Source organism: Pseudomonas sp. PDM32, from assembly GCF_019219225.1.
GTDB classification, from domain to species: domain Bacteria; phylum Pseudomonadota; class Gammaproteobacteria; order Pseudomonadales; family Pseudomonadaceae; genus Aquipseudomonas; species Aquipseudomonas laurylsulfatiphila.
This window is the reverse complement of the sequence record NZ_JAHUWE010000015.1, coordinates 115,344-173,014: the sequence shown is the minus strand read 5'-3', so window position 1 is coordinate 173,014 and position 57,671 is coordinate 115,344. Positions and strand designations below refer to the sequence as shown.

Here is a 57,671-nt window from a genome sequence, read left to right as displayed (position 1 = left end):
AACGCATCCTCGGGCTTGGCGAAGTGCAGGTAGCCGTACCACCACAGGGCACCGACGGTGCCGAGGATGCTGCAGATACCGGTGATGATCAGCGGGATGGCGTTACGTTCTTCACTCATTGCGGACTCTCTGGTGGTTCATCTTCAGAATTCGGGGGTGCCGGATAATTGGGAATTTCACCCAGGCGGCGCAGGCCGTTGAAATGCTGCGGGTCATCGAGATAGCGCAGCATGACGTTACGCCAGACCGGGTCGGCGAACGTCTGCACGTGACCGCCACGGGTCAGTTGCAGCACCCGCGGCGGCGGCGCAGCTTGATACAGTCGGATGCCGTTGGAAAGAGGCACGATCGGATCGTCGATGCTGTGGTAGATCAGTTTCGGCACGTCTTTAAGCTGCGCCATGGAGTTGATCGCGCTGTCGCCGTCCGGCACCAGCCACGACAACGGCACCTGGAACGTCCAGAACACCCATGAATTACTCAACGCATAGCGACCGACGCTACGGTAACTGGCGGGCACACCGTCAAGGACAAAAGCCTTGAGTTGTTTCTGCCGTTGCGGGTGCTGGACCAGGTAATGCACGGCCATCGAGCCGCCGAGACTCTGGCCGAGCAGGATCAGCGGCTTGCCTTGAACCTCCGGCGCCTTGTCCAGCCAGGCGAACGCCGCATCGATGTCCTGGTAGATCGCCGGCAGGCTCGGTTCGCCTTCGGACAGGCCGTAACCGCGATAGTCCACAAGCAACACCTGGTAACCATTTTTCGGCAACCAGAAACTGCCGCCAAGGTGCATGGGCAGGTTTCCGCCATTGCCGTGCAAGTGCAGCACCGTGCCCTTGACCTCAACCCCCTGCTTCACCGGCAGCCACCAGGCATTCAGCTTGAGACCATCGGCGGTGTTCAAGGTGATGGTGCGATACTCGAGCCCGGCCTTTTCCGGGGTGAACAACTGGCCGGGCTCCGGGTAGAACAGCAGCGAGCTGCAACCGCTCAAGGTCAGGAGAAGGCAGAGGATGCCGAGGATTCTCATCCGTTGAAACCTCGCAGTGATGGGAAGGACTTTCGGTAAAAGATCGCAGCCTGCGGCAGCTCCTACAGGGACCAGTGTAGGAGCTGCCGAAGGCTGCGATCTTCTGACGGCATCACAGGATGTTGGAGTAATCCGCTTCGATCCGGTCCAGGCTCAGGTGGTTGAGGAAGTTGGAGAAGCACATCCACGCCGACAACGCGTTCATGTCGCGGAACTGTTCCGGCAGGTACTTGGGTGGCACCACCAGGCCTTCGTCCACCAACTGACGCAAGGTACGCATGTCTTCCAGGGTGGTCTTGCCGCAGAACAACAGTGGAATCTGCTCCAGCTTGCCTTTACGCACGGCCAGTTGAATGTAGTTGTAAATCATGATGAAGCCCTTGAGGTAGGACAAGTCTTTGGTGAATGGCAGACCTGTCGGCACCGAGCCGCGGAACACGCGGCTGGCGTTGCTGTAGCTCTCGGGCATCTCGAAGCCTTGCTCACGGAAGAACTCGAACACCTGCAGAAAATCCGCGCCCTCTTCCACCATGTGAATCGCACGCGTACGGTTGGTCAGTTTGCGCAGACGGCTCGGGTACGAGGCGAAGGTGATGATTTCCATCAGGATCGCCAGGCCTTCCTGGGTGACCGTCGACGAGGGCGGGCCTTTGGCCAGGAAGGTACAGATCGGCTGGTTCAGGCCGTTGAGCGTGGTGCCAACGTGCACCAGCCCTTCGTGGACCTCCAGGGCGCGCACATCGCGCTGGTTGAACATCGCGTCGGAGCGGATCTTGATGTAGTCGGCGCCGGCCGCCGCATCGGCGACGATGCCATCGGACTCGAACACCCGAATGGTTTCCTCGGCTTCGCCAAACACCTTGTTCAACCGGTGCTGCAACAGGTCGACCGCATTCTTGGCCGTCAGCGTCTTCGGTTCGTCCTTGAGGTCGCCACGACCGTCGATGTTGTTCAGGTATTCGGACAGCATCATGCCCAGGTCGGACAGAGTCGGGTCGCCGGCATGGAACGCGTCGGACGCGGCGCCGTACAATTCCTGGGAAATCAGGCCGAAATCCTCGGTGCCGCGCGCTTCGAGCATGCGCACCACCATGCGGTACTCCTTGCACATGCGCCGCATGATCTGGCCGACAGGGTTGAACTGGCCGAGCTGGCGGGTGATGTCGCGCTCGATGTTCTGGAACTCCAGCTTCACTTTGCTGGAGTCGAACGCCAGCGGCCGGTTGAGGTAGTAGTCGCGGTCCACCGCCGGCATTTCCTTGCCCTTGGCCTTGAGGAAGCCTTTGCGAATGTTGTCGTCCCATTTGACCGCATCGAGTACGCGGATCGGCGTCTGTGCCAGTACGATGCGATCAGACAAAATGCGTATCGACTGTTGGTAATCGTCCACGCGAAACTCCTGTAGAAACCTGTGGGTGCCGGTTATTTGGCTTTGGCCTGGCGCTGATAGCGCACCGCTTCAACGAACACATCGGAATTGGCCGGGTCGTCGAGGTAGGCGGTGACTTGATTCATGTGGCTGTCGATCAATACGCCATCACCATCGCTGGTCTGGAAGCTTTCACCGCTCAGGGCGTTCTGCTTGATGGCCTGGTTGATCTGTTCGAGGTCGAGGTTGTAGACCACCAACTCATGTTTGTCGGTCAGCTCAAAACCGCCGAGGGTGAAATGCCCGCCGAACTGCGCCGGCACCTTCGCCGACAGGTACCAGCGGCTGCCATGACGCGACACCGTGAAAGGATAGGCCTCCCGCGCCCCGGGCCTGGCCCGGTAATAGCTGACGGCCTGATAACGATTGTCGCCGATGCGGGTCAGTTCGAGGTTGAGCGCTTCGCCCCAGGCATTGGTGCTGGTCCATTTGCCGAGTAATCCTTTGGGCGCGGGGTCGCTTGCAGGCAGCGGCTCCTTGAAGGACACCAGACAGCCACTGAGCAGCAGGAACGACAAGGCGATCACAACGACACGCCAGGCTTTCATTCAATACTCCCTATGAATACACCGCCGCCCCGTAGGAGCTGCCGCAGGCTGCGATCTTTAAAAACAAGATCAAAAGATCGCAGCCTGCGGCAGCTCCTACAGGGATCGCGTCACACCGATGCCAGCACCAGGTGCATGTAGCGCGTCAGGATGCCGAGCATTTCCTCTTCGGCGGCAGGCTCGTCTACGTTGAGCAGGCCCTGATATTCCATCCGGCCGATAATCGCCGTCAACACCTTGGCATCCTGATGCGGCTCGCGCGAGCCCAGCACCTGGAACAGCTGGCAAGAGCCCTGCAACAGGATTTGCTGATGCGAACGCACCAGTTCGGCCAGGCGCGGGTTAAGCAACGCTTCCTGACGGAACGCCTGCTCGGCCATCAGGTGTTCGCGGCGATTGATCAGTTGCCGGTGAACGTAATCGGTCATCAGCCGTGCGATATCGTCCGCCAGTTTCGAGCGCGCCTGCGGGCTGCCATCGCCACTGGCGATCATGTCACGCAGCAGGCCCTCGTTGTTCACCCACAGCTTGCCCATGTACGCGGCACTGCGCTCCACGTATTGGGCGAAGGTATCGGTGAGCAGGTCATCGATATCCTTGAAATAGTAAGTGGTTGCCGACAACGGCACCTGCGCCTCGGCGGCCACCGCACGGTGCCGTACGGCGCGCACGCCATCGCGCACGACAATGCGCATCGCAGCGTCGAGAATGTCCTGTCGACGCTGCTCACTGCCCTGTCGGCTGGCCTTGCGACCCTGGTACTGAACACTTTCAGCGACCGCAGTGGCGATACCCGCTGCACCTTCTTGAGCCATTGCACGAATCACGACAGGTATTTCCTCTCAGACGAAAGTAACAAGTTGATACGTTTGTACCAGACAGGCAATAAAAAAGCCGCCTGAAAAGGCGGCTTTTTTAGTTGAAACACTTACGCTTGCGGCCGCATGTGCGGGAACAGGATCACGTCGCGGATCGACGGGGAGTTGGTCAGCAGCATCACCAGACGGTCGATACCGATACCTTCACCCGCCGTTGGCGGCATGCCGTACTCGAGCGCACGCACGAAGTCGGCGTCGTAGTGCATGGCTTCGTCGTCGCCGGCGTCCTTGTCGGCCACCTGGGCCATGAAACGCTCGGCCTGGTCTTCCGCGTCGTTCAACTCGGAGTAAGCGTTGGCGATTTCACGACCACCGATGAACAGCTCGAAACGGTCGGTGACGTTCGGGTTCTCGTCGTTACGACGTGCCAGCGGCGACACTTCGAACGGGTACTGCGTAATGAAGTGCGGCTGTTCCAGCTTGTGCTCGACCAGCTCTTCGAAAATCATCACCTGCAGCTTGCCCAGGCCTTCGAAGCCCAACACCTTGGCGCCGGCTTTCTTGGCGATGGCGCGAGCCTTGTCGATGTCGTTCAGGTCGTCGGCGGTCAGCTCGGGGTTGTACTTGAGGATCGAGTCGAACACCGACAGGCGCACGAACGGCTCGCCGAAGTGGAACACTTTGTCGCCGTACGGCACGTCGGTGCTGCCCAGAACCAGCTGAGCCAGTTCACGGAACAACTCTTCGGTCAGGTCCATGTTGTCTTCGTAGTCGGCGTAGGCCTGGTAGAACTCCAACATGGTGAATTCAGGGTTGTGACGAGTCGAAACGCCTTCGTTACGGAAGTTGCGGTTGATCTCGAACACCTTCTCGAACCCGCCGACAACAAGCCGCTTGAGGTACAGCTCAGGCGCAATGCGCAAGAACATTTCCATGTCCAGCGCGTTGTGGTGGGTTTCGAACGGCTTGGCTGCCGCGCCGCCCGGAATGGTCTGCAGCATCGGTGTTTCCACTTCCAGGAAATCACGCTTCATCAGGAAGCTGCGGATGTGGGCGATGACTTGCGAACGCACGCGGAACGTCTGGCGCACGTCTTCGTTGACGATCAGGTCAACGTAGCGCTGGCGGTAGCGCTGTTCGGTGTCGGTCAGGCCGTGGTGCTTGTCCGGCAGCGGACGCAGGGATTTGGTCAGCAGGCGCACGTTGGTCATTTCAACGTACAGGTCACCCTTGCCGGAACGGGCCAGGGTGCCTTCGGCAGCAATGATGTCGCCCATGTCCCAGGTTTTCACCGCGGCCAGGGTTTCTTCGGACAGGGTCTTGCGATTGACGTAGACCTGGATACGACCGGTCATGTCCTGGATCACCATGAACGAGCCACGGTTGAGCATGATACGACCGGCAACCTTGACCGGGATCGCAGCCTCTGCCAGCTCTTCCTTGGTCTTGTCCGCGTACTGTTTCTGCAGTGCATCGCAGTAGTTTTCGCGGCGGAAGTCATTCGGGAAGGCATTGCCCTTGGCGCGCTCGGCAGCAAGCTTTTCCTTGCGCAGGGCGATCAGGGAGTTTTCTTCCTGTTGCAGGGCTTGCGGGTCGAGTTCTAGGTCGCTCATGTCTTTAAATATTCCATCACGGGTTCGTTGCCCCCAGGCCTGCGGCCTGGGGATCGCCGGCAAGCCGGCTCCTACATGGGATCGCGGGGAGTCAGCCGATCCGGTATTGCATTGCTTACAGCCCGGACTTCAGGCTCGCTTCCAGGTATTCGTCGATGTCGCCATCGAGCACCTTGTCACAGTCGCTGCGTTCGATGTTGGTGCGCAGATCCTTGATCCGCGAGGCATCGAGCACGTACGAACGGATCTGATGACCCCAGCCGATATCGGACTTGGTGTCTTCCAGCGCCTGGGACGCCGCGTTGCGTTTCTGCATTTCCTGCTCGTACAACTTGGCCCGCAGCATTTTCATGGCGGTGTCCTTGTTGGCGTGCTGGGAACGTTCGTTCTGGCAGCTGACCACGGTGTTGGTCGGTACGTGGGTGATACGTACGGCCGAGTCGGTGGTGTTTACGTGCTGACCACCGGCACCCGAGGAACGATAGGTGTCGATCCGCAAGTCTGCCGGGTTGATTTCGATTTCCACCTTGTCATCGATCTCTGGCGAGACGAACACCGCGGAAAACGAGGTGTGGCGACGGTTGCCGGAGTCGAACGGGCTCTTGCGCACCAGACGGTGCACGCCGATCTCGGTACGCAACCAGCCAAACGCATACTCGCCCTTGATGTGCACGGTCGCGCCCTTGATCCCGGCGACTTCACCGGCGGACAGTTCCATGATGGTCGCGTCGAAACCGCGTTTGTCGGCCCAGCGCAGGTACATGCGCAGCAGGATGTTGGCCCAGTCCTGGGCTTCGGTGCCGCCGGAACCGGCCTGGATGTCCAGGTAGGCGTTGTTCGGGTCCATTTCGTGGCTGAACATGCGACGGAACTCCAGCTTGGCCAGACTTTCCTCGAGACGGGCCAGCTCGGCGACGACATCGTCCACTGCGCCTTCGTCGTTTTCTTCGACAGCCATGTCCAGCAGGTCGCGGCAATCGGCCAGACCGGTGTTCAGTTCGTCCAGGGTATCGACGATCTGCGCCAGCGCAGCGCGCTCGCGGCCCAACTCCTGGGCGTATTCAGGTTTGTTCCAGACACTCGGATCTTCAAGCTCGCGATTGACTTCGGTCAGACGCTCATGCTTTTGATCGTAGTCAAAGATACCCCCGAATGGTTTCGGAGCGCTCGGACAGGTCCTTGATGGTGTTCAGGATCGGGTTGATTTCCATGACGGGCAGCACTCGTTGGCGAACTTTTGAAAGCCGGCGAGTATAACGCAATCAAGCTGCCACGGCAGCCCGCCTGGCGGCTTTAGGGGCGAATGGTTGGGGGGTTGCGACGAAAACATGTAGGAGCTGCCGCAGGCTGCGATCTTTTGATCTTGCCTGTAAAAAACAAAATCAAAAGATCGCAGCCTTCGGCAGCTCCTACAGGGGCGTGGTGGTCACCCAATCCCCACCTGGTTGCGCCCGTTATTCTTCGCCAAATACAGCCCCTTGTCCGCCGCCAGGATCAGGTCGCGGCAGTTGCTGCCCGCTTTCGGGGTGATGGTCGACAGGCCGATGCTGATGGTCAGGCTCGACCCTTCGGTTGGCGAGTTATGCGGGATCTTCAGGGCTGCCACGGTCTGGCGCAGCTTCTCGGCAACAAGCCGCGCGCCGCCCTGGGAGGTGTTGGGCAGCACCAGGGCAAATTCTTCGCCTCCGTAGCGGGCCGGCAGGTCCGAAGGGCGGGCACTGGCGTCCTTGATCGCCGCGGCGACCTTGCGCAGGGCTTCATCGCCTTCCAGGTGGCCGAAGCTGTCGTTGTAGGCCTTGAAGTAGTCGACATCGATCATCAGCAACGACAACTGGCTCTGCTCACGCAGCGAGCGGCGCCACTCCAGTTCCATGTACTCGTCGAAGTGCCGACGGTTCGACAGCCCGGTCAGGCCATCGGAGTTCATCAGGCGTTGCAGGACCAGGTTGGTGTCGAGCAGTTGCTGCTGGCTGACCCGCAACGCGCGGTAGGCCGCGTCCCGTTGCAGCAGGGTCATGTAGGACCGTGAGTGATAGCGGATGCGCGCGACCAGTTCGATGTTGTCCGGTAGCTTGACCAGGTAATCGTTGGCCCCGGCCGCGAAGGCCGCGCTCTTGATCAGCGGGTCTTCCTTGGTCGACAGGACGATGATCGGAATGTCCTTGGTCGCCGGGTGATTGCGGTATTCGCGCACCAGGCTCAGACCGTCAAGGCCGGGCATGACCAGATCCTGCAAGATGACCGTCGGCTTGATGCGCACCGCGTGGGCGATGGCCTGATGTGGATCGGCGCAGAAGTGGAAATCGATGTTCTCTTCGTTCGCCAGGCCCCGGCGCACGGCTTCGCCGATCATGGCCTGATCGTCCACCAGCAACACCATGGCGGCGTTTTCGTCGGTCTTGAAGTCGTCGAGCTGTAATTCATTCATGTGCGGTCACCTGAGTACTACCTGAGCCAGAAATGAGGAAAAAAGTGCTCATTTGGCGAAAATCTCCAGCAATCGTGGCGCTATCTTGTCCAGCGGGCGAATCTCCACGGCAGCGTCGATGGCTGCAGCCGCCTTCGGCATGCCATACACCGCACTGCTGCCTTGATCTTGTGCGATGGTCAGGTAGCCCTGTTGGCGCATGAGTTTAAGCCCCTGGGCGCCATCACGCCCCATGCCGGTGAGTAAAACCCCCACGGCGTCACCGTTCCAGTAACTGGCCACGCTCTCGAAGAAGACATCGATGGAGGGCCGGTAGATTTCGTTGACCGGTTCGGCGGTGTAGGCCAGCGTGCCGTTTTTCAGCAAGCGAATATGGTGATTGGTGCCGGCCAGCAATACCGTGCCGCTTTGCGGCGGCTCGCCTTCCTCGGCAAGGCGCACGTTGAGGCCGCTGGCACTGCCGAGCCATTCAGCCATGCCGGCGGCAAACACCTGGTCAACGTGTTGCACCAGCACGATGGCCGGAGAGAAATCACGCGGCAGGCCCTTGAGCAAGACTTCCAGCGCCGCCGGCCCACCGGCGGATGAGCCAATGGCGATCAGGCTCTGGCGTGAGCCCGAACTGCGCAACGGTGCCGGCGCCGGGCGTGGGCGATTGCCCTTGTCGCCGATCAACCAGCCGATGTTCATGATCTTGCGCAACAACGGCGCAGCCGCGTCCTGGGCATTGCCGGCGCCGACGGTCGGGGTGTCGACCACGTCCAGCGCACCGTGGCCCATGGCCTCGAATACCCGGTGCACGTTCTGCTGGCGATCCACGGTGACGATGACAATGGCGCACGGGCTCTCGGCCATGATCCGCCGCGTGGCCTCGACGCCATCCATCACCGGCATGATCAGGTCCATCAGGATCAGGTCCGGCGTGTCCTGCGCGCACAGGCGCACCGCTTCGGCGCCATTGCCGGCGACCCAGACCACTTCGTGTGTCGGCTCGAATGCCAGGGCGCGGCGCAGGGCCTCCACCGCCATGGGCATGTCGTTGACGATCGCAATCCTCATGCACGCGCTCCTCCAATGAGCTCGACCACTGCATCGAGCAAGGCGTCGTCATGAAAACTGGCCTTGGCTAGATAATAGTCGGCGCCGGCATCCAGTCCACGGCGCCGGTCCTCCTCACGATCCTTGTAGGACACCACCATCACCGGCAGCGATTGCAGGCGATTGTCCCGACGCAGCAACGTAACCAGTTCGATGCCGTCCATGCGCGGCATATCAATGTCGGTGATCAGCAGATCGAAATCCTCCGAACGCAACGCGTTCCAGCCGTCCATGCCGTCTACCGCAACCGCCACGTCGTATCCGCGATTGAGCAACAGCTTGCGCTGCAACTCTCGCACGGTCAGGGAATCGTCCACCACCAGAATTCGTTTGCGGGCCGCCTCGACCACCTGATTGCTGTGGCGGGCGATGCGTTCCAGGCGCCCGGTGTTGAGCAGTTTTTCCACCGAACGCAGCATGTCTTCGACGTCGACGATCAGCACCACCGAGCCGTCGTCGAGCAGGGCCCCGGCGGAAATGTCCTGCACCTTGCCCAGACGCTCATCCAACGGCAGCACCACCAATGTCCGCTCACCGATAAACCGCTCCACGGCCACGCCGTAGATCGCATCGCGCTCGCGAATCACCACGACTTTCAGGGTTTGCCCGCTGCTCTGGCTGGCCGGACGATGCAGCAACTGGCTGGCCGCCACCAGCCCGACATGCCGGCCTTCGTGCCAGAAATGCTGGCGACCTTCGACCTGCACGATGTCCACCGGCTCCAGATCACACATGCGCTCAATGTGCGCCAGCGGAAAGGCATAGGCCTCGTCGCCGACTTCCACCACCAGGCTGCGCACCACCGACAGGGTCAACGGCACTTCAAGATGGAAACGACTGCCCTCGCCCGCCGTCTGCTCCAGCACCACCGCACCGCGCAACTGCCGGACCATGTGCTGCACCGCATCCAGGCCGACGCCACGACCGGACACCTCGGTGACCCTGTCGCGCAGACTGAAACCGGGCAGGAACAGGAACGTCAGCAGTTCTTCCTCGCTCAACTGCGCGGCGGTTTCTGCGGGGGACAGATTTCGTTCAACGATACTGCGACGGACTTTCTCCAGATCCACGCCGTTACCGTCATCGCTCAATTCAAGCACCAGCAAACCGGCCTGATGAGACGCGCGCAGGCGAATCAAACCTTCCGCCGGCTTGCCGGCCAGCAGGCGTTGTTCCGGAAGTTCGATGCCGTGATCGACCGCGTTGCGCAACAGGTGAGTCAGCGGCGCCTCGAGCTTTTCCAGCACGTCGCGATCGACCTGAGTCTTCTCGCCTTCAATTTCCAGTCGCACCTGTTTGCCCAGGTCGCGCCCCAGATCACGGACCATGCGCACCTGCCCGGTCAACACATCGGCAAAGGGCCGCATGCGGCAAGCCAGCGCCGTGTCGTACAACACCTGTGCCCGCTGGCTGGCCTGCCAGGCGAACTCATCGAGTTCGGCGTTCTTTTCCATGAGCAATTGCTGGGATTGCGCGAGCAAGCGCCGCGCATCCTCAAGGGCTTCCTGGGCTTCCAGGCTCAAGGCGTGATCCTTGAGATGAACATTGAGATTCTCCAGCGCTCGCAGGCTGTTGCTCTGCATGCGCTTGAGTCGCTGCATGGTCGCCAGGTGCGGCTTCAGGCGCTGGGTTTCCACCAGGGATTTGCTGGACAGATCGAGCAGGCTGTTCAGGCGCTCGGCGGTGACGCGCAACACACGCTCACCATTTTCGGTGGTGCGTTTGGTCTTGCGCGGGGCTGGCGCCGGAGGCGGTTCGACGACAGACGTCGGCGGCTCGACCTTGGGGGCAGGTGCTTCGAGCATGAGCTCGGCGATAATCGATTCGGCCATGACCGGTTCGGCAGGCACAACCAGCGGCGCTGTCGGATCCAGCAAGCGTGCCATCAAGGATACGTAAGCCTCAATGTCCGAGGCCTGCGGGTTGTTGCCCGGCGTGGCGATGCGCATCAGCAGATCGGTGCCTTGCAGCAACGCATCAATGTGTTCGGGGCGCAGCAACAGGCGCCCTTCCTGGGCACTGACCAGGCAATCCTCCATGACGTGGGCAACGCTGACCCCGGCATCGACGCCCACGATCCGCGCCGCGCCCTTGAGCGAGTGCGCCGCACGCATGCACGATTCAAGCTGATCGGCCAGGGTCGGATCCCGCTCAAGCGCCAGCAGGCCGGCACTCAAGACCTGGGTCTGGGCTTCGGCCTCCAGGCTGAACAGCTCCAGCAAAGAGGCGTCGCGCATTTGCTCGGGGGTCATGTGAGGCTCCGGGTCACGGCGGACAACAGCTGTTCTTCATCCAGCCAACGCAGGCTGCGACCTTTGAATTGCAACACGCCACGAGTGTATTTGGCGCTGGCCTGGGCCCCCGAGCGCGATGCGCTATCGAGGACATGCTCGTCGATGGCGTGAATCCCGTCGACTTCGTCCACCGGCACCACCACCGGCCCGCCGTGGGCCGCGATGATCAACATGCGCGGCATGACGCGCGCACCCGGTGCCACATTGCCGGTGCCGTCGAGCCCGAGCAGTTCCACCAGCGACAGGCAAGCGACCAGCGCGCCGCGCACATTCGCCACGCCGAGCAAGGCCCGGGAGCGCTGGTGCGGCAAAGAGTGAATCGCCTGCAACGGCGACACTTCCACCAGGCTGCGCGTGGCCAGGCCCAACCACTCCTCCCCCAGGCGGAACATCAACAACGAGCGGGTTTTCACCTCACTCTCGAGCGCGACGGACACTGGCCCGCGCTCTTCCTGCTGCAAGGCATAACGATCGAGCAGACGCGTCGCAGCGGCCGAATACACGGCACAATTGCGGCAATGAATATGTTCTGCAAGCAACGGGCAGGACTTGTCGCCGTGGATACCGATGCGGTTCCAGCAATCGTCGATGGCCTGGGCATCCCGGGTGACGCTTAAGGTGTCGGAGGCGATCATCGTTTACGCTCACTGTCGGCGGCGCGTGCGCTGCGGGCGGCACGCTCCTGCAATCGTCTGGCCCCCGCCGCGTCACCCTGAGCCTGCAGCAAGGCGGCCAGATGCATCAACGCTTCGGGATGTTGCGGTTCGAGGTACAACGCCTTGCGATAAAAGCCCTGGGCTTCCAGGACATTTCCCGCCACATCGCTGAGCAGTCCCAGCCAGTAGAACACCTGGGCTACCGGTTCATGACTGCGCAAATAGCTTTCACACGCGGCTTTTGCCTCGGCGCTTTTGCCTTCGTTGGCCAGCCCGGCGATGTTGGCCAACAGCGCGGCCGTATCGGTGCCAGAGGTTTTCGGCACAGGCGCCAGCGGCACGACACCGGCGAACGGACGGCTGCGCACCGGCGCTGCTGGTCGATTGCGCAACGGTTGCGGCACAGGCAAGGGGGTTGGAACGAATGTCGGCAGGGGTACAGGCTCCGCAGTCCCTTGTCGACTGAAGGCGAAGGACTGCGCGATACCGATCGAGCGCATCCCCAGACGCCCCAGCAGACTGCCTTCGGCCGGGCCGATAAACAGCACGCCGTCATCGTGGGTCAGGCGCTTGAGCACTTCAAAGACTTGCTTCTGGGTCGGCTGGTCGAAATAGATCAGCAGGTTGCGACAAAACACGAAATCGAATGGCGGTTCACCGGCCAGCAAGGCCGGGTCCAGCAGATTGCCGACCTGCAAGCGCACCTGCTCCTGCACACGCGGGTCCAGGCGATAGCCGTCGCCTTCGGCAATGAAATGGCGGTCGCGATATGCAATGTCGTCGCCCCGAAAGGAATTCTTGCCGTACAAGGCTCGCCTGGCTTTATCCACTGACAACGGGCTGACGTCCATGCCGTCGACCTTGAACTGGTGCGGCTTGAGCCCGGCATCGAGCAACGCCATGGCGATTGAGTACGGTTCTTCACCGGTGGAACACGGCAGGCTGAGTATCCGCAGTGCGCGCAGGTTGTTGATTTCAGCCAGACGCTTGCTCGCCAGTTTCGCCAGGGTGGCGAAGGACTCCGGATACCGGAAGAACCAGGTTTCCGGAACGATCACCGCTTCGATCAACGCCTGTTGCTCGTCCCGTGAGCCCTGCAAGGTGCGCCAATATTCATCGGCCGACACGGCTTGCGAAGCGATGCTGCGCTGGCGCACCGCTCGCTCGATGATCGCCGGTCCTACCGAGGTCACGTCGAGTCCGATGGTTTCCTTGAGAAAGTCGAAAAAACGCTGGTCGCTGTTCATGGCCGCTCCTGCAGCAGCGCCGGATCCATTGGCGGCGAAGGAAACAACAAGGCGCGCACCTGATCGTTCAGCAGATCACTGACCCGTACCCATTGCAGCAAACCTTGCTCGTCCTTGCGCACCGGCCCCAGGTAAGGCGCCTGGCGATTGTCCAGGCCGTAGGGCTGGAAGTCCGCCGGATCGCAACGCAAGGTGTCGGTCGCCTGCTCCAGAATCAGCCCAAGCAACTGCGACTCGGCGGTTTCATCCGGGTGATAGTTGACCAGCACCAGTCGCGTGCTGGTACGGGCTTGTGCTGGCGCGCCAAACGTCAGTGCACTCAAGTCGATCACCGGTACCACGGCGCCCCGATAGGCGAACACCCCGGCGACCCAGGCGGGGGCATGAGCAATGGGCTTCAAGGGCAGGCGCGGCAGCACTTCAGCCACTTCGACAGCCTTCAAGGCATAGCGCTCGCTGCCGATGCGAAACACCAGAAACAACGCATGCAGCGCCTGCTTCACGGCAGAGCGCTTGGCCGTGATTTCGCTCATCAGACTTTGAATCGCGAAACGCCGCTGCGCAGCCCGACGGCCACCTGGCTCAGTTCATCGATGGCGAAACTGGCCTGGCGCAGAGACTCGACCGTCTGGCTGCTGGCATCACCCAACTGCACCAGCGCATGGTTGATCTGCTCGGCACCGGTAGCCTGGGCCTGCATCCCTTCGTTGACCATCAGCACCCGCGGCGCCAGCGCCTGGACCTGATGGATGATCTGCGACAACTGCTCGCCGACCTGCTGCACCTCGGACATGCCGCGACGCACTTCTTCGGAAAACTTGTCCATGCCCATGACCCCGGCCGAGACCGCCGACTGGATCTCGCGCACCATTTGCTCGATGTCGTAGGTGGCCACTGCCGTCTGGTCCGCCAGGCGCCGTACTTCGGTGGCGACCACGGCAAAACCGCGCCCGTACTCACCGGCCTTCTCGGCCTCGATGGCGGCGTTGAGCGACAACAGGTTGGTCTGGTCGGCCACCTTGACGATGGTCACCACCACCTGATTGATGTTGCCGGCCTTCTCGTTGAGGATCGCCAGTTTGGCATTGACCAGATCGGCCGCGCCCATCACCGAGTGCATGGTTTCCTCCATGCGCGCCAGGCCCTGCTGCCCGGAGCCGGCAGCCACGGAAGCCTGATCGGCAGCGGTGGAAACCTCGGTCATGGTGCGCACCAGGTCCCGGGAGGTGGCGGCGATTTCACGGGAGGTCGCGCCGATTTCCGTGGTGGTGGCGGCGGTTTCCGTGGCAGTGGCCTGTTGCTGCTTGGAGGTGGCGGCGATCTCGGTGACCGACGTGGTCACCTGCACCGACGAGCGCTGCGCCTGGGACACCAGTGAAGTGAGCTCGGCCATCATGTCGTTGAAACCGGTCTCCACCGCACCGAATTCGTCCTTGCGCTCCAGGTTGAGACGGCGGCTGAGATCGCCCGTACGCATGACTTCGAGGATCTGCACGATACGGTTCATCGGCGCCATGATCGCGCGCATCAACAACAGACCGCAGAGACCGGCAGCCAGCACGGCGATCACCAGGGAAATGCCCATGATGACTTTTGCGGTGAGCACCGCGTCATCGATGGCCGCGATATCCCGGTCCGCCACGGCTTTGTTTTCGCTGATGATGTCGTTGAGTTTCATGCGCCCCGCGGTCCAGGCCGGGGTCAATTGTTCGTTGAACAACCGGATCGCTTCGACGGCCTGATTGCGCTTGTGCAGGTCGAGCACCGCAGCCAGGACTTTGTTGTAGTCGTCGTGAAGCTTTATGAAGGTGGCGTACTCGACCTTGTCTTCATCCGTGGTGACCGTGTCGTTGTAGTTCTTCATCTGTTCTTGCAGGCGGGTTTCGAAGGTTTTGAAGTTTTCCGCCTGTTCAGCACTCAACCCCTGCCCTTCCCTGAATCCCAGTATTTCCTGGGTCCGAAGGTAACTGTCCACCCAGGCGCTGCGAACCATGGAGCTGTAATACAGCCCGGGAAGCGCGTCTTCACGTACGCTCGCTTCACTGCTTTCGATCTTCAGCAACCGCGAATACGAGACGACCACCATCAACAACATGATGGCGATAATGACCGCAAAACTCGCCAAAATGCGTTGGCGCAATGTCCAGTTCTTCACAGTCAATCCTCAGGCCTGATTCGAAATGCGGGGAGTATAGCCGAGGGCGGTGTTTCATTTATAAGACGGATGCACGCCACCTCTCATCCCGTTGAAAAAAGGCGGGATGGGCTCTGGGTGGGACTGTCCGCTAATTGAGGGAAGGGGTGTTAGGGGTGATTGGGTAGAATCGGGCGATGGATCGGCCATTGGGGATGTGGTGCGGCCGAAACCAGGACGCTGTGGGAGCTGGCTTGCCAGCGAAAGCGTCGTGTCAGACAACCGATTACTGACTGAATGACCGCCTTCGCCGGCAAGCCAGCTCCCACAATTACATCGAAGCCTGGCGAACCTGCTTCTCCAGTTCAGCCTTCAACCCCGGTTCCAGCTTGAGTTGCCGCGCCAGTTCATCCAGGTAGGACTTCTCCATGAAGTTCTCCTCGTCGACCATCATCACACTCGCGATGTACATCTCGGCGGCGGTCTCCGGCGTGCGCGCGGCACGGGCGACGTCGCTGGGGTCCAGCGGTTTGTTGAGTTCGGCATGCAGCCAGTGTTGCAGCTCCTGGTCATTGTCGAGCTTGATGAACTCGCCCTCGATCAGTGCGCGCTCACGTTCGTCGACGTGCCCGTCAGCCTTGGCCGCGGCCACCAGCGCCTTGAGAATCGCCTGGCTGTGCTGCTCGACTTGCGCGGCAGGCAAGCGGTCGAGGGTTTGCGGTTCAGTTTCCGGCGCTGTGCCCTGCTGGGCCTGCCAGTTGCCGTAGGCCTTGTAGGCCAGCACGCCCAACGCGGCAAGGCCACCGTAGACCGCCACCTTGCCGCCGACCTTGCGGGCCTTCTTGCTGCCGAGCAGCAAGCCCATGGCCCCTGCCGCCAATGCCCCGCCGCTCGCGCCGGAGAGCAAACCACCGAGGGCACCGGTGCCACCGCTCGCGCCCTTTTGCTGTGAGCCACCGGCCTTGTTCTGCAGCAGGTCCTGGCCGGACCTGAGTAGTTGATCGAGCAATCCACGGGTGTTCATTTGCTGCCTCCACAGGACGTTTAACCTGAAACCAAGGGCACCAGCCTAGATCGAAAGTGCCGACGCCCCGTGGGCGAGAGTGCTTCCAGATGTTGCATCGCCAGGCCACCTGGCGCTGACCATCGAAAAAAAAGATATACACTCCAATAAATCGATAAAAACAGCCCACCGGGTGCTTCCCCCATGATGACCTTGCGTCAGATCCGCCATTTCATCGCTGTGGCCGAGACCGGTTCGATCTCCGCCGCCGCACAAACCGCGTTCATTTCCCAGTCGACCCTGACCCTGGCCATCCAGCAACTGGAGGAGGAAATCGGCGTCAGCCTGTTCAGCCGCCACGCCAAGGGCATGACCCTGACCCACCAGGGCCATCAATTCCTGCGCCAGGCGCACTTGATCCTGGCCACGGTGGATAACGCCAAGCGCAGCCTGCAACAGAGCACCGACCAGGTCGCCGGGCAATTGATCGTCGGCGTGACCAGCCTGGTGGCCGGTTATTACCTGGCGGACTTGCTCACCCGTTTCCAGCGCGCCTACCCCAACGTGGAAATCCGCGTGATGGAAGATGAACGCCCGTACATCGAGCATTTGCTGGTCAGCGGCGAGATCGATGTCGGCGTGCTGATCCTCTCCAACCTCGAAGACCGTCACGCTCTGCAGACCGAAGTGCTGACCCACTCGCCGCACCGGTTATGGCTGCCGGCCCAGCATCCCTTGCTGGAACACGACAGCATCAACCTCGCCGATGTGGCCCGCGAGCCATTGATTCAACTGAACGTCGATGAAATGGACCGCAATGCCCAGCGCATGTGGTCCGCAGCCTCACTGCAACCGCGCATCACCCTGCGCACAGCCTCGACCGAAGCGGTGCGAAGCCTGGTGGCCGCCGGATTGGGCGTATCGATCCAGCCCGACATGACCTATCGCCCGTGGTCACTGGAGGGCGACATCATCGAAGCACGGCCGATTGCCGACCTCAGCCAGACGCTGGATGTCGGCCTCGCCTGGCGTCGCGGCACGGCCCGGCCGGCGCTGGTGGACCCGTTCCTGACAGTCGCCCGTGAACAACCCCATGGCGGGCGAAAGCCATCTATTTAATCGAACGCCTCCTTCAGTATTTAGTATTTGTTGTCCTCGGGCCCGCGAACTAGTCTTGTTACATCTATATAAGACGGCCGGGTCCCAACCACTGGGAACACCATGGCCACACAAGAAAAGAGAACCCGAAAAATGGCCGGCGCGCAGACCCCGTTGTTCACCGCATTGTTGATCGATGGTGAATTAGTCGCCGGTCAAGGTTGTGTCGAGCCGATTCTCAACCCGGCCACTGGCGAAATCATCACGCAAATCGCCGAAGCCAGCACCGAGCAAGTCGAAGCCGCCATCCTCGCCGCCCACCGCGCCTTTGCCGGCTGGTCACGGACCACCCCGCAGCAACGCTCGAACCTGCTGCTGGACATCGCCAACGCCATCGAAAAAAACGCCGACCTGCTGGCCCGCCTCGAATCCATGAACTGCGGCAAGCCGCTGCACCTGGCCCGTCAGGATGACCTGAATGCCACGGTCGACGTGTTCCGCTTCTTCGCCGGCGCCGTGCGTTGCCAGACCGGTCAACTCAGCGGCGAATACCTGCCGGGCTACACCAGCATGGTGCGCCGCGATCCTATCGGGGTGGTGGCGTCGATCGCGCCATGGAACTACCCGATCATGATGGCCGCGTGGAAAATCGCCCCGGCACTCGCCGCCGGCAACACCCTGGTGTTCAAGCCGTCGGAACACACGCCGCTGTCGATCCTGGCCCTGGCACCCGCGCTGGCCGAGATCCTGCCACGGGGTGTGATCAACATCGTTTGCGGAGGTGGCGAAGGCGTCGGCAGCCACCTGGTGAGCCACCCTAAAGTGCGCATGGTGTCGCTGACCGGCGATATCGTCACCGGGCAAAAAATCCTCCAGGCCGCATCGAAAACCCTCAAGCGTACCCACCTCGAACTCGGCGGCAAGGCTCCGGTGATCGTCTGCAACGATGCCGACATTCAGGCCGTGGTCGAAGGTGTGCGCACTTATGGCTACTACAACGCCGGCCAGGACTGCACCGCCGCTTGCCGCATTTATGCCCAGGCCGGGATTCACGACCGTCTGGTGGCCGAGCTCGGCGCGGCCGTCAGCAGCCTGCGCTTCGCCGGTAAGCGCGACGCCGACAACGAAATCGGCCCGCTGATCAGTACCCGCCAGCGCGACCGCGTGGCCAGCTTTGTCGAACGCGCCCTCGGCCAGCCGCACATCGAGCGGGTGACCGGCGCGGCCGTGCATTCCGGCGCCGGCTTCTATTACCAGCCGACCCTGCTGGCCGGCTGCAAGCAAAGCGATGAGATCGTCCAGCGCGAAGTGTTCGGACCGGTGGTCACCGTGACCCGTTTCGATGAACTGGAACAAGCGGTGGACTGGGCCAACGATTCGGAATACGGCCTGGCGTCGTCGGTCTGGACCCAGAACCTCGACAAGGCCATGCAGGTCGCGGCGCGCCTGCAGTACGGCTGCACCTGGATCAACAGCCATTTCATGCTGGTCAGCGAAATGCCCCATGGCGGCCTGAAGCGTTCGGGCTACGGCAAGGACCTGTCCAGCGATTCGCTTCAGGACTACAGCGTGGTGCGGCACATCATGGCCCGCCATGGCGAGCATCTCTGACTACGCTAATAACAAGCCACCAACGGCATGCTTCACCACGTTCAAAACACTGCCCCGACCATAATTAAAGAAGAGGGAATTCCCATGTTCGCGCACAAGACCGCACTGCTCAGTGCAATCACCACCGCGCTGCTGGCCAGTGCCAGCCTCCAGGCCGCCGAGCCGCTCAAAGCTGTCGGGGCTGGCGAGGGCCAACTGGATATTGTGGCCTGGCCTGGCTACATAGAACGTGGCGAGAGCGACAAGGCCTACGACTGGGTGACCGGTTTCGAGAAGGAAACCGGCTGCAAGGTCAACGTCAAGACCGCGGCCACTTCCGATGAAATGGTCAGCCTGATGGCCAAGGGTGGTTACGATCTGGTGACGGCGTCGGGCGACGCCTCCCTGCGCCTGATCGTCGGCAAGCGTGTACAGCCGATCAACACCGCGTTGATCCCGAACTGGAAAAACCTCGACCCGCGCCTCAAGGATGCACCCTGGTACGTGGTCAACAAGCAGACCTACGGCACCCCCTATCAGTGGGGCCCGAACGTACTGATGTACAACACCAACGTGTTCAAGACCGCGCCGACCACCTGGGGCGTGCTGTTCAATGCCGAAAACCTGCCGGACGGCAAGCCGAACAAGGGTCGCGTGCAAGCCTATGACGGCCCGATCTACATCGCCGACGCGGCGCTGTACCTCAAGACCGCCAAACCGGAACTGGGCATCCAGAGCCCGTACGAACTGACCGAAGCCCAGTACAAGGCCGTGCTCGACCTGCTGCGCGCCCAACAGCCGTTGATCCACCGTTACTGGCACGACACCACCGTACAAATGAGTGACTTCAAGAACGAAGGCGTGGTCGCGTCCGGCGCGTGGCCGTATCAGGTCAACGGCCTGATGAACGAGAAACAGCCAATCGCCTCGACCATCCCGAAAGAAGGCGCCACCGGTTGGGCCGACACCACCATGATGCACACCGAGGCCAAGCACCCGAACTGCGCCTACAAGTGGATGGACTGGTCGCTGCAACCGAAAGTCCAGGGCGACGTAGCGGCGTGGTTCGGCTCGTTGCCAGCAGTCCCTGCGGCGTGCAAGGAGAGCGAACTGCTCGGCGCCGAAGGCTGCAAGACCAACGGTTTCGACCAGTTCGACAAGATCGCCTTCTGGAAAACCCCGCAGGCTGAAGGCGGCAAGTTCGTGCCGTACAGCCGCTGGACCCAGGACTACATCGCGATCATGGGCGGTCGTTAAGCCCTCTTCTCAAGATCAAAAGATCGCAGCCTGCGGCAGCTCCTACAGCGACCGCAGGTGCCGAAGACCCGAAGCCTTCTGCAAATCCTGTAGGAGCTGCCGCAGGCTGCGATCTTTTCGATGCCACAACTGATTCAAATTTTTAGAAAACGCGCCTTTTTGGAGCACCGCACCATGACGCTTGCAGTCCAGTTCACCAACGTTTCCCGTCAATTCGGCGAAGTGAAAGCCGTAGACCGGGTTTCCATCGACATCCAGGACGGCGAGTTCTTCTCCATGCTGGGGCCTTCCGGCTCGGGCAAGACCACCTGTTTGCGCCTGATCGCCGGTTTTGAACAACCGAGCGCAGGTTCCATCCGTATTCATGGCGAAGAGGCCGCCGGCCTGCCGCCGTACCAGCGTGACGTGAACACCGTGTTCCAGGATTACGCGCTGTTCCCGCACATGAACGTTCGCGACAACGTCGCCTACGGTTTGAAAGTCAAAGGCGTGGGCAAGGCCGAACGCCTGAAACGCGCCGAAGAAGCGCTCGATATGGTGGCCCTCGGCGGCTATGGCGACCGCAAGCCGGTGCAGCTCTCCGGCGGTCAGCGCCAGCGCGTGGCCCTGGCCCGCGCCCTGGTCAACCGTCCTCGCGTACTCTTGCTCGACGAGCCACTCGGCGCACTCGACCTGAAACTGCGCGAGCAAATGCAGAGCGAGCTGAAAAAACTGCAACGCCAGCTCGGCATCACCTTCATCTTCGTCACCCACGACCAGACCGAAGCACTGTCGATGTCCGACCGCGTGGCGGTGTTCAACAAGGGCCGCATCGAACAAGTCGACAGCCCGCGCAACCTGTACATGAAACCGGCCACCACCTTCGTCGCCGAATTCGTCGGCACCTCCAACGTGATCCGCGGTGATCTGGCGAAGCAAATCAGTGGCAATCCGCAGCCGTTCTCGATTCGCCCGGAACACGTGCGTTTCGCCGAAGGCCCGCTGGCCAGCCACGAAATCGAAGTCACCGGCTTGCTCCACGATATCCAGTACCAGGGCAGCGCCACCCGCTATGAACTGAAACTGGAAAACGGCCAGACCCTGAACATCAGCAAGGCCAACAACCAGTGGCTGGACACCAGTGCGCAACACCAGACCGGTCAGCGCATCAGCGCACGTTGGGCACGCGAAGCCATGATCCCGTTGCACGACACCGTTGCAGGCGGGGTGTGAGATGAACACCGTAGCCATTCCTCAATCTCCGGCCAGCGGCTCGCTGCTGCGCAGGTTTTCCAATCTGCTGTATCGCCGGCCGAATTTTTACCTGTCGCTGCTGCTGGTACCGCCGCTGCTGTGGTTCGGCGCGATCTACCTGGGCTCGTTGCTGGTGCTGCTGTGGCAAGGTTTCTACACCTTCGATGACTTCACCATGGCGGTCACCCCCGACCTGACCCTGGCGAACTTCACCGCGCTGTTCCAGCCGTCGAACTTCGACATCATCCTGCGCACCCTGGGCATGGCGATTGTCGTGTCGATTGCCAGCGCCATCGTCGCATTCCCGATTGCCTACTACATGGCGCGCTACACCACGGGCAAGACCAAGGCGTTTTTCTACATCGCGGTGATGATGCCGATGTGGGCCAGTTACATCGTCAAGGCCTACGCCTGGACGCTGCTGCTGGCCAAGGGCGGCGTGGCGCAGTGGTTCGTGCAGCACCTGGGGCTGGAACCGGTCCTGCAGTTCGTGCTGGGCATTCCGGGCGTTGGCGGCAGCACCTTGTCGACCTCGCACCTGGGCCGCTTCATGGTGTTCGTCTACATCTGGCTGCCGTTCATGATCCTGCCGATCCAGGCCTCGCTGGAACGCCTGCCGCCCTCGCTGCTGCAAGCCTCCGCCGACCTCGGGGCCAAGCCGCGCCAGACCTTCATGCAAGTGATTCTGCCGCTGTCGATCCCGGGCATTGCCGCCGGTTCGATCTTCACCTTCTCGCTGACCCTGGGCGACTTCATCGTGCCGCAACTGGTCGGCCCGCCCGGCTACTTCGTCGGCAGCATGGTCTACGCCCAGCAAGGCGCCATCGGCAACATGCCAATGGCTGCCGCGTTCACCCTGGTGCCAATCGTGCTGATCGCCATCTACCTGTCCATCGTCAAACGTCTGGGGGCCTTCGATGCACTCTGAAAAAGCCTCATTAGGCCTGCGCATTGCCGCCTGGGGCGGGTTGGTGTTCCTGCACTTCCCGATCCTGATCATCTTCCTGTACGCCTTCAACACCGAAGACGCGGCGTTCAGCTTTCCGCCCAAGGGCTTCACCCTGAAGTGGATCAGCGTGGCGTTCTCCCGGCCGGACGTGCTCGAAGCCATCAAGCTGTCGTTGCAGATCGCCTCGATTGCCACACTGATCGCCATGGTTCTTGGCACGCTGGCTTCAGCGGCACTGTACCGCCGGGACTTCTTCGGCAAGCAGGGCATCTCGCTGATGCTGATCCTGCCGATCGCCCTGCCGGGGATCATCACCGGAATCGCGTTGCTGGCAACCTTCAAGACACTGGGTATCGAGCCGGGGATGTTCACCATCATCGTCGGCCACGCGACCTTCTGCGTGGTGATCGTCTACAACAACGTCATCGCCCGCTTGCGCCGTACGTCCCACAGCTTGATCGAGGCCTCGATGGACCTCGGCGCCGACGGCTGGCAGACCTTCCGCTACATCATCCTGCCGAACCTCGGCTCGGCGTTGCTGGCCGGCGGCATGTTGGCGTTTGCCCTGTCGTTCGACGAAATCATCGTCACCACCTTCACCGCTGGCCATGAACGCACCCTGCCGCTGTGGCTGCTCAATCAGCTCAGCCGCCCACGGGACGTGCCGGTGACCAACGTCGTGGCGATGCTGGTGATGATCGTGACCATGCTCCCGATTCTCGGCGCCTATTACCTGACCCGTGGTGGCGAAAGCGTTGCGGGCAGTGGCGGGAAATAACCGAATAACCCACAACAATCCCCCTGTAGGAGCTGCCGAAGGCTGCGATCTTTTGATCTTGTTTTTGAAAAGAAAAGTCAAAGATCGCAGCCTTCGGCAGCTCCTACAGGGGCCGGTTTCCACAGAAAAACAAGAACAGCTTGTAAGAGGACAAAGCCATGCAAACCAAACTCTTGATCAACGGCCAACTGCAAGACGGCGAAGGCCCTGCCCAACCGGTGTTCAACCCCGCGCTGGGTCGTGTGCTGGTGGAAATCAACGAAGCCAGCGAAGCCCAGGTCGATGCCGCCGTGCGCGCCGCCGATACCGCCTTCGACAGCTGGTCGCAGACTCCGCCGAAAGAACGTTCGCTGCTGCTGCTCAAACTCGCCGATGCCATCGAGGCCCACGGCGAAGAGCTGGCCAAACTGGAATCGGACAACTGCGGCAAACCTTACAGCGCCGCGCTGAACGACGAGATCCCGGCGATTGCCGACGTGTTCCGCTTCTTCGCCGGCGCCAGCCGTTGCATGAGCGGTTCGGCCGGTGGCGAATACCTGCCCGGCCACACCTCAATGATCCGCCGCGACCCGGTGGGCGTGATCGCCTCCATCGCGCCGTGGAACTATCCGCTGATGATGGTCGCCTGGAAAATCGCCCCGGCCCTGGCCGCCGGCAATACCGTGGTGCTCAAGCCGTCGGAACAGACCCCGCTGACCGCCCTGCGCCTGGCCGAACTGGCGGCGGACATCTTCCCGGCCGGCGTGCTCAACCTGGTGTTCGGCCGTGGTCCTAGCGTCGGCAGCCCGCTGGTCACTCACCCGAAAGTGCGCATGGTGTCGCTGACCGGTTCGATCGCCACTGGTTCAAACATCATTTCCAGCACCGCCGACAGCGTCAAACGCATGCACATGGAACTGGGCGGCAAGGCCCCGGTGATCATCTTCGACGACGCCGACATCGACGCCGCCGTCGAAGGCATCCGCACCTTCGGTTTCTACAACGCCGGCCAGGACTGCACCGCCGCCTGCCGCATCTACGCCCAGGAAGGCATCTACGAGAAATTCGTCGAGAAACTCGGCGCCGCCGTCAGCAGCATCAAGTACGGCTTGCAGGACGATCCGTCGACCGAACTCGGCCCGCTGATCACCGCACAACACCGCGACCGCGTGGCCGGTTTCGTCGAACGCGCCATCGCCCAGCCGCACATTCGCCTGATCACTGGCGGCAAGGCTGTCGAGGGCAATGGCTTCTTCTTCGAACCAACGGTGCTGGCCGACGCCCAGCAGGACGACGAGATCGTCCGTCGCGAAGTGTTCGGGCCGGTGGTGTCGGTGACCAGATTCAGCGATGAAGCGCAGGTGCTGGGTTGGGCCAACGATTCGGACTACGGCCTGGCCTCCTCCGTGTGGACCGCCGATGTCGGCCGCGCCCATCGGATGTCGGCGCGCTTGCAGTACGGCTGCACCTGGGTCAATACGCATTTCATGCTGGTCAGCGAAATGCCCCATGGCGGGCAGAAGTTGTCCGGGTATGGCAAGGACATGTCGATGTATGGGTTGGAGGATTACACCGTCGTGCGGCATGTGATGTTCAAGCATTAACAGCGAAAAGATCGCAGCCTTCGGCAGCTCCTACAAAGAGCGCCGTACACCCTATAGGAGCTGCCGCAGGCTGCGATCTTTTCAGCAGACACAAGGATGATGTCGGCGATTTACATCAAGGATTCACCGCAACACCAAAAAACAATAACCACCGATCCTGGCGGTGCCCTCAAGGCCCCGCCACGGTTTCGGACATCCGAAATCTGCCGATTTTCCGGAGCAATCACACATGAGTGCATCACCCGATCTCTCTGCAGCCCTTGCCGACAGCGATGCCGAGCAACTGCGCAAACTGGGTTACACCTCCAACTTCAATCGCAGCATGAGCCTGTGGGAAAACTTCGCCCTGGGCTTCACCTACCTGTCCCCGGTCGTCGGGGTTTATACCCTGTTCGGCCTGTGCCTGGCCGCGGGCGGGCCACCGATGTTCTGGGCCTATTTGCTGGTCGGTTGCGGCCAGTTGCTGGTGTGCCTGATCTTCGGCGAAGTGGTTTCGCAGTTCCCGATTTCCGGCGGCGTGTACCCGTGGGCCCGCCGCCTGGTGGGCAAACGCTGGGCGTGGATGGTCGGCTGGATCTACTCCATCGCCCTGTGCGTGACCATCGCGGCGGTTGCCGTGGGTGCCGGCCCGTACCTGGCCGCGATGATGGGCTTTGAACCGAACAACAACACCAACATTGTCATTGCCCTGGTGCTGACGCTGTTCGCCACCCTGGTCAACCTCAGCGGCACCAAAGTGCTGGCGCGCATCGCCATGTTCGGCTTTCTCTGCGAACTGGTCGGCGCAGTCATCGTGGGCGTTTACCTGCTGATCTTCGAGCGTCATCAATCCATCAGCGTGTTGTTCAACACCTTCGAGATCAGCGTCGACGGCTCGTACCTGCCGGCCTTCCTCACCGCTTCGCTGGCGGGGATGTTCCTGTACTACGGTTTCGAGGCCTGTGGTGATGTGGCCGAAGAAACCCCGAACCCGAGCAAGCAGATCCCGGTGGCGATGCGCATGACCATCTACATCGGCGGCATCGCGGCGATGTTCGCTTGCCTGGCGCTGATCCTCGCAGTGCCGGACATGCAAGCGGTGATCAATGGCACCGACAAGGACCCGGTCAGCACCATCCTCAACAACGCGTTCGGGCCGGTGGGTTCGAAAGTGGTGATGGGCGTGGTGATGATTTCCTTCATCTCCTGCGTCATCAGCCTGCAAGCGGCGGCCAGTCGCCTGCTGTATTCCTACGCCCGTGACGAAATGGTCATCGGCAGCCGACTGCTGAAGAAGATTTCCCCTACGACGCAAGTTCCGGTTGCCGCACTGTTCGTCTCCGGTGTCCTGCCGGCGCTGATCATCATCCTCGGCTTCTTCCTGCAGGATGCAGTCGCCACCATCGTCAGCTTCGCGGCCATCGGCATCTACCTGGCGTTTCAGATGATCGTGCTCGCGGCCCTGTACGCCCGCATGAAGGGCTGGAAACCAAGCGGCAAATTCACCCTCGGCGCCTGGGGCTGGGCGGTGAACATCGGCGCACTGGTCTATGGTGTCGGGGCCATTATCAACATGGCCTGGCCACGGACACCGGATGCCGCGTGGTACATCAACTACGCCATGGTACTGAGCACGGCCATCGTGATTGGCCTGGGCCTGCTCTACATGTGGATCGCCAAGCCGTATGACCACGGCACCGCCCCGGCGGGCGATGCGTGGAAGGTTAGTCACTAATGAAAATCGCCCCGGGATCAAGTGCGATCTCGGGGCGAGTTTTGTCCAGTGCAAAAACAGGAAATTCCTACAGACGCAGCCTTCCTGAAAAACCCTCGATTCCTACAACACGCGTCGCCAGAGTAGACTTGGCGCCGCGAGCGCCTGACCGATAGGCTTCATTCCGTCGCTGCCAAATCAGCGACCCGGAGTCGAAGCCGGAATCAGTCAAAACGGTGCTCGCGTGCCCCCATAGAACTGTGGCTGTTTTATGCCTCATTTCTGTTTTATGGCGGGCCGTGTGGCGCGGGCCTTCCGGCTTCCGTTTTGATTGGAAGTGTCCCGACTTCGAACGCCACTCGGTCCGCCACCCAACCTGTCGAAGGGTTGGTGGCGACTTTCCAAGTCAAAACGGAAATCGCGCCATGCCAATGCATCCTCAAAGCTCGCCTCTGCCCTATTTCGATCCCATCGTCTTCACCCGCCACAACCGCTTCCTCCATGCCTTCATGCCTTCATGCAAAACAACCAAGCCTGGTTCTGTGTCCAGGATCTGGGTCGTTTGATGGGCAAACCACTCAATGAACGCCTCACCCTGAAACTCGATCCCGACCAACGTCGCAGCGTCTGTCTGCTCAAGGACGGCAAAACGGTTGAAACACTGATGGTCAGCGAATCAGGCATGTACGCCTTGTTGGTTCACCATTTCGTCCCGGAAAACCGCAACCTGCGCCAATGGTTGAGCAACGAAGTCATACCCATGATGCGGGAAACCAGCGCCACACCTGTGGAAAACCGCCCGAGCCTGAGTTCGGTGCATTGGGCCGGCGTCACTGTGCCGCTGCTGCACTGGCAACAACAGGCCTGGGTGAAGTGGCGTGATGTGCCTGAGCTGATGCACGGACAGCGACCTTCTTCGGCTTCCAGGGCTTGAATACATGACCTGTGGCGAGGGAGCTTGCTCCCGCTGGACTGCGAAGCAGTCCTCGTTTTAAAGGTAAAGCGAGGGCCGCTGCGCGCCCCAGCGGGAGCAAGCTCCCTCGCCACAGCAAGTTGATGGATCTGGCTACCGTAAAAGCCAAATGGCTCTCACGGTAACCCGCCCTGCTTCAAAACCGCGAAACACTCCTCATCGCATCCACCAGATACCTCATCGCGATCCTGTCGCTCTCCGACAACTCCCTATACCGCTCCACCAGTTTCATTTCCTCGTTATTAAGCCGGCGCCTGCGTCGCCCGATGGCCAGGCATGGAAAGATTCCCAACATTTCGGTGATGCCTTGTACTTTCGACATGGACGATGTCCTTCTCTATACGTCAAAGAAAACTGCAAAAACCGCATCGCCCTATCCCTTTTTCAGCAGCCGCTGGGTGCCCGCTGAACCGCACCGGTCCGAAGGGCATAAACCGGTCATGTGCACAGAATAGAAATATTCCGGGCGCTGAAAAGCGGTTTTTAGAGTAATTAGTCGAAAAAAGCAGAAATGCCCTGTAAATCAGAAACCCCTGTCGGAATTGTTTCCCGACATGTCTTGTTTCATTGCCGAACCGGCGCTGTGCCATCAATCAATTTTGCTCTGCAATCGAACGGTTTAAGCTGTCGGGCATCTGTTCTACAGTCCGTTGCGTTTGGCCGAAGGCATGTCCGAACCGTTTTTTCTGATCCAGCACGTGCCAGGAACGGCGCGGGATTGCTCACGACAGGTTGTATTTATGCACCGCAGGAACTTGCTCAAAGCCTCCATGGCCATCGCGGCCTACACCGGTTTGTCCGCCACGGGTCTGTTGGCCGCCCAAGCCTGGGCCGCAAGCGGCGACACCGCTGATGGCGAGGCCAGCGCATTCGATTTCGAGGCGCTGAAGGTCCAGGCCAAACAGCTCGCCAGCAATCGCTACCAGGACACCAAGCAACAGTTGCCGCCGACCCTGGCGACCATGACGCCGCAGAACTTCAATGCGATCCGCTACGACGGCAATCATTCGTTGTGGAAAGAACTCAAGGGTCAGCTGGACGTGCAGTTCTTCCACGTCGGCATGGGGTTCAAGCAGCCGGTGCGCATGTACAGCGTCGACCCGAAAACCCGGATGGCCCGCGAGGTGCATTTCCGCCCGTCGCTGTTCAACTATGAAAACACCACGGTCGACACCGCACAGCTCAAGGGCGACCTGGGTTTCTCCGGTTTCAAGTTGTTCAAGGCCCCGGAACTGGACAAACACGACGTCGTGTCCTTCCTCGGCGCCAGTTATTTCCGTGCGGTGGACGCCACCGGCCAGTACGGTTTGTCGGCCCGCGGACTGGCCATCGATACCTACGCCAAGAAACGCGAAGAATTCCCCGACTTCACCAAGTTCTGGTTCGAGACACCGGACAAGGACAGCACCCGCTTCGTGGTCTACGCCCTGCTCGACTCGCCGAGCGCCACCGGTGCCTACCGCTTCGATATCGACTGCCAGGCCGAGCGCGTGGTGATGGAGGTCGATGCCCACGTCAACGCCCGTACCGCCATCGATCAACTGGGCATCGCACCGATGACCAGCATGTTCAGCTGCGGCACCCACGAACGCCGGATGTGCGACACCATTCACCCGCAAATCCACGACTCCGACCGCCTGGCCATGTGGCGCGGCAACGGCGAGTGGATCTGCCGCCCGCTGAACAACCCGGCGACCCTGCAATTCAATGCCTTCGCCGACAAGGACCCGAAAGGTTTCGGCCTGGTGCAGACCGACCACGAGTTCGCCAGCTATCAGGACACCGTCGACTGGTACAGCCGCCGCCCGAGCCTGTGGGTCGAACCGACCACCGCATGGGGCGAAGGCTCGGTCGATCTGCTGGAAATCCCTACCACCGGCGAGACCATGGACAACATCGTCGCCTTCTGGACTCCGAAGAAACCGGTGGCTGCCGGCGATTCGCTGAACTACGGCTACAAGCTCTACTGGAGCGCGTTGCCACCGGTCGGCACGCCGCTGGCGCGGGTCAACGCCACCCGTTCCGGGATGGGCGGTTTCACCGAAGGCTGGGCGCCGGGCGAGCATTACCCGCCCGTCTGGGCCCGTCGTTTTGCCGTGGACTTCACCGGCGGCGGTCTGGACCGCCTGCCCGAGGGCGCGGGCATCGAGCCGGTGGTCACTTGCTCGAATGGCGAGGTCAAGGATTTCAGCGTGCTCAAGCTCGATGACATCAAGGGTTACCGTGTCCTGTTTGACTGGTACCCGACCAATGACAGCGTGGAGCCTGTGGAGCTGCGTTTGTTCATCCGCACCAACGACCGCACGCTGAGTGAGACCTGGTTGTACCAGTACTTCCCGCCAGCGCCGGACAAGCGCAAGTACACCTGATGATCGGGTAGCACCCTGCCACCATTCGGTTTTCCGAACGCGACCTGCGGGTCGGTTCGGTTAACCGGATCGCCTCATTGAAATTCAAGCGCAATAAAAATTTTATTTCCTTATAAATCAATACTTGGATCAATACAGACTGGTCTGGCACGAGTCATGCTCTACACTTCTTCGACGAATGTCCTTTGCGCTCACTCATCGTAGCGCTCAGGTGTTTTGCAGCACAAAAGGGCCGATGAACTGGCTCCATAAAAAAAACAAAGTCGAGGAAAATTTGATGCGCATCGTTCCCCATATCCTGGGCGCAGCCATTGCTGCCGCTCTGATCAGCACTCCGGTTTTCGCCGCCGAACTCACCGGCACCCTGAAGAAGATCAAAGAGTCCGGCACCATCACCCTGGGCCATCGCGACGCCTCCATTCCGTTTTCCTATATTGCGGATGCTTCCGGCAAACCGGTCGGCTACTCCCACGACATCCAGCTGAAAGTCGTCGAAGCCCTGAAAAAAGACCTCGACATGCCGAACCTCCAGGTCAAATACAACCTGGTGACTTCGCAAACCCGTATCCCGCTGGTGCAGAACGGCACCGTGGACCTCGAGTGCGGTTCCACCACCAACAACGTCGAGCGTCAGCAGCAAGTCGACTTCTCCGTCGGCATCTTCGAAATCGGTACTCGCCTGCTGTCCAAGGCAGACTCCAAGTACAAGGATTTCCCTGACCTGGCCGGCAAGAACGTCGTGACCACCGCTGGCACCACGTCCGAGCGCATCCTCAAGGCAATGAACGCCGACAAGCAGATGGGCATGAACGTCATCTCTGCCAAAGACCACGGCGAGTCGTTCCAGATGCTGGAAACCGGCCGTGCCGTGGCCTTCATGATGGACGACGCCCTGCTGGCCGGTGAAGCAGCCAAGGCCAAGAAGGCAAGCGACTGGGCCGTGACCGGCACTCCACAGTCCTACGAAATCTACGGCTGCATGGTGCGCAAAGGCGACGAGCCGTTCAAAAAGGCTGTGGATGACGCCATCAAGGCCACCTACGCATCGGGCGAGATCAACAAGATCTACGATAAATGGTTCATGCAGCCAATCCCGCCAAAAGGCCTGAACCTGAACTTCCCGATGAGCGACGAGCTCAAGGCCCTGATCGCCAATCCGACTGATAAAGCGGCTGACGACAAGAAGTCCTGATTTCTGACTAACCTTATCTCCTGAGAGGGCCGCCGCCCTTTCAGGAGGTGGTCACTTCCTGCTGGTATTTCTGGAAACACTCGAACCGGTGGCTGTCGAGCCGGGAGCGTGTGCCTGATCGTCAAGATCAGGCGGGAACGGAGCTTCCCCCAAGCGGGCACTTGTACATCGATTGAACTGAGGGGAGACCCTAATGAATTACAACTGGGACTGGGGCGTGTTCTTCAAGTCCACCGGCGTGGGCAGCGAGACCTATTTCGACTGGTACGTGTCCGGTCTGGGCTGGACCATCGGCATCGCCATCGCGGCCTGGATCATCGCCCTGACACTGGGCTCGATCCTGGGCGTCATGCGTACCGTGCCGAACCGCATCGTATCGGGCATCGCCACCTGCTACGTCGAACTCTTCCGTAACGTGCCGCTGCTGGTTCAGCTGTTCATCTGGTACTTCCTGGTACCCGACCTGCTGCCGGCGGACCTGCAAGAGTGGTACAAGCAGGATCTGAACCCGACCACCTCGGCCTTCCTCAGCGTCGTCGTGTGCCTGGGCCTGTTCACCACCGCCCGGGTCTGCGAACAGGTGCGCACCGGTATCCAGGCCCTGCCCAAAGGCCAGGAATCCGCGGCCCGCGCCATGGGTTTCAAGCTGCCGCAGATCTACTGGAATGTGCTGCTGCCCCAGGCTTACCGGATCATCATTCCGCCGCTTACTTCGGAATTCTTGAACGTCTTCAAGAATACCTCCGTGGCCTCGCTGATCGGCTTGATGGAACTGCTCGCGCAGACCAAACAGACCGCCGAGTTCTCCGCCAACCTGTTCGAAGCCTTTACCCTGGCCACGCTGATCTACTTCACCCTGAACATGAGCCTGATGTTGCTGATGCGCCTGGTCGAGAAGAAAGTCGCCGTACCGGGCCTGATCTCCGTAGGGGGTAAATGATGGAATTCGACTTCTCGGGCATCATCCCGTCTCTGCCGGGCCTGTGGAACGGCATGGTCATGACCCTCAAGCTGATGGCCATGGGCGTGGTCGGCGGCATCATCCTCGGCACCATTCTGGCGTTGTGTCGCCTGTCCCACAGCAAACTGCTGTCGAACCTGGCCGGTGCCTACGTCAACTACTTCCGCTCGATTCCATTGCTGCTGGTGATCACCTGGTTCTACCTGGCGGTGCCGTTCGTGCTGCGCTGGATTACCGGCGAAGACACCCCGATCGGCGCGTTCGCCTCGTGCATCGTGGCGTTCATGATGTTCGAAGCGGCGTACTTCTGCGAAATCGTCCGGGCCGGTGTGCAGTCGATTCCCAAGGGCCAGATGGGCGCTGCCCAGGCCCTGGGCATGTCCTACGGCCAGATGATGCGCCTGATCATCCTGCCGCAGGCGTTCCGCAAGATGACGCCGCTGTTGCTCCAGCAGAGCATCATCCTGTTTCAGGACACCTCGCTGGTCTACGCCGTCGGCCTGGTGGACTTCCTCAATGCTTCGCGCGCCAGTGGCGACATCATTGGCCGCTCCAATGAGTTCCTGATTTTCGCGGGTCTCGTGTACTTCATCATCAGCTTTGCCGCCTCGCAGCTGGTCAAGCGTCTGCAAAAAAGGTTCGCCGTATGATCTCTATCAAAAGCATCAACAAGTGGTATGGGGACTTCCAGGTTCTGACTGATTGCAGCACCGAGGTCAAAAAAGGCGAAGTGATCGTGGTGTGCGGGCCATCCGGTTCCGGCAAGTCGACCCTGATCAAGTGCGTCAATGCCCTGGAACCCTTCCAGAAGGGCGACATCGTGGTCGACGGCACTTCCATCGCCGACCCGAAGACCAACCTGCCGAAACTGCGTTCACGCGTGGGCATGGTGTTCCAGCACTTCGAACTGTTCCCGCACCTGACCATCACCGAAAACCTGACCATCGCGCAGATCAAGGTATTGGGCCGCAGCAAGGAAGAAGCCACCAAGAAAGGCCTGCAATTGCTCGAGCGCGTCGGCCTCTCGGCTCACGCCCACAAGCACCCGGGCCAATTGTCCGGCGGTCAGCAGCAGCGCGTGGCGATTGCCCGTGCACTGGCGATGGACCCGATCGTCATGCTGTTCGACGAACCGACCTCGGCGCTGGACCCGGAAATGGTCAACGAAGTGCTCGACGTGATGGTGCAACTGGCCCACGAAGGCATGACCATGATGTGCGTGACCCACGAAATGGGCTTCGCCCGTAAAGTGGCCGACCGGGTGATCTTCATGGACGCCGGCAAGATCATCGAAGACTGCAAGAAAGAAGAGTTCTTCGGCGACATCAGCCACCGTGCCGAGCGTACGCAGCACTTCCTCAACAAGATTCTGCAGCACTAAAGCCACACCGCCGCCCCTGTAGGAGCTGCCGCAGGCTGCGATCTTTTGATCTTGCTTTTGATTCTGGCGAACGTCCGGTCACAAAAGATCAAGATCAAAAGATCGCAGCCTGCGGCAGCTCCTACAAGGACGCGTCAAGGCGGTAGTGGTGGTTGACCCAAGGCATCTGTGATGAAATGCGACCCTAATCTTTATCGCGCAGCGTCGCCATCACTCGCCGTGAAACCCCGTCTGGTTCGTCATTTGTTCCTGCCGCCACTGATCATCGCCATGATGATCGGCCTGGGCTATATCGGCTTCGGGATCAGTGAGCACTATGGCATTCGCAACCTCAGCGAAAACGGCCAGCGTCAGCTGGAACTGCACGCCCGTGCCGTCGAAAGCGAAATCAGCAAATACACCTACTTGCCCAGCCTGCTGGAGCTCGAAACCAGTGTTTCGCAGTTGCTGGCCGACCCGACCCCGGAACACCGGCAAACGGTTAACGATTACCTCGAAGGCCTGAACCGGCGCAGCCGCAGTCGGGCCATCTACGTGATGGACACCACCGGCCGCGTCATGGCCACCAGCAACTGGCGCGATGTCGACAGTTACCTGGGTGAAGACCTGTCCTTTCGCGCCTACTTCCAGAACGCCGTGCGCGGTCAGCCGGGGCGTTTCTACGGCATCGGCAGCACCAACGGCGAACCCGGTTACTACCTGGCCCATGGCCTGGAAGAACACGGCAAGATCATCGGCGTCGCGGTGGTCAAGGTGCGCCTCGAAGCCATGGAAGAGCGTTGGCAGCGCGCGCGGCTGGAAGCCTTCGTCAGCGACGAGAACGGCATCATCATTCTCTCCAGCGATCCGGCTCGACGCTTGAAATCGGTGGTGCCGCTGAGCGAAGAAACCAAGGAAAAACTTGCCCGCAGCCTGCAGTACTACTGGTTCCCGCTCAACGAACTGCAGCCGGTGGCCCGGGAAACCCTGTCCGAAGGCGTGGAAAAACTCACGTTCCCGGCCAACAGCGAACTGGTGTCCGACGATGAAAACATCAGCTACCTGTCGCAAACCCGGCCCTTGAGCGATACGCCGTGGAATTTCACCCTGCTCACGCCGCTCCAGGACTTGCGCCGCGAAGCGATCAACCAGGGGATTCTGGTGGCCGTGGCGTTTGCCCTCTGCGCCTTTCTGTTGATCGCCTGGAACGAGCGGCGCAAGGTGATCGCCACTCGCCTCGCGGCCCGGGAAGCCTTGCAGGAAGCCAACAACCAGCTGGAACGTCGGATTACCGAACGCACCACCGACCTGCGCGCCAGCAACGAACGGCTCAAGGGGCAAATTCGCGAACGCCGGCACGCCGAAGAGACCTTGCGCCGCGCCCAGGACGAACTGGTACAAGCCGGAAAACTCGCGGCCATCGGCCAAATGTCCACCAGCATCGCCCACGAACTGAACCAGCCGCTGGCGGCGCTGCGCACCTTGTCCGGCAATACCGTGCGCTTCCTCGAGCGCGGCCAGCTCGACGTCGCCAGTACCAACCTCAAGACCATCAACGAACTGATCGACCGCATGGGCCGCATCACCGCCAGCCTGCGCTCGTTCGCCCGGCGCGGTGACGACAAGGGTCAGGCCTGCCTCGGCAAAGCGGTGGACGCGGCCTTGCAATTGCACGGCGCGCGGGTGGAAAACACGCCTTTGCAATTGCACCGCCATTTTGACGCTGTGCAGGTGCAAATCGACCAGACCCGCCTGGAGCAGATTCTGGTCAACCTCATCGGTAACGCCCTGGATGCGATGCAAGCGCAGCCTAAACCCGAGCTATGGCTCGAAGGCGAAACCTTCGATGGCAAATACCGGCTGCGCGTGCGTGACAATGGCCACGGCATCGACGCCGAAGCGCGCAAGCACCTGTTCGAACCCTTCTTCACCACCAAACCCGGCGAACAGGGCCTGGGCCTTGGCCTGACCCTTTCCGCCAGCCTGGCCGCCGCCACCGGCGGTCACCTGGGTGTCGAGCACCCGGCCAGCGGTGGTACCGCATTCGTCCTCAGTTTACCGTTGGTAAGCCCCACTCCCGCCGAGCCAATATGAACAACGACCTTAGTGTATTGATCGTCGAAGACGACCCCCATGTGCTTCTCGGCTGCCAGCAGGCGCTGACCCTGGAAGACATTCCCTGCATCGGGGTGGGCAGCGCCGAAGAAGCCCTGGAACGGGTCGGCGACAACTTCGCCGGCATCGTCGTCAGCGACATTCGCCTGCCGGGCATCGATGGCCTGGAGTTGCTGACCCGGCTCAAGGAGCGCGACCGCAGCCTGCCGGTGGTGCTGATCACCGGCCACGGCGACATCTCCATGGCCGTCGGGGCGATGCAGAAAGGCGCCTACGACTTCATGGAAAAGCCGTTCTCCCCGGAGCGCCTGGTGGACGTGGCTCGCCGCGCCCTCGAGCAACGCAGCCTGGCGCGGGAAGTGTCGTCGCTGCGCCGGCAACTGGCCGAGCGCGACTCCCTCGAAGGGCGGATCATCGGGCGTTCGCCGGCCATGCAGAACCTGCGGGAACTGATCGCCAACGTCGCCGATACGTCGGCCAACGTGCTGATCGAAGGCGAGACCGGCACCGGCAAGGAACTGGTTGCGCGCTGCCTGCATGATTTCAGTCGGCGGCACACCAAGCAGTTCGTCGCCTTGAACTGCGGCGGCCTGCCGGAGAACCTCTTCGAAAGCGAAATCTTCGGCCACGAAGCCAACGCCTTTACCGGTGCGGGCAAACGGCGGATCGGCAAGATCGAACACGCCGACGGCGGCACATTGTTCCTCGACGAAGTGGAAAGCATGCCCCTGCCCTTGCAGATCAAGCTGCTGCGGGTACTGCAGGAACGCACCCTCGAACGCCTCGGTTCGAACCAGAGCGTGGCGGTGGATTGCCGCGTCATCGCAGCGACCAAATCCGACCTCGTCGAGTCGAGCAAGGCCGGCGAATTCCGCAGCGACCTGTACTACCGCCTCAACGTGGTGACCCTGGAACTGCCGCCGCTGCGCGAGCGCCGAGAAGACATCCTGCAACTGTTCGAACACTTTCTGCAGCAGTCTTCCTTGCGCTTCGACCGCGCGGTGCCGGAGCTGGACAACCAGACCGTTTCCAACTTGATGAGCCACGACTGGCCGGGCAACGTGCGTGAACTGCGCAACGTGGCCGAGCGCTTTGCCCTGGGCCTGCCGGCGTTCAAGAAAACCGGTGCCGGCGGCAGCAATCAAGGCCTGGCGTTTGCCGAAGCGGTGGAAGCCTTCGAGCGCAACCTGCTCAGCGATGCCTTGCAACGCAGCGGCGGCAACCTGACCCAGGCCAGCCAGGAACTGGGCATGGCCAAGACCACGCTGTTCGACAAAGTGAAAAAGTACGGCCTGAGCCATTGAACTCGATCTGATCGCTCCCCTGTAGGAGCTGCCGAAGGCTCGGGCCGCGTTCGGACGATCTTTTGATTTTCAAGATCAAAAGATCGCAGCCTTCGGCAGCTCCTACACGGGATCGGGGGGGGTTAGAGGAGATTGTGATCGGCCACAGGCTCGATCTGCGCCCAGTGCGAAGTGTCTTCACGGTGCTCGCGCAAGTACGGCAACACCGCCCCCAGCAACGGCGCCTTGAACGCCTCCTGGAAACGATGGGCCAGACCCGGAATCAAGACCAACTGACTGCCCCGCAGATGCGCCGCCAGATGCACCCCGTGCATCACCGGCAGCAAGGGGTCGGCCGTGCCATGGACCACCAGCGCCGGCACCCGCAACCGGTTGAGCAGCGCGACCCGGCTCGGCTCGGCGAGAATGGCCATAATCTGGCGTTTTACCCCCTCGGGATTGAACGCCCGGTCATAGGACTGCGCCGCCTGATGCAACAGCACCTGACGATCATCGGTCACCATCGGGCTACCCAGCGCCGCCAGCAAGTCGGCCTGTTGCTCCAGGGCCACCTCGCGGTTCGGTGCGCCACGTCGCGCCAGCAATTGCACCAGCGCCGCACTCGGCGCCGGCAAGCCTTCGGCCCCGGAGCTGGTCATGATCAGGGTCAGGCTCTCGACCCGCTGCGGGGCCATGGCCGCCATGTGCTGGGCGATCATCCCGCCCATGCTCGCGCCCAACACGTGGAACTGATCGATGTGCAAGGCATCCATCAAGCCCAGGCCATCGTCGGCCATGTCGGTCAGCGAGTACGGCGACGACACCGGCAATCCGAGTTTGTAGCGCAGCACTTCGAACGTCAGGTTGGCTTCGGCCGGGGCTTGCCGCCAGGTCGACAGGCCGACATCGCGATTGTCATAGCGGATCACCCGGAACCCCTGCTGACACAGGGCGACCACCACCTCGTCCGGCCAGTGGATCAACTGCCCGCCCAGGCCCATCACCAGCAGCAAGGCCGGATCCGACGTACGACCGATGCTCTGGTACGTCAGGCTTACCTGGACCAGATCCACCCGCTCGGTCGGAACATTGACGTCACAACGCGAGGCCGCCAGGGACGGCAGGCCGAACAACAACGCAGCCAGAAACATGATTCGTGAAAAGAATGCAGCACCCATGGAAAAACACCAAAACGCAGAACCCCAGTAGAGCGCGAGTCTGATGAAGTTTGTTCAAGCGCGCTGCCACAGTTCCATGACAGTTTGATGAAGAGCGCCGGGCGGTCATCCGGCGTCACACCCGGTTTCGCGATAACTATGTACCGCCCCTCCTCCTGTCGACTGCCGCCTAATGCCCGCACCGCCGGCACGGCCCGGTCTTCTGGAGACTCATCGTCATGGTTGACGAAAACACCCCCCTTACGGCCGATTTCGGCCTCATCTACCCATTGCCCGCCAACCCGGACCAAGGCCTGAGCCTGAGCGCCTCGGCACGCTGGGAAGAATGCTGCGAGCAGTGGCTCAGGCTCATGGCGCAAAGCTCGCAAGCCCGGCTCGACACCGCTTGGTGGAGCGCACGTGCGCTCGGCACCGATCGCTCGCGCCGGGAACAAGCCATCCGCTTGTATCGCCAGCATTTCGAGGCGTCGAGCCAATGGGCGTTTGCCCAAGGCATACTCGATGCCGGGCAGATCAAAACCTTACTGGCGCTCATCGACCCGCCAGCGCCAACACCAACGTCTGACCAGCACCCCGTGTACGTCGAACAGCTGAGTCTCAAAGATGACAATGGCCTGTCTGCCCCGCTGTCGGGCGCGCTGGTCATCACCCGGGATACCGATCAACCGGTCGCTCAGCTGTTGTACCTGCCTTCACACTCATCCGTCTGGATGACCTTTCAAAGCCGGATTGAACTGGAGCGCTGGCTGACCGAGCATCAGCCACAGCGGTTCGACCAGCCCCGACTGTCGATGGACAAGGGCAGCGTCGATTACACGGTCCTCGACAAGGCTGTGCTGCGCACTGGCGCCGAAGCCCTGTTGTCCCGCTTGTCCGTCGCCCCCGCCGACCGGCCCGGCAATGCTGCCGTACTGGCCGCGCCCCCCGACCTGCCCTTTGTGGAGACTGACGACGACGCGGCCCTGTTCGGCCAGCTCAGTCCCGATATTCCCTTGGGCGTGCGTCACCGCGCGCTGGCACAACAGCGGACGGCCCTGGAGCGTCTGCTCGGCGATGACTTTGCGGGTGACGCCAAGGATCCACGTCTGCAACGCCTGCACCAGCAACTCGAGGCACTCAGCGCTGCCGAGCAGGCCAGCAACGCCGCCGCGACGGCACTACTGGACACCGCCGAAGGCCTCAAATGGCTGGAACTGCGCCACCAGCCTGGGCCGCATTACGCCGACCTGCTCCAGGCACGCCAGGACGGTTTGCGTGCCGAAGCCGAACTGCAATTGAGCCTGAATCAGATCAACAGTGAAGAGCATCAATGGCTCATCAGTGTGCTGGATGCCCCCGACCAGCCCCGAGCGGCCGACCTGGTGGTCGCGCGGCTGGAACTGTCGGCAACCGACACCGAAGGCGACACCCGCCGCACGCAAACCGAGGAACTGGACGGCGTTCTGCTGTTTGCCAAACCCTCGGCGCTACTGGCGAATTCGACCGACAGCCTGTTGCTGTACTGGCCCGGACGCTTCGGTGGACTGCAACGGTTTGCCTCTCGACAGCTGCTGGAACAATCGCTGTTCAAACGCCCGGTCAACGACCCTGCCCTGGCCGTGCACGTTTTGCCGCTGAGCGGCTCGCCATTTAAATACGCCCTGCAAATCCAGCTCCACAGCTGTGAACAACAAGCGGCCCGGATCATTGCAGCCAATCCTGTTCCGCCTCGTACCCGCCAGCGTGCGGCCGAACTGGAAAAACTGCGCGAGCAGACCCTCGCCTGCCTGACCGTCCCCCAATCCGCCGCCCGGGACTGGGTGTACGCACGCATCGTCGAGCAAAACCAGAGCAGTGCGCTGGCCGCTCAATTGCCGTCGTGGCATCGCGAACTGCCCGCCGTGCAGCGTGACCGGCTCAAGACGCTGTTCAAATCCTGGATCGGCGCGATGCAGCGCTCCCACGCGTGGCTCGAACGTGAACTGCCGCCACGGGAAGCCTTCGCCATCAAGGCTGTCGACGCCCGGCTGCGCGAGGACTTCGACCTCACTCAAGCGGTACAGGTGCTGCTCGACGTTCCGGACTCAACCAGCTGGCGCAAAGTAGTCATTGAAGGTGCAGCTCCGGGCACCCCTCAGCAAAATGTGCTGTTCGCCAGCGAGCAGCGCAGCAAGCTGTCCCTGGGTGAGCTGGCGCTGGGCAACATCGATCAGGAAATGGGGTGGCGGCTGTCGTTCATGCAGGTCGAGGTCAGCGGTGCCGACGCCGCACAACAGCTGCAACTGAAAAGCGCCATCACCACGCCCTGGCTGCGCAAGCTGGTCACTGAGCTGGATCTGGCCGGGCAATATGAAAGGCTGATCCGCGAGACGTTCCTCGGCACCTCGACGACATCGACGTTCGGTAATGAATATCGGCGCGAATGCCTGAGTGAGCCGTGGCGCCTGATGCTTCGCCTGCAAGGCGAATTCGCCGAGTTGGCAAAGGACATCGATGCCAACGGCCGGCAAGTGCTGGAAATCGCCATCGACGCCAACAGCCGTGAAGCCTTTGCCAGCGACGGCAAGCGCATCGAGTTGCTGCCCGCGCACCTGACCGTGGGCGGCAAGGACACCCACGCCCAGGGACCGAGCACGTTGTCCGGCGTCACCTTTATCGTGGAGCACGTCAGCGGCCTGACCCTGCTGTATCTGCCCGACAGCCCCGACGGCGTTTATCTGCGCCAGTTCGACAGCCTTGAACAGGCACGCATGCGCCTGTTCAACGATTGCCTGCGCAGCCCGATGGTCAACTACCTGGCCGGCCGGGCCTTGACGGGCGATGTCGCCCAGCACGTCAGTCGGATCAACCAGGCCCTATTGAAAAACTTCAACGGGCTGATCGGCGTCGGTACGCCCTGGCCAGCCAGCACCTCCCTGGCGGTGCATCTGCTGAATGTACACATGGGCCGTTTGCTGGAGGCCCATCGGGCGACATCGCGCTCCAATGATGCGTTGTACCTGGAGCAGGTAGCCTTGAAGTCCGGCGCAATGTTCAACTACCTGAAAATGGCTGTGGGCATGCTGCCCTTTGTCGGTACGACCATCGCCCTGTACGACGCCTGGAACAGCGCCAACCTGGCGGTGGCGGCCTTTCTGCGCGGTGATGTCGGCCATGGCCTGGCCGAGGTGGAGGCGGTGCTGTTGTCGCTGATCGACGCGGCCATGGACATTCTCCCCGGCACCTCTGCCACCCCTGCTACTGCCCGCGTCGCCACGCGCAGTCGTCAGTGGCGGGCGCTGGGCAAAAGTCCGCGAGCCCTGCAGGTATCGACGCAACCCCAGGCGCGGCGGTCGCTGGAGCGCTTCAAGGGTTATGAATATGAAAAACCGATTTCCCTCGCGGACCTGCAACCGGGCAGCGAAGGCATTTATCGCAACGTGTATCGCCACGCCGACGGCGACTTCATGCTCAGCCAGGGACGAATCTATCGCATCGAACTGGAAGGCGAACCACCCCGCTGGCGCTTGAGTGGCACCAGCAGCCGGACCTACAAACAGCCAGTCGCCCTCGATGAGTCAGGCCACTGGAACACCCACTACGCGGTGTACGGCACCGTGATCGAGGGTGGAGGCGTGGGCGGTGGCGCGGTGCTCGGGCACATGGCCGACGGGCTTGACCCACTCTGGCCTGCCGCCATTCGCCGCTGGCTGCCGCGCTGGTGGACCGACCGCGCCTTGCGCCGGCAATTGACCCTGACCCATACCGCAGAGGCCTACAGGGCGCGGCTCGATACCCAGACCCGCAGCAGCAACACCCTGCTTGAGCACTATTTCGGCCTCGAACTCCAGCACCGCCCAGCCCTTCGCTCCCGTGCCGATGTCGCCTGCGCGAACGATATCGACCTTGCCCAGGCCCAATACCTGAATATCGATGAGCTGATGCTGTATAGCCATGGCCGCAAACGCGTGCAGATCGAAGACATCCAAAGTCGCTGCGCCTGGATCATCGTCGACCGTTCGGTGCGGCGGATCAACCTGGCCAAGGAACGGCTGGTGGAACACCTCAATCGCATCGATCAGCTGATCGCCCGGTCAGATGCCACAGCGATCACCGATACCGCCGCGCACTTGCAGTTCATGGCGCAACGCAAGGAGGTCCGCAAAAACTTTCTCAAAGACTTCGATCAGCTCCATGCGACGGTCGAGGAAGCCAATCGCTGGAACCGCCGCATCACTAACCCGGCGCAAAAAAAGGAGATTGCGAAGGCCATGACGAACGTGAATGAGAAACTCAGCGAGGCCAATCACTACTACCTGAAAACGGCGCATACCCTGGAAATCATCACCCGTTATGACGCGGTGACCGACCTGTCCTGGACGTACTTCCAATTGCAGTTGAAAGTAGCCCGCAACAAGGTCGGCCGCGCGCTGCTGACGCAACATCAGCTACCCCAGGTGAGCGCCAACGTCAGCCAGCGCAGTAAAGTCCTCGAAGACTGCCTGGCCACCTATACCGAGTTCCGGCGTCAGCTGGGCGCCTGGACCCTCGGCTATCCGCAGCATTTGGACCTGGAACAGGTCACCGCGTTTCTGGACAATCTGGACAAGGTTGAAGATTTTGCACGCCGGGCCATCAAGACGCGACCTTCTGTGGTGCCCAAAGAAGGCCGGCCCGGACAGCAACTGTTCGAGACCGAGGACAACCAATTGCTGATCGGCATCGCCAGCACCGACGCCGTCACCCGACAAAAGCGCATCACCATCGAAGGGGTCGATGGCCACACGGAAACCTGGCTGCCGCGCTCCAGCGGCAAATATCGCCTCAGCGAGCCAACGGCTTCCGTACAGCCGGAACTGCCCACCGATGTCGGGCCACTGCTGACAGAAGCCAGGAACAGGCTGGAGGCGGCAAACGCCTACACCCGCAAAGTCGAAGGCTATGCGCGGCAGGACATGCTCCCGGTCGACCTTGAGCACATGATGGGCAGCGAGGCCACGGAGTTGACCATGCGTGCCCAGGCCATCGAACGCTTGTCGCCCACCGATGCCGTAGCGCTGCAACTGCGCAAGCGGGCGGATGAGATGTTGAGCACGGGGCGTACCTTGCGCATCAATCAAAGCATGAGCAGCAAAACCCCGACCGAAGGCTATCTGGACTATTTGGTTGAACAACAGAGGGTGGACATCCGCAAGGAAGGTGGCTTGCGCGACCTGGGCAAACGCGCCGACGGACGACGGGATTTCCTGCAGGAGTACGAGGTGCGCGACCTGCGCAGCGAACCGGCGCAAACCCTGTGGTACGCGCACTTCCACTACACCTCGGCCCAGCCGGCATTCGGTGAGTTCGTCAAAGGCCATCTGAAACTGCCGGAACAACGCAACCTCGGCCTGAAATGGCAACAGGCCGTGGCCGCCAGTGGCGGTACGGTCGACGCGATCTGGCGCGGCGACATCGGCAAACCGCTGGGCAACAAACACTTTTCCACGCTGTAAAATGACAACGACGGGGCACGCAATGTGCCCCGTCGTGGACAGCAACATCAACATGAGACAAACTCAACCTTTTCGGTTTATCTACAAGTTTTTCTCATGGAGCCTCCGGTGCTTGAAATCCGTCACCTCAAGACCCTGCACGCCTTGCGCGAAGCCGACAGCCTGGTGGATGCGGCCGATCGCCTGCACCTGACCCAGTCGGCCCTGTCTCACCAGTTCAAGGAACTGGAAGAGCGCATGGGCATGCCGTTGTTCGTGCGCAAGACCAAACCGGTGCGCTTCACCAGCGCCGGTTTGCGCCTGCTGCAATTGGCCGACGCCACCTTGCCATTGCTGCGCGCCGCCGAACGCGACATCAGTCGCCTGGCCGGGGGTACCGCCGGTCGCCTGCACATGGCCATCGAATGCCACAGTTGCTTCCAGTGGCTGATGCCGACCATCGACCAGTTCCGCGATGCCTGGCCGGAAGTCGAGCTGGACCTGGCCTCGGGTTTTTCCTTCGCCCCGCTGCCGGCCCTGGCCCGTGGCGACCTGGACTTGGTGGTGACCTCCGATCCGCTGGATCTGGCCGGGATCACCTATGTACCGCTGTTCACCTATGAAGCGATGCTCGCGGTGGCCAACCAGCACCGCCTGGCCGGCAAGGCCTATATCGTCCCCGAAGACTTGCTCCCGGAAACCCTGATCACCTACCCGGTGGAACGGGACCGGCTGGACATCTTCACCCGCTTCCTCGAACCCGCCGACATCGAACCGGCCCAGGTCCGCACCTCGGAACTGACGGTGATGATGATGCAGCTGGTGGCCAGCGGTCGTGGCGTGTGCGGCATGCCCCATTGGGCGCTGCACGAATACAGCTCGCGGGGTTATGTGAAAGCCAAGCGGCTGGGTGAGAAAGGTTTGTTCGCCACGCTGTATGCGGCGATCCGCGCCGACATGCTCGATGCACCGTACATGCGCGACTTCTTGCTGACGGCCAAGGACACGTCGTTTTCAACGCTCGACGGCGTTAGTGCAGTTCGCTGAAATGCGATCAAATGTGGGAGCGGGCTTGCTCGCGAAAGCGGCATAACATTCAAGATTGATGTTGCCTGACACACCGCTTTCGCGAGCAAGCCCGCTCCCACAGGGATCCCGGTGATCCTTATATTTCGCGCCACATGTGGATTTTGTCGAAGTAGTCCTCCCCCACCCGCACGGCCATCGGTTCCAGGCCAAACTGGACGAAACCGCAGCGCCGGTAGAGGTTGAACGCGGCATCGTTGCCGGCGGTGACGGTCAACTGGATCAGGCGCAAACCTCCATGGTGCTGCGCCTCGGCCAGTGCCGCCTGAACCAGTTCATAACCGAGCCCACGCTGACGGACCCCGGCGGTCACGTACATGCCAAACAGCGTCACCTTGTGCCGGGCCTTCTCCCGAGGCTCGAAGGCGAGGCCGACAATGCCGGCCAACCGGCCGTCCTCGAACGCCCCGAGCACCACATCCAGCTTGCTCGTCAGGCGCGACTCCCACCAGCCCAGCGGCATCGCCGCCCGCTCGCGCACACTCGAGGTGAAGGCCTGCGGGTGCAGGTCGTAGGCTTCGAGCATCAGTGCCCGATAGTCCAGGGCATGGCTGGCATCCAGTCGCTCGATCCACATGTTCAGGCCATCCGTTTTTGCTCAAGCATCAGCCGCAGCGCCAGTGCCGACAACACGAAGCCCATGAAATAGCGCTGCATCGCCAGCCAGGTGGGATTGTTAACGAACCACGAGGCGATGCCCGCGGCAAACATGGCGATCAGCAGGTTGACGCAGAAACTGACGCTGATCTGGGTCAGGCCGAGGATGAGGCTCTGGCTGAACACCGAGCCATGCTCCGGCGTGATGAACTGCGGAAACACCGACAGATAGAACACCGCGATTTTCGGGTTCAGGGCACTGGTCAGAAAGCCCATGGTGATCAGCTTGCGCGACGAATCCGGGGGCAACTGCTGCGCCTCGAACGGCGAGCGCGCACCGGGTTTGACCGCCTGCCAGGCAAGCCACAACAGGTACAGCGCACCGGCCCACTTCAACACCTCATAGGCCATCGGCACCGCCAGGAACACGGCGGTCAAACCGGCGGCCGCAGCAAACAGGTGCACGAAAAAACCCGCGACCACGCCGAGCAAGGAGATCACCCCGGCCTTGCGCCCCTGGCAGATCGAACGGGAGATCAGGTAGATCATGTTCGGCCCCGGCGTCAGTACCATCAGCAACGCGGCAGCGGCAAAAATCAGCAGGTCTTGGAGCGGGATCATGGGCGAGGTCCTTTGCGTGATGATCAGGCGATCGCAGTCAGCGATGCTCGATAAAACGGCAGGATCAGGTCCCGTGTCAATGGCGCCAGAACGACACCGCCCTCGGTGGCCGGGTCGATCCAGATCACCTCTTCGATCTCCGCCGCCGGAGTGACATCCGAATCAATGTTCAGTTGAAAGAGCTCGGCGTGTACGACAAAACCCGGTTCGTTGGCCGCCGGTGCCGAAAAGTGACCGAGGTAAACGGCCTGCGCCGGGTCGATGTCCAGACCCAGCTCTTCTTCCAGCTCCCGGGCCAGTGCATGAACCGGCAGCTCGTGAGGCTCGATCTTGCCGCCCGGCTGCATGAACGCCGTGGTACCGCGCTTGCGCACCAGCAGCGTGCGGCCGCCAGGGCCGATCAACAGGGCGGCGGCGATGCGGATGGTCCCGGAGGCAGGCATGGAAAACGTCGACATAAACAGAGGGCCTTTGACTCAAAAACGCCAAGGATCACATGTCTGCCAGCCGAGATCAAAAGCCTCGTGTAGGAGCTGCCGCAGGCTGCGATCTTTGATTTTTACGATCAAGATCAAAAGATCGCAGCCTGCGGCAGCTCCTACACGGGGGTGTTACGTGGCTTCCTGGAAATCCATCTCCGGCGGCTGCCGACGGAAACCGCCGGTCAACACCGCCAGGTACACCACGCCAATCGCCAGCCAGCTCAACCCCAGGTACACCGCCAGGTGATCGAGGCTGACCATCAACCACAAATCCGCTGCCAGGCCGATGAACGGAAACAGCAGGAACAGCACGAATTCGCGCAGGCCTTTTTTGTCGCCACCGATCCAGTAATGGAAGATCACCGACAGGTTCACCAGGCTGAACGCCAGGAACGCACCGAAGTTGATGAACGAGGTCGAGGTGGTGACGTCCAGTTTCAGTGCCAGCAACGCCACCACCGCGCACAGCAGGATGCTGTTGATCGGCGTACCGAAGCGTTCGTGCAGGGTGCCGAAAAACGACTTCGGCAGCACGCCGTCGCGTCCCATGGCGTACAGCAGCCGCGAACCGCTGGCCTGGGCCGACAGGCCCGAAGCAAATTGGCCGACGATCAGGCCGATCAGGAAGATCGAGACGAACAGGTCACCGCCGATGTTGCGGGCAATTTCATAGGCCGCCGAGTCGACACTCTCGAACTGGAACGACGGATGAGCGATCTGTACGAAGTACGACACGCCGACGAAAATCAGCCCGCCGATCAGGGTGATCAACATGATCGCCCGGGGAATGGTACGGCGTGGATCGCGGGTTTCTTCGGTGAGGGTGCTGACGGCGTCGAAGCCGAGGAACGAGTAGCAGGCGATGGCCGCACCGCTCATGATCAACGGCATCTGCATGTCGCCATTGAAGAAGGGCTTGATCGACCACAACGGCGTGCTCGCATCACCACCGACGTAATGCACGCACAGCGCAACGAAGGCGATCAGCACCAGGAACTGCACCAGCATCAGCAGGGCGTTGATGCCGTTGGCCAGTTTCAGGCCAACGATATTGATCGCACTGGTGATGCCGATGAATGCCAGCACCCAGATCCACTGCGGCACCGCCGGGAACGCGGAGTTGAGGTAGGCCGCGCCGATCAGCCAGATCGCCATCGGCAAAAACAGATAATCGAGCAGCACGGCCCAACCGGCGATGAACCCGAGTTTCGGGCTGATGGCCTTGCGCACATAGCTGTAGGCCGAGCCGGCCACCGGGAAGGCCGAGGCCATGCGGCCGTAGCTCATGGCGGTGAAGAACATCGCCACCAGCGCCGCGAGGTACGCGGCCGGTACCATGCCGGCGGTGGATTGAGCGAGGATGCCAAAGGTGCCGAGTACAATGATCGGCGTCATGTAGGCGATGCCAAACAGCACCACCGACCCCAGAGACAGGGTGCGTTGCAAACGAGCCATGAGCGACTACTCCGAATTTTATTGGATTTATGGCAGAGCCGGGTTTTTCGCGGTTGTTAAAAAAGATCGCAGCCTTCGGCAGCTCCTACATGGATCGCGGTCCCCTGTAGGAGCTGCCACAGGCTGCGATCTTTTGATCTTCAGCCCTTGGGAATCATCAGCTCGCGCAATCCGCAAGCATGCTCAACCACCTCCCCCGGCAACCTCAGCCGCTGATCATCCAGGTACCGATAATCCTGGCGCGCCGCCGTCAACTGCTTCAGGTCCAGTTCAACGGCAAACTGCCCCTCCTCGCGCCCGGCCTCGAACAGCAGCGTGCCCAGCGGATCAACCAGCGCACTGCCGCCGGCAAACAACAAACCACCATCCCCCTCTTCCACCCGATTGACCATCAGCGCAAAGGCCTGGTTTTCCTGGGCGCGGGCCATGATGGCGGTGCGGTGGGTCGGGCCGTAGGGGTCCATGTTGCCGTTGGTGACGATCAACAGCTCGGCGCCCAGTTGCGCCAGGGCGCGGGCGCTTTCGGGGAATTCGATGTCGTAGCAAATCAGCAGGCCCACGCGCACGCCGTTCCACAGGCAGGTGGCGTAGCGATCACCCGCCTCGTACACACCGCGATCCGAGGCCCACAGGTGGGTCTTGCGGTACTTCAGCGCGATGCCTTCAGGGGTGATCAACAGCGTGGTGTTGTAGAAGCGACCGTCGTCGTTCTCGGCCAAGCCGATGGCCACGGCAATATTGCGTTCGCGCGCAGCGGCGATTACCGCGCTGACGGACGGCCCCTCAAGGGATTCGGCGACATCGGTCACGGACTCCGCCGAAGGGAAACCCATCAAATGACCTTCGGGGAACATGATCAGCTGCGTATCGGCTGCGCATGCGGCGATGGCCGCCAGGGTGCGTTCGAGGTTGTAGGCCGTGTCGTTGTCACGGCCTGCCAATTGGGCGAGTTCGACCTTCATGGGTATTCCTTGTTATGGACCGGGCGGCAGAAAGATTGCCCGGTCGGTGTCTGTGCGCCAGTATGCGCAGCAAGCAAGCGGGCGGGGAATCACGCCGCTGGGGTAACACGATAGGGGTAGATGCATGGCACTCTCGTTGGACGACATCGCCTGGCACCGCTCGGTGGGGCAACTGATCGACGCCCTGGACAAGCCCAATTTCTGGACCCAGCTTGTCCGGTTGCTGGATCAGTACGTGCCCTTCGACAGCTGGGTGGCCCTGCTTTTCAGCGCCGATCAGCGCCCACAGGTGTTCGCCGAATGCCCCGGCGAGGACGGCAGCCCCGACCAGTTGTTCCAGGATTACCTGCGCGGCCTGTACCTGCTCGACCCCTTCTACATCGCCTGCCGCGAGCAGTCGCGCACCGGGCTGTATCGCCTGTCGGAAGTGGCCCCGGAGCACTTCGAGCTGACCGAGTATTACCAGCGCTACTTTCGTCTGAATGTGGTGGCCGACGAAATCCAGTTCAATTGTCAGCTCGAAGGCGACCGCACGCTGTGCCTGTCCCTGGGCAGCACGCAGCGCTTCAGCGGCCAGCAGATCGCCTTGTTGTCGTTGATCCAGCCATGGGTGCTCGGCCTGTTGCGCCAGCGTCTACCCTATGAAATCAACGAAGTCGTGGCCCTCGCTCCCGCACCGCCACAAGCCGACTGGCGGGTGCAACTGGAGGCTTCGGTGCAGCAACTCAAAGGTGCGCAGTTGACGGCCCGGGAGCTGGATGTCGGGCGTTTGATGCTCAGCGGTTGCTCCAGCAAAGAAATCGCCCGTAAGCTGGAAATCTCTGTCGAAACCGTGAAAGTCCACAAGAAACACATGTACAGCAAGCTGGGGATCAAATCCCAGTCCGAGCTGTTTTCGATTTTTCTCCAGGCACAAAATGCCTGACAGCTGTTGAAGGGAAACTCATACCTGTGGCGAGGGGGCTTGCCCCCGTTCGGCTGCGAAGTAGTCGCAATTCCAGGATATGCGTCCTCCCTGATACAACTCAGGGCCACTGGTTTCTGGGACTGCTTCGCAGCCCAACGGGGGCAAGCCCCCTCGCCACAAAAGTAGCCATGACACCGAATAATTGAGTCCGAACCCAAGGAAACCGTATGAGCCTGTCACTCCTGAGCCGCTACGCCTTCTTTGCCGTCTGCGTGATCTTCACCCTCGCCAGCCTGCCCTTTCTTGACTATGACTGGCTCTGGCCGATCGCCGCCGTCACCGGCGTCCTCAGCCTGATCGGCCTGTTCGATCTGCTGCAAAGCCCCCATGCGGTGCGCCGCAATTACCCGATCCTCGGCAATATCCGCTACCTGGTCGAAGGCATCCGCCCGGAAATCCGCCAGTACCTGCTTGAATCCGACAGCGACGCCCTGCCCTTCTCCCGGGCCCAGCGCTCGCTGGTTTACTCCCGGGCCAAGAACGAAACCGCCGACAAACCCTTCGGCACCCTGATCGACGTGTATCAGTCGGGCTTCGAGTTCATCGGCCACTCCATGCGCCCGGCGCCGTTGAGCGACCCGAGCAGATTCCGCGTCACCGTCGGCGGCCCGCAGTGCACCCAGCCGTATTCGGCGTCGGTGTTCAACATCTCGGCCATGAGTTTCGGTTCCCTCAGCGCCAACGCCATTCGCGCGTTGAACCAGGGTGCCAAGCTGGGCAATTTCGCCCATGACACCGGCGAAGGCAGTATCAGTCCCTATCACCGGGAACACGGCGGCGACCTGACCTGGGAACTGGGCAGCGGTTACTTCGGCTGCCGCACCAGCGACGGTCGCTTCGACCCGGAACGCTTCGCCGCGCAAGCCCGCACGCCACAGGTGCGGATGATCGAAATCAAGATGAGCCAGGGCGCCAAGCCCGGCCACGGCGGCATCCTGCCCAAGCACAAGGTCACCAAGGAAATCGCCGAAACCCGCGGCATCCTCATGGGCGAGGACTGCGTGTCACCCTCGCGCCACACAGCGTTTTCGACGCCGATCGAAATGATGCATTTCATCGCACAACTGCGTGAGTTGTCCGGCGGCAAACCAGTGGGCTTCAAGTTCTGCCTCGGCCATCCCTGGGAGTTCATGGGCATTGCCAAGGCCATGCTGGAGACGGGCATCCTCCCGGACTTCATCGTGGTCGATGGCAAGGAAGGCGGTACCGGTGCCGCGCCCGTGGAGTTCACCGACCACATCGGCGTGCCGATGCGCGAAGGCCTGCTGTTCGTCCACAACACCCTGGTGGGCCTGAACCTGCGGGACAAGATCAAACTCGGCGCCAGCGGCAAGATCGTCAGCGCCTTCGACATCGCCAGCGTGCTGGCCATCGGTGCCGATTGGGCCAACTCGGCGCGCGGCTTCATGTTCGCCATCGGTTGCATCCAGTCGCAGAGCTGCCACACCAACAAATGCCCGACCGGTGTCGCCACCCAGGACACCCTGCGCCAGCGCGCGCTGGTGGTGCCGGACAAGGCCCAGCGCGTATTAAACTTCCATCGCAACACCCTCAAGGCCCTGGCGGAAATGCTCGCCGCCGCCGGCCTCGAACATCCGTCGCAGTTGTCGGCCAAGCATCTGGTGCGACGCATGTCGGCGACCGAGATCAAGCTGTTCTCGCAGCTGCACGTTTTCCTCAAGCCAGGGGAATTGCTGACCGGCGAAGTGAACGGCGAGTTCTACTCGCGGATGTGGCAGATGGCCCGGGCCGACAGTTTCGAGCCCAACGAGGTAGCCGCCGCCTGACCCAGCCCCACCCTGCAGGAGCTGCCGCAGGCTGCGATCTTTTGATCTTCGCCCGTCACCACCGCAGCGTTTTGCTCGGGGCCGGCTCCTTCATCACGATAAAACCGTAATCGCCAATCAGGTAAATCCGGTAGAACTGGCTGTCCACCAGCGCCGGATAGCCCTGATAGCCGACCCGCGTCGCATTGCGCCGCTCGCGCTCAGCCACCACATTGGTGATGCCCGCTTTCGGCAGGTTCTCGGCCAGCATGTAAAAATCGGTATTGAGCAGGTAGTGCAGCACCGGCATCTGCTTGAACGAGCCTGCCGCCGCCACCAACCAATGGTCGGAGTAAGTCACCGAGAGGTAGATCCGTCTGGCCTCGCGCAGCGACTGATGACTGGCGATATCGTACGCAAGACCGGCCAGCGCCGTGGACGCGAAGGTTTTCTGCACCGTCAGCACCCGGCCATAGGCGAACGACAAAGACAGCATGGCCAGCAGCGGAATGATCAACAACAGTGGCAGTCGCTCATGAATCGACGCCAGCGCCAGATGGCTCAAATAGCACAGCAACACCAGCAGCACGGCGAAGCCCATCAAGGTGCGGGCGCCCTCGTTGAAGTCGCGGAAAAACAGCGCGACACCGGACACCAATAGCGTCACCACCGGCAATGTCAGCAAGCACATCACGCCGATCAACAGCTTCTTCGGCCCGTCGTCCTGACGCGCCGCCACGTTCAGTCCCAGCCGCACCGCCCCGGCTATCGCCAACAACAGCAACCCGCCGAACACCCAGAGCCATCCGCCATGGAACAGCAGCACGACTTTCTCGAGGACCCGGGCCATGTTGATCTGGATTTGCAATAAAGGATGCGCCGTCCAATTGAGCAGCAACGTGCGATTGGAGTCCATGAACGGATAAGCGCTGACGCTGTAGACCAACCCGCCGAGGATGACCTGGGCGGCTTTCCAGCCCAACAGGTCGCGCCATGGCACCGGGGCGGTTTTATCGTTGACAGCCCTGAGCAATTCCAGGCAACACAGGCCCAGGAACACATTCAGGCTGATCTGATACAACCCCAGCGCCAGTGCAATCAGGAACGAGGGCACCAGCCATTGCACGCTGCGCCACGGATGACGAAAGGTGATCGCGTAGATCACCGCCACCAGGCTCAGGGCCGTGGCGGGACCGTCGTATTGATAGGACAGGTTCTGCAGGAAGAACGGGTTGTACCAGAGCGGCAACAGCACCAGGCAGCAAGCGACGGTCGGCTGGCGAAAGTAATGGAAGGTCAGGCTGCTCAGCGCGGCCGCTATGGCCAGCGTGGCGATCAACAGGGGTAAGGGAAAGATGTTCGGCGCGGCATGGCTGAAGGTCAACGCGTTGTAGAACAGCTGGGCGAAAAGTCGACCCTGTTCGGACCAGGCCATGCCCGCCGCCAGCGAGCGCCAGTTGTCGTCGATGTAGGGATAGTCCGCGAGTATCAACGGCAGGACATACACCAGGGTGGCGAGCAGAAAAAACCGCCAGACCTGATGCCGGCTGAGCTCGCGAACGAAAAAGTCGCTGAACCGGCCCATGCTAGTGCCCGCCCCGGTCTTTACCGCCGACGATGTCCTTGATCACATAACGCGGCCGGTGCTTGGCCTCGATGTAGATGCGACCGATGTACTCGCCGAGGATGCCGATGCCGATCAGTTGCACGCCACCGAGAAACAGGATCGCGGTCATCAGCGACGGATACCCGGGGACGTTGTTGCCGAAGAAAATCTTGTCCAGCACCATGTACACCGCGTAAAGCACCGCGAAAACCGACACCGCGCCACCAACGTAAGTCCACAAGCGCAGCGGCACGGTGCTGAACGAGGTCACGCCTTCCAGGGCCAGGTTCCACAGCTTCCAGCCATTGAACTTGCTGCTCCCCGCCACCCGCCCCGCCCGCTCGTACTCCACCATCACGGTGTTGAACCCGGCCCACGACAACACGCCTTTCATGAACAACTGATGCTCGGGCAGGGAACGGATCACGTCGACCACCTTGCGATCCATCAGCCGGAAATCCCCGACGTTTTCCTCGATCCGGGTGTAGGCGATGCGATTGAGCACGTGGTAGAAAATCGACGCGCTGTGACGCCTGAGGTAGCCGTCGACGTCGCGATTGCGGCGCTTGGCAAGCACCACATCGGCGCCCTTCTGCCATTGCTCGACCAACAGCGGTATGACGCTGATCGGGTCCTGCAGGTCGACATCCATAGGGATCACGGCATCGCCGCTGGCATGCTCCAGGCCGGCAAACAGGGCCGGTTCCTTGCCGAAGTTGCGCGAGAAATTGATCAGCAGCACCTGCTCATCGGCTTCAGCCAGCGCCGTCGCCTGCTCGGCTGTGCGGTCGGAGCTGCCGTCGTTGATGAAGACGATTTCAACCTCGGCATCGCCCAGTTTCAACTCGCGACGCACCGCCTGGTAAAACAGGTTGATCGACTGCTCCTCGTTGAATACCGGGACGATGAGCGAGATTTTCATTGATCACGCTCGCGAAACACCACGTATTTGGAATACAGGAAGCCAAACACCAGGCTCAACGCGGAAAACAGCATGACGGTGAGCAGGCCATGCAGGCGCCACACATCACCCAGGTGACCGACGCCCAGGCTCAGTGTCCCCATGCCCAGAAGAAACAGCAGATAACCGCCGATCGTGGCACTGGCGGCGAAGGTAAATTGCGCGTTCATGTAGAAGGAAAACGACGCAGCCACGCAGAAGGCGCTCAGGTTGCTGATCGCCTGACTGAGGCCGGCCGCCACGCTCAACAGGAAAAAGATCTGCCAGTGAATCAGGGTGTTGGCGACCCCGATCACCGTGTAACTGGACAGCCCTTTCCACAACAGTCTCATGTGAGGCTCCCGTTTCAAGAACGTTGTACTTATTAGTATTTGAGCCTGTCTGCTGTCAGAAATCGCAGATTGACCGAGCTTTCAGACCAGCGGTTGAGCCTTGGAGCAACGCCCGAGACATCCGGTAATATCCCGGTTTTGCAATTCACTGCGAATCACGCCACCCTGCGCGCCGCCGACTTGGCGCGCGGCCCTTTGCGCCCGCAGCCAATCCCATTTTCACTCGCTGATACGAGCCTGCTGTCATGACGTTAGCGCGCGATCACCGGATCGACTTTTTTCGTGGCCTGGCACTGATCTTCATCTTTTGGGATCACGTGCCCCACAACCCATTGGGGCAAATCACCCTGCGTAACTTCGGTTTCAGCGATGCAGCCGAGGTTTTCGTGTTTCTGGCCGGTTACGCCGCGGTGCTGGCGTACGGCAAAGTCCTGGCGCGCGAAGGCTTTCTGATCGCCTGTGTGAAAATCCTGCGCCGGGCGTGGGTGCTCTACGTGGTGCATATCTTCCTGCTGGCGATGCTGATGGGCATTGTGTTTTTCGCCAACAGTCACGTGGAAACACGGGATCTGGTGGAAGAAATGGGCATGCATCATTTCATCAGCAACCCACAGCAGGCCCTGATCGATGAACTGCTGTTGCGCTTCAAGCCGAACCTGATGGACCCGTTGCCGCTGTACATCGTGCTGCTGGCCGGGCTGCCCCTGGTCCTGCCAATACTGGTGCGCAAGGCCTCGGTGGTTGTCGCTATGTCAGTGGCGCTGTACCTGATGGTGCCACTGGCGGGCTGGAACCTGGCGGCCATCAAGGACGGCGTGTGGTACTTCAACCCGGTCGCCTGGCAGTTGCTGTTCGTGCTTGGCGGTGCCGCGGCGATTCACAGCCAGCGCCCGCGCTTGCCCGAGACCCGCCCATTGGTACGCCAGCCCTTGTTTGTGAGTGCGGCGCTGTATGTCGTGGTCGCGGGGGTGTTGACCGTCCTGTGGCGTTGGCCGGACCTGCACGATGCCGTGGTGCCCGCGAGCCTGCAAAACGTCTTCTACCCCATCAGCAAGACCAACCTGTCCCCCGTGCGCCTGCTGCACTTCCTCGCACTGGCCTACGTCACGGCCAAACTGATGCCCGACAGCGGATGGACGCAAAACTGGCTGGCGCAGCAAAGCTGCCGCATGGGCCGTTTCTCGCTGGAGATTTTCTGCCTGGGCGTGCTGCTGGCGCCTTTGGCGGACATGGTCAATGCCCTGACCGACGATGCGTTTGCCATGCAGATCTTCACGGCCCTGGTGGGTGCCGGGCTGATGGCGTTGCTGGCAACCTGGCTTGAGTTCAACAAGCGTTTGAACCAGCCAATCAAAAGATCGCAGCCTGCGGCAGCTCCTACAGAAGCAGACCGCGCCCCCCTGTAGGAGCTGCCGCAGGCTGCGATCTTTTGATCTTCAAAAAAAGCCCCGGTCAAATGGACCGGGGCACATTCACGAAACCGAACGCACCGCCCCCTGCGACACATTGGTCGGTTGCAACTTGAACACATAGAACAGCACCGTCAGCAGCACCAAAAACGCAGGCCCCACATACAACCCCACGCGGGTATCCGGGAAGTACGCCATCAGGCCGACCACCAGCACCAGGAACGCCAGCGCCAGGTACGAACTGACCGGGTAAAGCCACATGCGATATTTCAGGCCGGCCGCTTCGCTGGCGCTCAGCCCTTTACGGAACTTGAGCTGGGCCAGCAGGATCATCACCCAGGTCCATATCGCGCCGAAGGTGGCAATGGCCGTCACCCAGACAAACACTTTTTCCGGCACCAGATAGTTCAGCAGTACGCCCAACAGCAAGGCGCCAATCGACAGCAGCAATGCACGACGCGGCACGCCGTTGTTCGAGGTCTTGGCAAAGCCGGCCGGGGCCTGGCCGTTCTGCGCCAGGCTGTAGAGCATGCGCCCGGTACTGAAGATGCCACCGTTGCAGGACGACAACGCCGCCGTGATCACCACGAAATTGATGATACCCGCCGCGGTCTTGATGCCCAGGCGCTCGAAGGTCATCACGAACGGACTGCCCTGGGTACCGATTTCATTCCACGGGTAGATCGACAGGATCACGAACAACGCGCCGACGTAGAACAGCAGGATCCGCCAGAACACCGAGCCGATCGCGTTCGGAATGGTCTTCTGCGGGTTCTTCGCCTCACCGGCGGTCAGGCCGATCATCTCCACGCCCAGGTAGGCGAACATCACCATTTGCAGGGACATCAATACGCCTTGCACGCCGTTGGGCATGAAGCCGCCGTGGGTCCACAGGTTGGAAACCCCCAGGGCCACGCCGTCGTTGCCGAAACCGAAGGCGATGATGCCGATGCCGCCGAACACCATCGCAATGATGGTGACGATCTTGATCAAGGCAAACCAGAACTCGAACTCACCGAAAGCCTTGACCGCGATCAGGTTGATCGAGCCCATGCTGATCAACGCAGCGAGCGCCCAGATCCAGCGCGGTACATCGGGAAACCAGATCCCCATGTACACCGCCACGGCCGTGATTTCCGCGACGCAGGTCACCAGCCACAGGAACCAGTAGTTCCAGCCGGTCAGGAAGCCCGCCAGCGGGCCCAGGTAGTCTTGGGCGTAACGGCTGAACGAGCCGGCAACCGGGTTGTGCACGGCCATCTCGCCGAGGGCGCGCATGATCACCAGGATCGCCAGACCGCCGATGATGTAGGACAGCATGATGGCCGGGCCGGCCATTTCGATGGCCTTGGCCGAGCCCAGGAACAGGCCGACGCCGATACAGGCACCGAGTGCCATCAGGCGAATATGCCGCTCGCCGAGTTCACGTTTGAGCGGACCGCCCTGAGCGGCCTCGCCTTGGGGCAGGTGATTGCCTACGGGCATTGGGGACAACCTCGTCTTGTTATTGGATATGACCACCGAGTGGCGAAGCGCAGGCCGATAAGCCGTCGCCTCCCGAACCGGCCCTGCCTCGTGGGCAACGCTGTCCTGTAGGAAAAACCCGCAAGATCAGTGGGAAAAGCGGCGCCGAGTATTGCACAACAATGGTGCATCGTCATGCCCCTGCCAAAGCCTGGAAAGCTCTAACTCAGGTGTTTCAGACAGCCCCCTCCACTGTGGCGAGGGAGCTTGCTCCCGCTGGACTGCGAAGCGGTCCCCATACCAGCAACCCTTATCTGTCTGGAGTTCTGCGCCTGCTGCGCAGTCGAGCGGGAGCAAGCTCCCTCGCCACAACAGCGCTACCTGGATCCGAATCCTTCAATGAGTTGGGAAATTTCACTCAGCCAATACAGGTTCAAGCAGGAAAGCGAGGAGCTAGCGTACTTAGACAGCAGTTAAAGGACGCAACGGAATGCACCCACATCCAAACTCTCACCGACTGCGTTACGGACGGTACTCAGAACCAGGACGGGGCTATCTGATAACCGCGGTCGTGCATCAGCGCCGCCAAATATTCGCAAACTGGCGGGTTGGACGCCTTTT

The 57,671-nt window shown here is 61.2% G+C and carries 47 protein-coding genes and 1 pseudogene (2 of these 48 cut by a window edge); 22 read left to right on the top strand and 26 right to left on the bottom strand.

The window, feature by feature from the left end; genetic code table 11:
- The 15 genes from KW846_RS25760 to KW846_RS25690 all read right to left on the bottom strand — a co-directional run.
- Window positions 1–119, bottom strand: the 5' portion of a protein-coding gene (locus KW846_RS25760; protein WP_008051386.1) for a hypothetical protein. It extends 211 nt beyond the left edge of the window; only the first 119 of its 330 coding nucleotides appear in the window; it begins with the start codon at window positions 117–119; its stop codon lies beyond the left edge, outside the window.
- On the bottom strand, window positions 116–1,030 hold the full coding sequence (locus KW846_RS25755) for an alpha/beta hydrolase (RefSeq protein ID WP_218485974.1): 915 nt from the start codon (window positions 1,028–1,030) through the stop codon (window positions 116–118). The genes KW846_RS25760 and KW846_RS25755 overlap by 4 nt, the downstream gene beginning before the upstream one ends.
- 112 nt (window positions 1,031–1,142) lie before the next feature.
- Window positions 1,143–2,420: a flavohemoglobin expression-modulating QEGLA motif protein gene (locus KW846_RS25750; RefSeq protein ID WP_218485973.1), complete on the bottom strand. Its 1,278-nt coding sequence runs from the start codon at window positions 2,418–2,420 to the stop codon at window positions 1,143–1,145.
- Window positions 2,421–2,452: 32 nt separating this feature from the next.
- A complete protein-coding gene (locus KW846_RS25745) occupies window positions 2,453–3,007 on the bottom strand; it encodes a hypothetical protein (protein WP_218476451.1) in 555 nt (184 codons plus the stop codon).
- A gap of 110 nt (window positions 3,008–3,117) precedes the next feature.
- The gene (locus KW846_RS25740) at window positions 3,118–3,834 is read right to left on the bottom strand and encodes a TetR/AcrR family transcriptional regulator (RefSeq protein WP_041474790.1); all 717 of its coding nucleotides are present in this window, start codon (window positions 3,832–3,834) and stop codon (window positions 3,118–3,120) included.
- A gap of 101 nt (window positions 3,835–3,935) precedes the next feature.
- The gene (gene lysS / locus KW846_RS25735; protein ID WP_007992008.1) at window positions 3,936–5,438 is read right to left on the bottom strand and encodes a lysine--tRNA ligase; all 1,503 of its coding nucleotides are present in this window, start codon (window positions 5,436–5,438) and stop codon (window positions 3,936–3,938) included.
- 115 nt (window positions 5,439–5,553) lie between these two features.
- Window positions 5,554–6,649, bottom strand: a protein-coding gene (gene prfB / locus KW846_RS25730) for a peptide chain release factor 2 (protein ID WP_095965010.1) whose coding sequence is annotated in 2 segments (ribosomal slippage) — window positions 5,554–6,576 and window positions 6,578–6,649 — 1,095 coding nt in all. Because the reading frame shifts where the segments join, the coding sequence is not laid out codon by codon here.
- A 215-nt stretch (window positions 6,650–6,864) separates the two neighbouring features.
- Window positions 6,865–7,866, bottom strand: coding sequence for a PleD family two-component system response regulator (locus tag KW846_RS25725; protein WP_218485972.1), 1,002 nt, complete (start codon window positions 7,864–7,866; stop codon window positions 6,865–6,867).
- 48 nt (window positions 7,867–7,914) lie between these two features.
- Complete coding sequence (locus tag KW846_RS25720) at window positions 7,915–8,925, bottom strand: chemotaxis response regulator protein-glutamate methylesterase (RefSeq protein WP_218476447.1); 1,011 nt, start codon at window positions 8,923–8,925, stop codon at window positions 7,915–7,917.
- On the bottom strand, window positions 8,922–11,216 hold the full coding sequence (locus tag KW846_RS25715; RefSeq protein WP_218485971.1) for a hybrid sensor histidine kinase/response regulator: 2,295 nt from the start codon (window positions 11,214–11,216) through the stop codon (window positions 8,922–8,924). The genes KW846_RS25720 and KW846_RS25715 overlap by 4 nt, the downstream gene beginning before the upstream one ends.
- Window positions 11,213–11,893, bottom strand: a complete 681-nt coding sequence (locus tag KW846_RS25710) for a chemotaxis protein CheW (protein ID WP_218485970.1) — start codon at window positions 11,891–11,893, stop codon at window positions 11,213–11,215. The genes KW846_RS25715 and KW846_RS25710 overlap by 4 nt, the downstream gene beginning before the upstream one ends.
- Window positions 11,890–13,161 (bottom strand): protein-glutamate O-methyltransferase CheR, encoded by a 1,272-nt coding sequence (locus KW846_RS25705; RefSeq protein ID WP_218485969.1) that lies wholly within the window; start codon window positions 13,159–13,161, stop codon window positions 11,890–11,892. The genes KW846_RS25710 and KW846_RS25705 overlap by 4 nt, the downstream gene beginning before the upstream one ends.
- Complete coding sequence (locus KW846_RS25700) at window positions 13,158–13,694, bottom strand: chemotaxis protein CheW (protein WP_218485968.1); 537 nt, start codon at window positions 13,692–13,694, stop codon at window positions 13,158–13,160. The genes KW846_RS25705 and KW846_RS25700 overlap by 4 nt, the downstream gene beginning before the upstream one ends.
- A complete protein-coding gene (locus KW846_RS25695; RefSeq protein ID WP_371321777.1) occupies window positions 13,694–15,256 on the bottom strand; it encodes a methyl-accepting chemotaxis protein in 1,563 nt (520 codons plus the stop codon). Before KW846_RS25695 ends, KW846_RS25700 begins: the two co-directional genes overlap by 1 nt.
- A 370-nt stretch (window positions 15,257–15,626) precedes the next feature.
- On the bottom strand, window positions 15,627–16,319 hold the full coding sequence (locus KW846_RS25690; protein WP_116581968.1) for a tellurite resistance TerB family protein: 693 nt from the start codon (window positions 16,317–16,319) through the stop codon (window positions 15,627–15,629).
- Window positions 16,320–16,502: 183 nt separating this feature from the next.
- Here KW846_RS25690 and KW846_RS25685 point away from each other — a divergent pair, with 183 nt between their 5' ends.
- The 9 genes and pseudogenes from KW846_RS25685 (at window position 16,503) to KW846_RS25645 (ending at window position 27,413) form a co-directional block, all read left to right on the top strand.
- Window positions 16,503–17,417, top strand: coding sequence for a LysR family transcriptional regulator (locus KW846_RS25685; protein WP_007975056.1), 915 nt, complete (start codon window positions 16,503–16,505; stop codon window positions 17,415–17,417).
- Between the two features lie 102 nt (window positions 17,418–17,519).
- A complete protein-coding gene (locus KW846_RS25680; RefSeq protein ID WP_218485966.1) occupies window positions 17,520–19,007 on the top strand; it encodes a gamma-aminobutyraldehyde dehydrogenase in 1,488 nt (495 codons plus the stop codon).
- Between the two features lie 84 nt (window positions 19,008–19,091).
- A complete protein-coding gene (gene ydcS, locus KW846_RS25675) occupies window positions 19,092–20,243 on the top strand; it encodes a putative ABC transporter substrate-binding protein YdcS (protein ID WP_218485965.1) in 1,152 nt (383 codons plus the stop codon).
- A gap of 174 nt (window positions 20,244–20,417) precedes the next feature.
- On the top strand, window positions 20,418–21,455 hold the full coding sequence (locus tag KW846_RS25670; RefSeq protein WP_218485964.1) for an ABC transporter ATP-binding protein: 1,038 nt from the start codon (window positions 20,418–20,420) through the stop codon (window positions 21,453–21,455).
- Window position 21,456: 1 nt separating this feature from the next.
- Window positions 21,457–22,404: an ABC transporter permease gene (locus KW846_RS25665; RefSeq protein WP_007975063.1), complete on the top strand. Its 948-nt coding sequence runs from the start codon at window positions 21,457–21,459 to the stop codon at window positions 22,402–22,404.
- The gene (locus KW846_RS25660) at window positions 22,394–23,203 is read left to right on the top strand and encodes an ABC transporter permease (protein ID WP_218485963.1); all 810 of its coding nucleotides are present in this window, start codon (window positions 22,394–22,396) and stop codon (window positions 23,201–23,203) included. The genes KW846_RS25665 and KW846_RS25660 overlap by 11 nt, the downstream gene beginning before the upstream one ends.
- Window positions 23,204–23,361: 158 nt before the next feature.
- Window positions 23,362–24,786 carry a gamma-aminobutyraldehyde dehydrogenase gene (locus tag KW846_RS25655; protein WP_218485962.1) on the top strand — a complete coding sequence of 475 codons (1,425 nt, stop codon included), beginning with the start codon at window positions 23,362–23,364 and terminating at the stop codon, window positions 24,784–24,786.
- Between the two features lie 229 nt (window positions 24,787–25,015).
- Window positions 25,016–26,500 (top strand): APC family permease, encoded by a 1,485-nt coding sequence (locus KW846_RS25650; RefSeq protein ID WP_218485961.1) that lies wholly within the window; start codon window positions 25,016–25,018, stop codon window positions 26,498–26,500.
- A gap of 404 nt (window positions 26,501–26,904) precedes the next feature.
- Window positions 26,905–27,413, top strand: a pseudogene (locus KW846_RS25645) (Bro-N domain-containing protein).
- Window positions 27,414–27,588: 175 nt separating this feature from the next.
- Here the strand turns inward: KW846_RS25645 and KW846_RS25640 are convergent.
- Window positions 27,589–27,774 carry a hypothetical protein gene (locus KW846_RS25640; protein WP_007975077.1) on the bottom strand — a complete coding sequence of 62 codons (186 nt, stop codon included), beginning with the start codon at window positions 27,772–27,774 and terminating at the stop codon, window positions 27,589–27,591.
- 418 nt (window positions 27,775–28,192) lie between these two features.
- On the opposite strand from KW846_RS25640, the gene KW846_RS25635 reads away from it, so the two are divergent.
- From KW846_RS25635 to KW846_RS25605, 7 genes are all read left to right on the top strand, one after another.
- Window positions 28,193–29,821 (top strand): glucan biosynthesis protein D, encoded by a 1,629-nt coding sequence (locus KW846_RS25635; RefSeq protein WP_218485960.1) that lies wholly within the window; start codon window positions 28,193–28,195, stop codon window positions 29,819–29,821.
- 277 nt (window positions 29,822–30,098) lie between these two features.
- Window positions 30,099–31,013 carry a glutamate/aspartate ABC transporter substrate-binding protein gene (locus tag KW846_RS25630; protein WP_007975079.1) on the top strand — a complete coding sequence of 305 codons (915 nt, stop codon included), beginning with the start codon at window positions 30,099–30,101 and terminating at the stop codon, window positions 31,011–31,013.
- A 193-nt stretch (window positions 31,014–31,206) separates the two neighbouring features.
- On the top strand, window positions 31,207–31,953 hold the full coding sequence (locus KW846_RS25625) for an amino acid ABC transporter permease (protein WP_007975080.1): 747 nt from the start codon (window positions 31,207–31,209) through the stop codon (window positions 31,951–31,953).
- Window positions 31,953–32,624, top strand: coding sequence for an amino acid ABC transporter permease (locus tag KW846_RS25620; RefSeq protein WP_218485989.1), 672 nt, complete (start codon window positions 31,953–31,955; stop codon window positions 32,622–32,624). The genes KW846_RS25625 and KW846_RS25620 overlap by 1 nt, the downstream gene beginning before the upstream one ends.
- Window positions 32,621–33,355, top strand: coding sequence for an amino acid ABC transporter ATP-binding protein (locus KW846_RS25615; RefSeq protein ID WP_007975082.1), 735 nt, complete (start codon window positions 32,621–32,623; stop codon window positions 33,353–33,355). The genes KW846_RS25620 and KW846_RS25615 overlap by 4 nt, the downstream gene beginning before the upstream one ends.
- A 171-nt stretch (window positions 33,356–33,526) precedes the next feature.
- A complete protein-coding gene (locus tag KW846_RS25610; protein WP_218485959.1) occupies window positions 33,527–35,428 on the top strand; it encodes a sensor histidine kinase in 1,902 nt (633 codons plus the stop codon).
- Window positions 35,425–36,753, top strand: coding sequence for a sigma-54 dependent transcriptional regulator (locus KW846_RS25605; protein WP_218476404.1), 1,329 nt, complete (start codon window positions 35,425–35,427; stop codon window positions 36,751–36,753). The genes KW846_RS25610 and KW846_RS25605 overlap by 4 nt, the downstream gene beginning before the upstream one ends.
- A 122-nt stretch (window positions 36,754–36,875) precedes the next feature.
- Here the strand turns inward: KW846_RS25605 and KW846_RS25600 are convergent, their stop codons facing one another.
- Window positions 36,876–37,910: an alpha/beta fold hydrolase gene (locus tag KW846_RS25600; protein ID WP_218485958.1), complete on the bottom strand. Its 1,035-nt coding sequence runs from the start codon at window positions 37,908–37,910 to the stop codon at window positions 36,876–36,878.
- 218 nt (window positions 37,911–38,128) lie between these two features.
- Between KW846_RS25600 and KW846_RS25595 the strand changes: the two genes are divergently transcribed.
- Both KW846_RS25595 and metR read left to right on the top strand, forming a co-directional pair.
- The gene (locus tag KW846_RS25595; RefSeq protein WP_218485957.1) at window positions 38,129–43,363 is read left to right on the top strand and encodes a dermonecrotic toxin domain-containing protein; all 5,235 of its coding nucleotides are present in this window, start codon (window positions 38,129–38,131) and stop codon (window positions 43,361–43,363) included.
- Between the two features lie 108 nt (window positions 43,364–43,471).
- Window positions 43,472–44,389 (top strand): transcriptional regulator MetR, encoded by a 918-nt coding sequence (metR, locus tag KW846_RS25590; protein WP_015093694.1) that lies wholly within the window; start codon window positions 43,472–43,474, stop codon window positions 44,387–44,389.
- Window positions 44,390–44,507: 118 nt separating this feature from the next.
- On the opposite strand, the gene KW846_RS25585 is transcribed toward metR, so the two are convergent.
- The 5 genes from KW846_RS25585 to KW846_RS25565 form a co-directional block, all read right to left on the bottom strand.
- Window positions 44,508–45,005 (bottom strand): GNAT family N-acetyltransferase, encoded by a 498-nt coding sequence (locus tag KW846_RS25585; RefSeq protein ID WP_218485956.1) that lies wholly within the window; start codon window positions 45,003–45,005, stop codon window positions 44,508–44,510.
- Window positions 45,006–45,007: 2 nt separating this feature from the next.
- On the bottom strand, window positions 45,008–45,646 hold the full coding sequence (locus KW846_RS25580) for a LysE family translocator (RefSeq protein ID WP_218485955.1): 639 nt from the start codon (window positions 45,644–45,646) through the stop codon (window positions 45,008–45,010).
- Between the two features lie 23 nt (window positions 45,647–45,669).
- Window positions 45,670–46,104 carry an NUDIX domain-containing protein gene (locus tag KW846_RS25575; RefSeq protein ID WP_218485954.1) on the bottom strand — a complete coding sequence of 145 codons (435 nt, stop codon included), beginning with the start codon at window positions 46,102–46,104 and terminating at the stop codon, window positions 45,670–45,672.
- 153 nt (window positions 46,105–46,257) lie between these two features.
- A complete protein-coding gene (locus KW846_RS25570) occupies window positions 46,258–47,583 on the bottom strand; it encodes an APC family permease (RefSeq protein WP_102699066.1) in 1,326 nt (441 codons plus the stop codon).
- Between the two features lie 140 nt (window positions 47,584–47,723).
- Complete coding sequence (locus KW846_RS25565; RefSeq protein WP_218485953.1) at window positions 47,724–48,545, bottom strand: carbon-nitrogen hydrolase family protein; 822 nt, start codon at window positions 48,543–48,545, stop codon at window positions 47,724–47,726.
- A gap of 124 nt (window positions 48,546–48,669) precedes the next feature.
- Between KW846_RS25565 and KW846_RS25560 the strand changes: the two genes are divergently transcribed.
- On the top strand, window positions 48,670–49,470 hold the full coding sequence (locus tag KW846_RS25560; RefSeq protein WP_218476381.1) for a LuxR C-terminal-related transcriptional regulator: 801 nt from the start codon (window positions 48,670–48,672) through the stop codon (window positions 49,468–49,470).
- A 209-nt stretch (window positions 49,471–49,679) separates the two neighbouring features.
- Entirely contained in the window at window positions 49,680–51,299 is a 1,620-nt protein-coding gene (locus tag KW846_RS25555) for an FMN-binding glutamate synthase family protein (RefSeq protein WP_218485952.1), read from the top strand.
- Window positions 51,300–51,354: 55 nt separating this feature from the next.
- On the opposite strand, the gene KW846_RS25550 is transcribed toward KW846_RS25555, so the two are convergent.
- Genes KW846_RS25550 through KW846_RS25540 form a run of 3 tightly spaced genes read right to left on the bottom strand, consistent with a single transcriptional unit; the run spans window position 51,355 to window position 54,177 of the window.
- Window positions 51,355–52,863, bottom strand: a complete 1,509-nt coding sequence (locus KW846_RS25550; RefSeq protein ID WP_218485951.1) for a glucosyltransferase domain-containing protein — start codon at window positions 52,861–52,863, stop codon at window positions 51,355–51,357.
- A 1-nt stretch (window position 52,864) separates the two neighbouring features.
- Complete coding sequence (locus KW846_RS25545; protein WP_218485950.1) at window positions 52,865–53,806, bottom strand: glycosyltransferase family 2 protein; 942 nt, start codon at window positions 53,804–53,806, stop codon at window positions 52,865–52,867.
- Window positions 53,803–54,177, bottom strand: a complete 375-nt coding sequence (locus tag KW846_RS25540) for a GtrA family protein (RefSeq protein WP_218485949.1) — start codon at window positions 54,175–54,177, stop codon at window positions 53,803–53,805. Before KW846_RS25540 ends, KW846_RS25545 begins: the two co-directional genes overlap by 4 nt.
- Window positions 54,178–54,422: 245 nt before the next feature.
- On the opposite strand from KW846_RS25540, the gene KW846_RS25535 reads away from it, so the two are divergent.
- Window positions 54,423–55,583 (top strand): OpgC family protein, encoded by a 1,161-nt coding sequence (locus KW846_RS25535; protein ID WP_218485948.1) that lies wholly within the window; start codon window positions 54,423–54,425, stop codon window positions 55,581–55,583.
- A gap of 66 nt (window positions 55,584–55,649) precedes the next feature.
- On the opposite strand, the gene KW846_RS25530 is transcribed toward KW846_RS25535, so the two are convergent.
- A complete protein-coding gene (locus KW846_RS25530; protein WP_218485947.1) occupies window positions 55,650–57,071 on the bottom strand; it encodes an amino acid permease in 1,422 nt (473 codons plus the stop codon).
- A 469-nt stretch (window positions 57,072–57,540) separates the two neighbouring features.
- Here KW846_RS25530 and KW846_RS25525 point away from each other — a divergent pair, with 469 nt between their 5' ends.
- Window positions 57,541–57,671, top strand: the 5' portion of a protein-coding gene (locus KW846_RS25525) for a transposase (protein WP_218485946.1). Its footprint extends 328 nt past the window's final position; 131 of the gene's 459 nt are visible here — the first part of the coding sequence; it begins with the start codon at window positions 57,541–57,543; its stop codon lies beyond the right edge, outside the window.

What these genes read in the sequence shown, in the direction of transcription:
- KW846_RS25710 (WP_218485970.1), bottom strand. Translation starts at nt 11,893, where the DNA reads ATGATCGCCTCCGACACCTTAAGCGTCACCCGGGATGCCCAGGCCATC.
- KW846_RS25540 (WP_218485949.1), bottom strand. Translation starts at nt 54,177, where the DNA reads ATGAGACTGTTGTGGAAAGGGCTGTCCAGTTACACGGTGATCGGGGTC.
- KW846_RS25755 (WP_218485974.1), bottom strand. Translation starts at nt 1,030, where the DNA reads ATGAGAATCCTCGGCATCCTCTGCCTTCTCCTGACCTTGAGCGGTTGC.
- KW846_RS25695 (WP_371321777.1), bottom strand. Translation starts at nt 15,256, where the DNA reads ATGTTGTTGATGGTGGTCGTCTCGTATTCGCGGTTGCTGAAGATCGAA.
- KW846_RS25555 (WP_218485952.1), top strand. Translation starts at nt 49,680, where the DNA reads ATGAGCCTGTCACTCCTGAGCCGCTACGCCTTCTTTGCCGTCTGCGTG.
- KW846_RS25745 (WP_218476451.1), bottom strand. Translation starts at nt 3,007, where the DNA reads ATGAAAGCCTGGCGTGTCGTTGTGATCGCCTTGTCGTTCCTGCTGCTC.
- KW846_RS25550 (WP_218485951.1), bottom strand. Translation starts at nt 52,863, where the DNA reads ATGGGCCGGTTCAGCGACTTTTTCGTTCGCGAGCTCAGCCGGCATCAG.
- KW846_RS25715 (WP_218485971.1), bottom strand. Translation starts at nt 11,216, where the DNA reads ATGACCCCCGAGCAAATGCGCGACGCCTCTTTGCTGGAGCTGTTCAGC.
- KW846_RS25610 (WP_218485959.1), top strand. Translation starts at nt 33,527, where the DNA reads ATGAAATGCGACCCTAATCTTTATCGCGCAGCGTCGCCATCACTCGCC.
- KW846_RS25660 (WP_218485963.1), top strand. Translation starts at nt 22,394, where the DNA reads ATGCACTCTGAAAAAGCCTCATTAGGCCTGCGCATTGCCGCCTGGGGC.
- KW846_RS25630 (WP_007975079.1), top strand. Translation starts at nt 30,099, where the DNA reads ATGCGCATCGTTCCCCATATCCTGGGCGCAGCCATTGCTGCCGCTCTG.
- KW846_RS25705 (WP_218485969.1), bottom strand. Translation starts at nt 13,161, where the DNA reads ATGAACAGCGACCAGCGTTTTTTCGACTTTCTCAAGGAAACCATCGGA.
- KW846_RS25690 (WP_116581968.1), bottom strand. Translation starts at nt 16,319, where the DNA reads ATGAACACCCGTGGATTGCTCGATCAACTACTCAGGTCCGGCCAGGAC.
- KW846_RS25535 (WP_218485948.1), top strand. Translation starts at nt 54,423, where the DNA reads ATGACGTTAGCGCGCGATCACCGGATCGACTTTTTTCGTGGCCTGGCA.
- KW846_RS25570 (WP_102699066.1), bottom strand. Translation starts at nt 47,583, where the DNA reads ATGGCTCGTTTGCAACGCACCCTGTCTCTGGGGTCGGTGGTGCTGTTT.
- KW846_RS25580 (WP_218485955.1), bottom strand. Translation starts at nt 45,646, where the DNA reads ATGATCCCGCTCCAAGACCTGCTGATTTTTGCCGCTGCCGCGTTGCTG.
- KW846_RS25650 (WP_218485961.1), top strand. Translation starts at nt 25,016, where the DNA reads ATGAGTGCATCACCCGATCTCTCTGCAGCCCTTGCCGACAGCGATGCC.
- KW846_RS25600 (WP_218485958.1), bottom strand. Translation starts at nt 37,910, where the DNA reads ATGGGTGCTGCATTCTTTTCACGAATCATGTTTCTGGCTGCGTTGTTG.
- KW846_RS25680 (WP_218485966.1), top strand. Translation starts at nt 17,520, where the DNA reads ATGGCCACACAAGAAAAGAGAACCCGAAAAATGGCCGGCGCGCAGACC.
- KW846_RS25685 (WP_007975056.1), top strand. Translation starts at nt 16,503, where the DNA reads ATGATGACCTTGCGTCAGATCCGCCATTTCATCGCTGTGGCCGAGACC.
- KW846_RS25700 (WP_218485968.1), bottom strand. Translation starts at nt 13,694, where the DNA reads ATGAGCGAAATCACGGCCAAGCGCTCTGCCGTGAAGCAGGCGCTGCAT.
- KW846_RS25575 (WP_218485954.1), bottom strand. Translation starts at nt 46,104, where the DNA reads ATGTCGACGTTTTCCATGCCTGCCTCCGGGACCATCCGCATCGCCGCC.
- KW846_RS25530 (WP_218485947.1), bottom strand. Translation starts at nt 57,071, where the DNA reads ATGCCCGTAGGCAATCACCTGCCCCAAGGCGAGGCCGCTCAGGGCGGT.
- KW846_RS25655 (WP_218485962.1), top strand. Translation starts at nt 23,362, where the DNA reads ATGCAAACCAAACTCTTGATCAACGGCCAACTGCAAGACGGCGAAGGC.
- KW846_RS25665 (WP_007975063.1), top strand. Translation starts at nt 21,457, where the DNA reads ATGAACACCGTAGCCATTCCTCAATCTCCGGCCAGCGGCTCGCTGCTG.
- KW846_RS25635 (WP_218485960.1), top strand. Translation starts at nt 28,193, where the DNA reads ATGCACCGCAGGAACTTGCTCAAAGCCTCCATGGCCATCGCGGCCTAC.
- KW846_RS25560 (WP_218476381.1), top strand. Translation starts at nt 48,670, where the DNA reads ATGGCACTCTCGTTGGACGACATCGCCTGGCACCGCTCGGTGGGGCAA.
- KW846_RS25615 (WP_007975082.1), top strand. Translation starts at nt 32,621, where the DNA reads ATGATCTCTATCAAAAGCATCAACAAGTGGTATGGGGACTTCCAGGTT.
- KW846_RS25640 (WP_007975077.1), bottom strand. Translation starts at nt 27,774, where the DNA reads ATGTCGAAAGTACAAGGCATCACCGAAATGTTGGGAATCTTTCCATGC.
- KW846_RS25670 (WP_218485964.1), top strand. Translation starts at nt 20,418, where the DNA reads ATGACGCTTGCAGTCCAGTTCACCAACGTTTCCCGTCAATTCGGCGAA.
- KW846_RS25565 (WP_218485953.1), bottom strand. Translation starts at nt 48,545, where the DNA reads ATGAAGGTCGAACTCGCCCAATTGGCAGGCCGTGACAACGACACGGCC.
- KW846_RS25585 (WP_218485956.1), bottom strand. Translation starts at nt 45,005, where the DNA reads ATGTGGATCGAGCGACTGGATGCCAGCCATGCCCTGGACTATCGGGCA.
- KW846_RS25605 (WP_218476404.1), top strand. Translation starts at nt 35,425, where the DNA reads ATGAACAACGACCTTAGTGTATTGATCGTCGAAGACGACCCCCATGTG.
- KW846_RS25725 (WP_218485972.1), bottom strand. Translation starts at nt 7,866, where the DNA reads ATGAATGAATTACAGCTCGACGACTTCAAGACCGACGAAAACGCCGCC.
- lysS (WP_007992008.1), bottom strand. Translation starts at nt 5,438, where the DNA reads ATGAGCGACCTAGAACTCGACCCGCAAGCCCTGCAACAGGAAGAAAAC.
- KW846_RS25595 (WP_218485957.1), top strand. Translation starts at nt 38,129, where the DNA reads ATGGTTGACGAAAACACCCCCCTTACGGCCGATTTCGGCCTCATCTAC.
- KW846_RS25625 (WP_007975080.1), top strand. Translation starts at nt 31,207, where the DNA reads ATGAATTACAACTGGGACTGGGGCGTGTTCTTCAAGTCCACCGGCGTG.
- KW846_RS25620 (WP_218485989.1), top strand. Translation starts at nt 31,953, where the DNA reads ATGGAATTCGACTTCTCGGGCATCATCCCGTCTCTGCCGGGCCTGTGG.
- KW846_RS25720 (WP_218476447.1), bottom strand. Translation starts at nt 8,925, where the DNA reads ATGAGGATTGCGATCGTCAACGACATGCCCATGGCGGTGGAGGCCCTG.
- KW846_RS25545 (WP_218485950.1), bottom strand. Translation starts at nt 53,806, where the DNA reads ATGAAAATCTCGCTCATCGTCCCGGTATTCAACGAGGAGCAGTCGATC.
- ydcS (WP_218485965.1), top strand. Translation starts at nt 19,092, where the DNA reads ATGTTCGCGCACAAGACCGCACTGCTCAGTGCAATCACCACCGCGCTG.